General features: G+C 65.1%; 45 protein-coding genes (2 of these 45 running past the window's edge). 24 read left to right on the plus strand and 21 right to left on the minus strand.

What is annotated here, in order from left to right:
• Positions 1-1,274, minus strand: partial view of a cell wall hydrolase gene (locus tag JJT62_RS14555; protein ID WP_202073494.1) — the 5' portion only. 22 nt of this gene lie to the left of the window's left edge; 1,274 of the gene's 1,296 nt are visible here — the first part of the coding sequence; its start codon is at positions 1,272-1,274; its stop codon lies beyond the left edge, outside the window.
• 431 nt (positions 1,275-1,705) lie between these two features.
• Here JJT62_RS14555 and glyS point away from each other — a divergent pair, with 431 nt between their 5' ends.
• A complete protein-coding gene (glyS, locus tag JJT62_RS14560) occupies positions 1,706-4,228 on the plus strand; it encodes a glycine--tRNA ligase subunit beta (protein ID WP_202073495.1) in 2,523 nt (840 codons plus the stop codon).
• Positions 4,229-4,597: 369 nt separating this feature from the next.
• Here the strand turns inward: glyS and JJT62_RS14565 are convergent, their stop codons facing one another.
• A complete protein-coding gene (locus JJT62_RS14565) occupies positions 4,598-5,821 on the minus strand; it encodes a penicillin-binding protein activator (protein ID WP_202073559.1) in 1,224 nt (407 codons plus the stop codon).
• A gap of 199 nt (positions 5,822-6,020) precedes the next feature.
• Between JJT62_RS14565 and rsmI the strand changes: the two genes are divergently transcribed.
• Both rsmI and JJT62_RS14575 read left to right on the plus strand, forming a co-directional pair.
• A complete protein-coding gene (rsmI, locus tag JJT62_RS14570; RefSeq protein ID WP_202073496.1) occupies positions 6,021-6,935 on the plus strand; it encodes a 16S rRNA (cytidine(1402)-2'-O)-methyltransferase in 915 nt (304 codons plus the stop codon).
• Between the two features lie 187 nt (positions 6,936-7,122).
• Positions 7,123-7,503, plus strand: a complete 381-nt coding sequence (locus JJT62_RS14575; RefSeq protein ID WP_202073497.1) for a YraN family protein — start codon at positions 7,123-7,125, stop codon at positions 7,501-7,503.
• A 221-nt stretch (positions 7,504-7,724) separates the two neighbouring features.
• Here the strand turns inward: JJT62_RS14575 and JJT62_RS14580 are convergent, their stop codons facing one another.
• Positions 7,725-8,462, minus strand: coding sequence for a metallophosphoesterase family protein (locus tag JJT62_RS14580; RefSeq protein WP_202073498.1), 738 nt, complete (start codon positions 8,460-8,462; stop codon positions 7,725-7,727).
• 147 nt (positions 8,463-8,609) lie between these two features.
• On the opposite strand from JJT62_RS14580, the gene JJT62_RS14585 reads away from it, so the two are divergent.
• Both JJT62_RS14585 and haoB read left to right on the plus strand, forming a co-directional pair.
• Positions 8,610-10,313 carry a multiheme c-type cytochrome gene (locus tag JJT62_RS14585; protein ID WP_202073499.1) on the plus strand — a complete coding sequence of 568 codons (1,704 nt, stop codon included), beginning with the start codon at positions 8,610-8,612 and terminating at the stop codon, positions 10,311-10,313.
• A gap of 238 nt (positions 10,314-10,551) precedes the next feature.
• Positions 10,552-11,499 (plus strand): hydroxylamine oxidation protein HaoB, encoded by a 948-nt coding sequence (gene haoB, locus JJT62_RS14590; protein WP_202073500.1) that lies wholly within the window; start codon positions 10,552-10,554, stop codon positions 11,497-11,499.
• A 670-nt stretch (positions 11,500-12,169) separates the two neighbouring features.
• Here the strand turns inward: haoB and JJT62_RS14595 are convergent.
• Positions 12,170-13,702, minus strand: a complete 1,533-nt coding sequence (locus JJT62_RS14595) for a PLP-dependent aminotransferase family protein (RefSeq protein WP_202073501.1) — start codon at positions 13,700-13,702, stop codon at positions 12,170-12,172.
• A gap of 245 nt (positions 13,703-13,947) precedes the next feature.
• On the opposite strand from JJT62_RS14595, the gene JJT62_RS14600 reads away from it, so the two are divergent.
• Both JJT62_RS14600 and JJT62_RS14605 read left to right on the plus strand, forming a co-directional pair.
• Positions 13,948-14,148: a hypothetical protein gene (locus JJT62_RS14600; protein ID WP_202073502.1), complete on the plus strand. Its 201-nt coding sequence runs from the start codon at positions 13,948-13,950 to the stop codon at positions 14,146-14,148.
• 768 nt (positions 14,149-14,916) lie between these two features.
• The gene (locus JJT62_RS14605; RefSeq protein ID WP_202073503.1) at positions 14,917-15,912 is read left to right on the plus strand and encodes an AraC family transcriptional regulator; all 996 of its coding nucleotides are present in this window, start codon (positions 14,917-14,919) and stop codon (positions 15,910-15,912) included.
• A 396-nt stretch (positions 15,913-16,308) separates the two neighbouring features.
• Here the strand turns inward: JJT62_RS14605 and JJT62_RS14610 are convergent, their stop codons facing one another.
• Positions 16,309-16,602: a type II toxin-antitoxin system RelE/ParE family toxin gene (locus JJT62_RS14610; RefSeq protein ID WP_202073504.1), complete on the minus strand. Its 294-nt coding sequence runs from the start codon at positions 16,600-16,602 to the stop codon at positions 16,309-16,311.
• The gene (locus JJT62_RS14615; RefSeq protein ID WP_202073505.1) at positions 16,599-16,859 is read right to left on the minus strand and encodes a CopG family ribbon-helix-helix protein; all 261 of its coding nucleotides are present in this window, start codon (positions 16,857-16,859) and stop codon (positions 16,599-16,601) included. The genes JJT62_RS14610 and JJT62_RS14615 overlap by 4 nt, the downstream gene beginning before the upstream one ends.
• A gap of 193 nt (positions 16,860-17,052) precedes the next feature.
• On the opposite strand from JJT62_RS14615, the gene JJT62_RS14620 reads away from it, so the two are divergent.
• Positions 17,053-18,471 carry a DUF1236 domain-containing protein gene (locus JJT62_RS14620; RefSeq protein WP_202073506.1) on the plus strand — a complete coding sequence of 473 codons (1,419 nt, stop codon included), beginning with the start codon at positions 17,053-17,055 and terminating at the stop codon, positions 18,469-18,471.
• Between the two features lie 311 nt (positions 18,472-18,782).
• Positions 18,783-20,510 carry an MEDS domain-containing protein gene (locus JJT62_RS14625; protein WP_202073507.1) on the plus strand — a complete coding sequence of 576 codons (1,728 nt, stop codon included), beginning with the start codon at positions 18,783-18,785 and terminating at the stop codon, positions 20,508-20,510.
• A 254-nt stretch (positions 20,511-20,764) separates the two neighbouring features.
• Here JJT62_RS14625 and clcA read toward each other — a convergent pair whose 3' ends face one another.
• The 6 genes from clcA to JJT62_RS14655 form a co-directional block, all read right to left on the minus strand.
• A complete protein-coding gene (gene clcA / locus JJT62_RS14630) occupies positions 20,765-22,096 on the minus strand; it encodes a H(+)/Cl(-) exchange transporter ClcA (RefSeq protein WP_202073508.1) in 1,332 nt (443 codons plus the stop codon).
• Positions 22,093-22,980, minus strand: coding sequence for a transglutaminase family protein (locus JJT62_RS14635; RefSeq protein ID WP_202073509.1), 888 nt, complete (start codon positions 22,978-22,980; stop codon positions 22,093-22,095). Before JJT62_RS14635 ends, clcA begins: the two co-directional genes overlap by 4 nt.
• Positions 22,977-25,514 carry a circularly permuted type 2 ATP-grasp protein gene (locus JJT62_RS14640; protein ID WP_202073510.1) on the minus strand — a complete coding sequence of 846 codons (2,538 nt, stop codon included), beginning with the start codon at positions 25,512-25,514 and terminating at the stop codon, positions 22,977-22,979. The genes JJT62_RS14635 and JJT62_RS14640 overlap by 4 nt, the downstream gene beginning before the upstream one ends.
• A complete protein-coding gene (locus JJT62_RS14645; RefSeq protein WP_202073511.1) occupies positions 25,504-28,797 on the minus strand; it encodes a DUF2126 domain-containing protein in 3,294 nt (1,097 codons plus the stop codon). Before JJT62_RS14645 ends, JJT62_RS14640 begins: the two co-directional genes overlap by 11 nt.
• 455 nt (positions 28,798-29,252) lie before the next feature.
• A complete protein-coding gene (locus JJT62_RS14650) occupies positions 29,253-30,590 on the minus strand; it encodes a PAS domain S-box protein (RefSeq protein WP_202073512.1) in 1,338 nt (445 codons plus the stop codon).
• 107 nt (positions 30,591-30,697) lie between these two features.
• Positions 30,698-31,933 carry a M48 family metallopeptidase gene (locus JJT62_RS14655; RefSeq protein WP_202073513.1) on the minus strand — a complete coding sequence of 412 codons (1,236 nt, stop codon included), beginning with the start codon at positions 31,931-31,933 and terminating at the stop codon, positions 30,698-30,700.
• Positions 31,934-32,230: 297 nt separating this feature from the next.
• On the opposite strand from JJT62_RS14655, the gene JJT62_RS14660 reads away from it, so the two are divergent.
• Positions 32,231-33,250, plus strand: coding sequence for a linear amide C-N hydrolase (locus JJT62_RS14660; protein ID WP_202073514.1), 1,020 nt, complete (start codon positions 32,231-32,233; stop codon positions 33,248-33,250).
• Positions 33,251-33,346: 96 nt separating this feature from the next.
• Here the strand turns inward: JJT62_RS14660 and JJT62_RS14665 are convergent, their stop codons facing one another.
• Positions 33,347-34,213 (minus strand): hypothetical protein, encoded by an 867-nt coding sequence (locus tag JJT62_RS14665; protein ID WP_202073515.1) that lies wholly within the window; start codon positions 34,211-34,213, stop codon positions 33,347-33,349.
• Between the two features lie 74 nt (positions 34,214-34,287).
• Positions 34,288-35,343, minus strand: coding sequence for a polysaccharide deacetylase family protein (locus tag JJT62_RS14670; RefSeq protein ID WP_202073516.1), 1,056 nt, complete (start codon positions 35,341-35,343; stop codon positions 34,288-34,290).
• A gap of 114 nt (positions 35,344-35,457) precedes the next feature.
• Here JJT62_RS14670 and JJT62_RS14675 point away from each other — a divergent pair, with 114 nt between their 5' ends.
• Positions 35,458-36,648 (plus strand): GNAT family N-acetyltransferase, encoded by a 1,191-nt coding sequence (locus JJT62_RS14675; RefSeq protein WP_246744912.1) that lies wholly within the window; start codon positions 35,458-35,460, stop codon positions 36,646-36,648.
• 356 nt (positions 36,649-37,004) lie between these two features.
• Here JJT62_RS14675 and JJT62_RS14680 read toward each other — a convergent pair whose 3' ends face one another.
• The 3 genes from JJT62_RS14680 to JJT62_RS14690 all read right to left on the minus strand — a co-directional run bounded on the left by JJT62_RS14680 (position 37,005) and on the right by JJT62_RS14690 (position 40,755).
• Positions 37,005-37,814, minus strand: coding sequence for a class I SAM-dependent methyltransferase (locus JJT62_RS14680; protein WP_202073517.1), 810 nt, complete (start codon positions 37,812-37,814; stop codon positions 37,005-37,007).
• Position 37,815: 1 nt separating this feature from the next.
• Positions 37,816-38,568: a class I SAM-dependent methyltransferase gene (locus tag JJT62_RS14685; protein WP_202073518.1), complete on the minus strand. Its 753-nt coding sequence runs from the start codon at positions 38,566-38,568 to the stop codon at positions 37,816-37,818.
• 105 nt (positions 38,569-38,673) lie between these two features.
• Entirely contained in the window at positions 38,674-40,755 is a 2,082-nt protein-coding gene (locus JJT62_RS14690) for an exopolysaccharide transport family protein (protein ID WP_202073519.1), read from the minus strand.
• 164 nt (positions 40,756-40,919) lie between these two features.
• On the opposite strand from JJT62_RS14690, the gene JJT62_RS14695 reads away from it, so the two are divergent.
• From JJT62_RS14695 to JJT62_RS14720, 6 genes are all read left to right on the plus strand, one after another.
• Complete coding sequence (locus JJT62_RS14695) at positions 40,920-41,516, plus strand: polysaccharide biosynthesis/export family protein (RefSeq protein WP_202073520.1); 597 nt, start codon at positions 40,920-40,922, stop codon at positions 41,514-41,516.
• A gap of 34 nt (positions 41,517-41,550) precedes the next feature.
• Positions 41,551-42,723, plus strand: a complete 1,173-nt coding sequence (locus JJT62_RS14700) for a glycosyltransferase family 4 protein (RefSeq protein ID WP_202073521.1) — start codon at positions 41,551-41,553, stop codon at positions 42,721-42,723.
• Positions 42,724-42,739: 16 nt separating this feature from the next.
• Positions 42,740-44,278, plus strand: coding sequence for an undecaprenyl-phosphate glucose phosphotransferase (locus JJT62_RS14705; RefSeq protein ID WP_202073522.1), 1,539 nt, complete (start codon positions 42,740-42,742; stop codon positions 44,276-44,278).
• A gap of 20 nt (positions 44,279-44,298) precedes the next feature.
• Positions 44,299-44,679: a DUF423 domain-containing protein gene (locus tag JJT62_RS14710; protein ID WP_202073523.1), complete on the plus strand. Its 381-nt coding sequence runs from the start codon at positions 44,299-44,301 to the stop codon at positions 44,677-44,679.
• 71 nt (positions 44,680-44,750) lie between these two features.
• Positions 44,751-45,191: a response regulator gene (locus JJT62_RS14715; protein WP_202073524.1), complete on the plus strand. Its 441-nt coding sequence runs from the start codon at positions 44,751-44,753 to the stop codon at positions 45,189-45,191.
• Between the two features lie 332 nt (positions 45,192-45,523).
• Positions 45,524-47,434, plus strand: coding sequence for an AsmA family protein (locus JJT62_RS14720; protein ID WP_202073525.1), 1,911 nt, complete (start codon positions 45,524-45,526; stop codon positions 47,432-47,434).
• 3 nt (positions 47,435-47,437) lie between these two features.
• Here the strand turns inward: JJT62_RS14720 and JJT62_RS14725 are convergent, their stop codons facing one another.
• The 3 genes from JJT62_RS14725 to JJT62_RS14735 form a co-directional block, all read right to left on the minus strand.
• Complete coding sequence (locus tag JJT62_RS14725) at positions 47,438-47,734, minus strand: hypothetical protein (RefSeq protein ID WP_246744913.1); 297 nt, start codon at positions 47,732-47,734, stop codon at positions 47,438-47,440.
• Positions 47,735-47,840: 106 nt separating this feature from the next.
• Complete coding sequence (locus JJT62_RS14730; RefSeq protein WP_202073526.1) at positions 47,841-48,044, minus strand: hypothetical protein; 204 nt, start codon at positions 48,042-48,044, stop codon at positions 47,841-47,843.
• Between the two features lie 335 nt (positions 48,045-48,379).
• The gene (locus tag JJT62_RS14735) at positions 48,380-50,104 is read right to left on the minus strand and encodes a hypothetical protein (RefSeq protein WP_202073527.1); all 1,725 of its coding nucleotides are present in this window, start codon (positions 50,102-50,104) and stop codon (positions 48,380-48,382) included.
• Between the two features lie 387 nt (positions 50,105-50,491).
• On the opposite strand from JJT62_RS14735, the gene JJT62_RS14740 reads away from it, so the two are divergent.
• From JJT62_RS14740 to JJT62_RS14755, 4 genes are all read left to right on the plus strand, one after another.
• Complete coding sequence (locus tag JJT62_RS14740; protein WP_202073528.1) at positions 50,492-51,025, plus strand: histidine phosphatase family protein; 534 nt, start codon at positions 50,492-50,494, stop codon at positions 51,023-51,025.
• A 30-nt stretch (positions 51,026-51,055) separates the two neighbouring features.
• Entirely contained in the window at positions 51,056-52,132 is a 1,077-nt protein-coding gene (locus JJT62_RS14745) for a hypothetical protein (RefSeq protein ID WP_202073529.1), read from the plus strand.
• A 57-nt stretch (positions 52,133-52,189) separates the two neighbouring features.
• Positions 52,190-53,263, plus strand: coding sequence for a chorismate synthase (gene aroC / locus JJT62_RS14750; protein WP_202073530.1), 1,074 nt, complete (start codon positions 52,190-52,192; stop codon positions 53,261-53,263).
• 327 nt (positions 53,264-53,590) lie between these two features.
• Positions 53,591-54,595: a histone deacetylase family protein gene (locus JJT62_RS14755; RefSeq protein WP_202073531.1), complete on the plus strand. Its 1,005-nt coding sequence runs from the start codon at positions 53,591-53,593 to the stop codon at positions 54,593-54,595.
• A gap of 7 nt (positions 54,596-54,602) precedes the next feature.
• Here the strand turns inward: JJT62_RS14755 and JJT62_RS14760 are convergent, their stop codons facing one another.
• Positions 54,603-55,361, minus strand: coding sequence for a phosphodiester glycosidase family protein (locus JJT62_RS14760; RefSeq protein WP_202073532.1), 759 nt, complete (start codon positions 55,359-55,361; stop codon positions 54,603-54,605).
• Positions 55,362-55,488: 127 nt separating this feature from the next.
• Here JJT62_RS14760 and JJT62_RS14765 point away from each other — a divergent pair, with 127 nt between their 5' ends.
• The 3 genes from JJT62_RS14765 to JJT62_RS14775 all read left to right on the plus strand — a co-directional run.
• Positions 55,489-55,878, plus strand: a complete 390-nt coding sequence (locus JJT62_RS14765) for a hypothetical protein (protein ID WP_202073533.1) — start codon at positions 55,489-55,491, stop codon at positions 55,876-55,878.
• Positions 55,879-55,953: 75 nt separating this feature from the next.
• Positions 55,954-57,036, plus strand: a complete 1,083-nt coding sequence (gene ribB / locus JJT62_RS14770; RefSeq protein ID WP_202073534.1) for a 3,4-dihydroxy-2-butanone-4-phosphate synthase — start codon at positions 55,954-55,956, stop codon at positions 57,034-57,036.
• 125 nt (positions 57,037-57,161) lie between these two features.
• Positions 57,162-57,671, plus strand: the beginning of a protein-coding gene (locus JJT62_RS14775; RefSeq protein WP_202073535.1) for a right-handed parallel beta-helix repeat-containing protein. The gene runs 585 nt beyond the window's last position; only the first 510 of its 1,095 coding nucleotides appear in the window; its start codon is at positions 57,162-57,164; the stop codon falls past the right edge of the window.

Consider the following 57,671-nt stretch of genomic DNA (forward strand, 5'->3'; position numbering starts at 1 on the left):
CGATAGAAGATATGACGCCCGATCATATCCATCCGAGTTAGCGCGCGCGCCCAGCGAGGCTTGACGTAAGTTGCGTGATAATGCGTCGAGCGGCCGACGTCGGTGATATAGGTGCGCCCGTCCATCACCTCATTGGCGATGCGCACGGCCGTCGCCCATGATTCCGGCTCGGTGATGCGCAGCGACTTGCCTTCGCAGGCGAAGGAGAACTGGCACGCCTTATAGTGGTGCCGGTTCTGATAGACGACGCCGCAGATCGACGCCGGATAGAGCCCGCTCTGCGTGCGGTTGAGCACCACTTGCGCCACCGCCGCCTGACCGGCCTCCGGCTCGCTGCGCGATTCGAAATAAACCGCCTCGGCAAGGCAGCGCCGCTCGCGATCCATGCTGTCGCGATCGATGAGAGAGGCGTAATCGGGCCGCGCCGCCTTGTCGGGCGCGCCGAGCGCGAGAGTGGCGCGCGGGAAGGACGACACTTCGATCGGCACCGCATCGGGCTGGGCTGGCGTCGAGGAGCTGAGCGCGACCGCGCGCGAAACCGACGGCGTCGCGCCATGCAGCGCGCGATCCGCCATCGCCTGATTGGCGGTCTCGCGCGGCGGCTCTGCGACGGGGGGCGTCGCTTTCGAGGCGGTTTGCGAGGGCGAGGCCGCCGCGGTGGCTTTCTGGGTCTGCGTGGTGTTCAGCGATTCGGCGCGTTCCGCCTCCGCTTCATAGATCGCGTCGTCGCCCGGAAGCGCGCCGCGCGGGGCGAGCGCGAGGCTTGTGCGCGCCGCATGCTTCCCCTCGATGCGGAACGTCAGCCGCGCCGGCTCGGCAAGACCGAGCGCGGCCGGGTTGATCACGCGCGTCTCGAAAGTCGGCCGCATGGCGATGACGGGATCGCCTTTATGGGTGCGGTCGACCTCCGGGAAATCCTTGGCGTCGGGCTTCAGATCGACATGCGGCTCGCGCTCGTCGGGGATGGAGCGCATCTCGTCCGGGGCGCCCACCATGAGCCGCGCGCTCTGCGCCAGCGCGCGGCTCTGGCCTGAGAGGCCGAGCTCGCCCGTGGCGATCTCGCCGAAAGACGCAAGCTGCAAAGTCGCCGGGGCGGCGGCGGCGCGGGCGCGGGCGGTGAGCGGCGCCACATTCCAGTCGCCGACAGTGTCTTGCCCGGCGCTTGCGGTGAAGGAGACGAGCGCGCCGACGCCGAGCGCCCAAGGCGCCATCACGCTGACGGCCCAGGGGGCCAGCACGCCAACAAACCGACGCGATTTCGACCGACGACGCATAAGCCTACCCGCATCTGACGCGGCCGCGGGCCGTCGCGGGCCGCGCGTCGCAATGCGAAAATTTTTGTGAATTTGATTATCGGAGCATTAGGCTTGCGGAAGCGTTTCGGCCAGCGCCGCGCCCGCGTGCCAGAATGAGGCGCCCAGAGGGAGCCACGCCGCAAGGGTGTGACGCGAGTCACATATCTCGGAAGCGTCATGGCCGGGCTTGTCCCGGCCACCCACGCCAATGGGCACGGCCACCCCGGGGACGGAACCAGCTTTTCGTTCACCCCATCCCCCGCGTCATTGCGCGGCGTGGATGGCCGGGACAAGCCCGGCCAGGACGCGGGCAGCGAAGTGAACAAGCGTGCGGGCGATAGGCATCGACAGCCTCGACATGTTTCCGCCGCCGCTGTACGGGTCTCCCCACCGAGATTCAGGACGAATAAATGCCCGACCTTCTGCTCGAACTCTTCTCCGAGGAAATTCCCGCGCGCATGCAGCGGCAGGCGGCCGACGAGCTGCGGAAGCTTGTCACCAATGCGCTTGTCGAGCGCGGCCTGACCTATGAGGGCGCGGCCGCCTACGCCACGCCGCGGCGGCTCGCCTTGCAGGTGGTCGGGCTGCCCGGCCGCCAGCCGGATGTGCGCGAGGAGCGCAAAGGCCCGCGCGTCGGCGCGCCCGAGGCGGCGGTCGCCGGCTTTCTGAAAAGCGCGGGTCTCGCCTCGCTGGATCAGGCCCGGATCGAGAAAGATAAAAAGGGCGCGGAATTCTACCTCGCGGTGATCGAGCGCCCCGGCGCCGAGACGATCGAGGTTCTCGCCGACCTCCTGCCGGCGATCATCAAAAGCTTCCCCTGGCCGAAATCCATGCGCTGGGGCGCGGCCTCCGAGCGCACGGACAGCCTGCGCTGGGTGCGCCCGCTGCATTCCATCGTCGCGACTTTCGGCCCAGAGACGGAGACGCCGGAGATCGTGCCCTTCGAGGTCGACGGCATAAAGTCGGGCGACGCCACGCGCGGCCATCGCTTCATGTCGCCGGGCGAATTCCGCGTGAGGCGCTTCGAGGACTACGCCATGTCGCTGGAGCGCGCCAAGGTCGTTCTCGACCCGGACCGCCGGCGCGACATTATTCTGCATGACGCCAAAGACCTCGCCTTCGCCCAGCATTTGGAGCTTGTCGAGGACGCCGGGCTTCTGGAGGAAGTCTCCGGCCTCGTCGAATGGCCCGTGACGCTGATGGGGTCCTTCGACGAAAGCTTCCTCTCCGTTCCGCCGGAAGTCATTCGCGCGACGATCCGCGTGAACCAGAAGTGCTTCGTGCTGCGCAAGCAGGACGGAACGCTCGCCAATCGTTTCATCCTCGTCTCCAACATCGAGGCGAGCGACCATGGCGCGACGATCGTGGCCGGCAATGAGCGCCCCATCGCCGCGCGCCTGTCGGATGCGAAGTTCTTCTATGAGACTGATCTGAAGACGAAGCTCGAAGAGCGTCTCCCCAAGCTCGATCAGATCGTCTTCCATGAGAAGCTCGGCACGCAGGGCGCGCGGGTGAAGCGCATCGCGGCGCTCGCGAGGGAGCTTGCGCCGATCGTCGGCGCGGACCCGGACAAGGCCGCGCGGGCGGCGACGCTGTGCAAGGCCGATCTCGTGACCGAGATGGTCGGCGAATTCCCCGAGCTGCAAGGGCTGATGGGCAGCTATTATGCGAAAGCGCAGGGCGAGGACTCGTCGGTCGCGAGCGCCTGCTACGAGCATTACAAGCCACAAGGCCAAGGCGATTATGTGCCGACCGATCCGGTCTCCATCGCCGTGGCGCTCGCCGACAAGCTCGACACGCTCGTGGGCTTCTGGGCAATCGACGAGAAGCCGACAGGCAGCAAAGACCCCTATGCCCTGCGCCGCGCCGCGCTGGGGGTGATTAGAGTGGTTTTGGAAAACCAGATTCGAATTAACCTAAGCCCGGCAATTCGATGGGGCGTCCTGACATATCTCTGCTTTGGGTTTAGGCCAGAGCTTGGCTATGTAGCCCTTGCCCGGGACTATGACCCCCAGACAGAAAATGCTCCTTCGCCGCATTGGGGAAACGAGCCCTACCGCACCTTGCTCAATTACGATGGGTTCGTTGATGAGAAGGGAGCGGATGCCGGATCGGCTCAAATGGGTTATCCTGACCTTAGTCACGGTCCAGATGGAGCGGAAGACGAAATTGCCCGTCGCTCCGCAGCGTACGAGGAACTGAAAAAGCGTCTCAGCGAGCTGGATAGCTTTCATCCGTTTGTTGTTTTCGGACCACCGTTGGACCACAGCGGGTCGTCTGTTGCTAGCAACGGTCTTGTTGACGACTTGGAGCGCACGCCCCACCTTCGTTCTATTTATGAAAGGCCGGCGGCCTTCATAACGACTACGCTTGTTCCTTTTTTCGTCGATCGCCTGAAGGTCTACTTGCGCGACAAGGGCGCCCGTTACGATCTCATTGACGCGGCGCTCGGAGCCGTGGCCCTCGCCGACGGCGAGGCGGCCGCGCCGCTTCAGGACGATCTGCTCATGATCACGAAAAAGGTCGAAGCGCTCGACTCCTTCCTCGCCACCGACGACGGCAAGAACCTGCTCGCCGGCTTCAAGCGCGCCGTGAATATTCTGAAAGCCGAGGAAAAGAAGGACGGCCCCGAGGCCTACGCCCAACGCCATGCCCCGAACCTGCGCATCGAGCCGCAAGAGCACAAGCTCGCCGCGGCCATCGCCCGCGCCGGCGAAGAGACCGCCGAGCGGCTGAAGAAGGAAGACTTCGCCGACGCCATGCGCGCGCTCTCGAAGCTGCGCGAGCCGGTCGACGAATTCTTCGACAAAGTGACGGTGAACGCCGAAAACGCCGACCTGCGCCTCAACCGCCTGCGCCTGCTCACCGAGCTGCGCCGCGTGATGATGGGCGTGGCGGATTTCGGCAAGGTCGCCGGCGAGGCGACCGCGTAACGCTGGCGCGCCCGCGCCGCATACACACGTCATCACCGCACAGCCTCGTCATGGCCGGGCTTGTCCCGGCCATCCACGCCGAGCAGGCGCCAGAGCGTGCGGGGCCTGATGAGTTACGACGGGGCCTCGCCTGCCCGGCAGCACGTCCCGAGGTCGGCCGTATCCCTCGGCGTGGATGGCCGGGACAAGCCCGGCCATGACGGCCGTTTGGACGCGTTACCGTTTCCGTTTGAACAGCTCGCTTTGGGGCGTGTCATTCCCGGCGGGCTGAAAGCCCGACCGGGAATCCAGAGCCACAAGAACGCTGGTTCTGCTCTGGATTCCCGATCGCTCGCTTTGCGAGCGTCGGGAATGACACGGGATCTCGAATTACGCCCCGTTCCCAGTGAAGCTCCTCGGCGCCGGGGAAATAATCTTCGCCGCGCCGCCGCCGATTTCGAGCACCGAAAGCCCGCGTTCATTCGTGCCGTCGGGCCGGAAGCGGAAGACGCCGTCGGCGCCGTTGAAGCCCGACGGATTGGTGAGCACGCTCTCGGAGTAGCGCTGCGAGCCCTGCGAGCGCGACAATGCGATCGCCAGCGACACGGCGTCGTAAGCGAGCGTCGCGATGCGCGCCGGGTCCGAGCCGAATTTCGCCTTGTAGCGCTGCGCGAAGGCGTTGAAGCCGGCGTTCTCCGGCGCCGTGAACCAGGCGCCCTGCAGCGCCGGCAGGTTCAGCGCGCGCGAGTCGTTCCACAAGCCAGTGCCGATGATCTGCACCTTCTTCGAGTCGATGCCATTGGCGACGAGCTCTTTCGAGACGCCGCCCATGGCGTCGGCCTGTTCGGGGACGAAAATCGCGTCGAACTGGTCGCGGGCGGCGGCGAGGCGCTGGACGGATTCGCCCGGCGCGCCGGGCTTATAGCGCTCGATCATCGGCACGCGCAGGCCGTAATTCGCCGCGCTCTGCTGGAACTGCGCCAGCGCCAACGTCCCGTAATCATTATCGGGCGCCAGAACGGCGATCGATTTCTTGCCCCGCTGCGCCGCGAAGCTCACGCCGCGATCGACATAGCCTTCCACGAGGAAGGAGAGGAGATAATTCCCCTTCCCCGCCGCCGAGGAATCGGTCGAGAAAGCGATCACGGGCTTGCTGGCGGAATGCGCCACCCGGCCCGCTTCCTTCACATCGGTCGCAAAGACCGGGCCGAGGATGATTTCCGCGCCCTCGTTGACGGCCTCCTGGGTCGCGGCTGCGGCGCCGGCCGGCGTGGATTTGTCGTCCTTGACCAGAATGGTCACGTCATTTGACCCGCTGTCGGCATAAGCGAGCTTGGCGGCGTTGCGCAAAGAGGCGCCGACCGACGACGGGCCATTGGGGCCGGTCAGCGGCACCACGAGGCCGACCTTCACCGCGCCATTGCCGATCATCTCATTGGCGTCGGCGGTCGCGACCTGCCCCGTGGGCGGCGCGCCGGCGCCGAGATTCTTCGCGCCGGGGATGCCCGGCCCCGCGCCCGGGTGGCACGCCGCGAGCGTCAGCGCCGCCGCGCCGGCGAGAAGCCCCGCACGCAAGCGCCTGACAGCGCCGGGAAAACCGACTGAAAAACCCATCTTCATAGAGACCCCGAGCCCCCGCGCCTGAGCCGCCAGGGCCGCGCGCGCATGTTTCCTGTGCATAGGGTCCGTCTCCCGATGCGAATGTCAATAGATGCGGCTTTTGGGCGTTAATTGAGGCCTTGCGGAGACCGCCCGGATCGTTCCATATTCCGAACATTCGGACGAAAAAACGAACGATTTGGAGATTGCCAGCATGGCCGCCGACGACGCCCCCTCTCCCGCCGCGGGCTACACGGCGTTCGGCCTGCGCGCCGAGGCCGAAAAAATCGAACCTGGCCTGCATGTTGTCGCCACGCCAATCGGCAATTTGAAGGATATTTCCTTCCGCGCGCTCTCGACGCTCGCCGCCGCCGACGCCGTTGTGGCGGAGGACACGCGCGTCACCAAAAACCTGTTGGCGCATTATGGAATCTCGACGCCGCTCGTCGCCTATCACGAGCACAATGCGGCGGTGATTCGACCGCATCTGTTGGCGCGGCTGGAATCGGGCGCGAAGCTGGCGCTCGTCTCCGACGCCGGCACGCCGCTCGTCTCGGACCCCGGCTTCAAGCTGGTGCAGGAGGCGCTGGAGAAGGGGCTGCATGTCACTTCCGTCCCCGGCCCTTCCGCCGTCCTGGCCTCGCTCGTCGTCGCCGGCCTGCCGACCGACCGCTTCTTCTTCGAGGGCTTCCTGCCGCACAAAAGCGGCCCCCGGCGGGCGCGGCTTGCGGAGCTCGCACAGATTCCCGGTACGCTGGTCTTCTTCGAAAGCCCCCGCCGCCTCGCCGAGACGCTGGCCGATTGCGCCGCTGTGCTCGGCCCGCGCAGCGCCGCCATCGCCCGCGAGCTGACCAAAATGTATGAATCCGTGCGGCGCGGGCGGCTGGATGCGCTCTCCGAAGCGCTGGCCAATGAGGAGCCGCCCAGGGGCGAGATCGTGCTGCTGGTGGCGCCGCCAGAGGCGGGCGCGGCGGAGGTCGCGGCTGCGGATCTCGACGCGAAAATCGAGGCCGCCCTGGGGTCTTATTCGGTCAAGGACGCCGCCAGCGTCGTGTCGGCGGAGACCGGCCAGCCGCGCCGACAGGTCTATGCGCGGGCGCTGCAATTGGCGGCCGAGCGCGGGAAGTAATGAGCCCTGTCATTCCCGACGCTCGCGCAGCGAGCGATGGGGAATCCAGAGAAAACCAGCGCTATTTTGGCTCTGGATTCCCGATCGGGCCTTTGGCCCGTCGGGAATGACAAAAGCCCCAAAAGCGGGATTCTGAAGGGTAAGGTAAGATAGCTCTCTTTTTTGCAGCTCTTTTCATGGCGCAGTGATGAAGCACAGGGACGGGGACGCGCGCCGCTCCGCATTTGCCTATGGCCTGCGCTCGGAAACCATCGCAGCCCTGTGGCTGCGCGTGCAGCTCTATACGATCCTCGACCGGAATTTCCGCACGCAGGGCGGCGAAATCGACATCGTCGCAAAGCGCGGAGACACAGTCGTTTTTGTCGAAGTGAAGGCGCGCGGCGATCTGGCGGACGCAGCCATCTCGATCACGCCGCAAAAGCAGCGCCGCATCTCACGCGCTGTCGACCGTTGGATCGCAGCGAACCCTTGGGCGATGCGCTGCACGCTACGCGGCGACGCGATCTTCATCGCGCCCGGGAAATTGCCGCGGCATTTGGAGAATGCTTTCGAGCTGCGGGTGGGGTGAGAGGGCGCAATGAAGCGCGCCAGACTCCTAATAAACTGGCGCCGACGCCCCTCGTGCTTCGAGACGGCTGCTGCGCAGCCTCCTCAGCATGAGGGGCTTCTGCATTCTACGTCAACCACTTAGGCCTCATCCTGAGGAGCGAGCGAAGCTCGCGTCTCGAAGGATGAGGCCGCCTCGGAAGTTTATCAAGAAACGGAGGGCGCGATCGGAGCGCCCCTGAATCACCCCGCCGTATCCATAAACCGCCGCCGCTTTCCCTCCAGCGCCGCCGCCGTCAGCACGCCGCTCTTGAAGGCGTGGGTGTCGAGGTTGATGCGGGTCACCAGATTTTCCACGCGCGCATGCGGCGTGTGGCCATGCACGATCACCTTTTCGAACGGCCCCCGGTAATTCAAGAACTCATAGCGAATCCACATGAGATCGCCGGGGTCTTGCCGCTCCAGCGGCACATGCGGCCGCACGCCGGCGTGGCAGAAGAAATAGCCGCCATATTCTGCAGAATACTGCGTCTCTTCGAGAAAACGCCGATGCGATTGCGGGAAGCGCTCGAGAAAGGCCGCCAGCACCGCCGGCGCGCCGCCGCGCTTCATCTCGAGGCCCGCGTCGACGCCATAGGAGGCGAGCGTGGTCAGACCGCCAAAGGCGACGAATTGGTCGAGCATCGCTGGGTCGTCGAGATAGCGCAGCATCTCGTCTTCGTGATTGCCGCGCAGCGTCACGATCGGCGTTGGGAAATCCCGCCGCGCCAGACGGTCGATGACGCCACGCGAGTCGAGGCCGCGATCGACATAATCGCCGAGAAAAACGCAGACTGCCGCGCTGTAGTCGCCTTTGCGCAAATCGTCGTCTATGGTCTGGGCAAGACGATCCAGCAGATCGGCGCGGCCATGAATGTCTCCGATTGCATAGATGCGCATGCCGTCCGGCGCCGCGGCGTTCGAGATCGTTGTTTCATCCATCGGAACCTCCGATCCAATATTTTGGGCGCGCGGGGCGAAGGGCGAAAACCGCCGATGGCGCCATTGGCGCCACGGGCTGTGGTGCTTCCAATCATGGTTCCGCTATCGACAATGCCACGATGACGAATCTCCCAGGCCGAGGGGCTAATGCCGAAATTTAGTGCCATCCTGCGCCGCCGCTTTCTCGTCGGCCTTCTCATGCTTTTCAGCGCCCTGACCGCTTCGCTTGCGCCCGGGCGCGCCGAGGCGCCGGACGAGACCTACAAGGCGCTTGGCGTTTCCAAGGGCGCCACCCCCAAGGAACTCTATGAGGCGCTGGAAAAGCGTTATCATGATGAAGCCCAGGGCGCGGGCAAGGGATCGCTGGCCAAATATTGGGAGCCGATTCCGATCTCGAAATATCTAAATCCGCATTCCTTCTATAAGCCGCCGCAGACGATCGACGTCGACGCCTCGCGGGCCCAATGCGTCGAATGCCACCAGCAGACCTCCCCCGGCTGGACTCATAGCTGGCAAAGGAGCGTTCACGGCAATCTGGATCAAATCCGCAATCTGCCGGAGAGCGACTCCCGCGCCTATAAGAAGGCGATGATCAAGGAGGTCGAGGCGAACCTTCAGTCGATGGGCAAGCTCAAGGCTGGAGAGACCTTGAAGGAAGTCGGCTGCATCGACTGCCACATGGGCGTCGGCCAGGATCACGGCCAGCATAAGACCGAGCTGAAAATGCCCGACGCCGCCGCCTGCGGCCAGTGTCACGTGCAGCAATTCGCCGAGCGCGAATCCGAGCGCGACACTTTCACCTGGCCGCAGGACCAGTGGAAGCCGGGCCATCCGTCACACGCGCTCTCCTATAAGGCCAATGTCGAGAACGCCATTTGGGCGGCGATGGAGCAGCGCGAAGTGGCCGAGGGCTGCACCTTCTGTCACACGCCGCAGACGACGTGTAACTCCTGCCATACGCGCCACGAATTTTCGGCCGTGGAGGCCCGCAAGCCGCAGGCCTGCGCGCAATGCCACAATGGCGTCGATCATAATGAGTTCGAAGGCTACATGCTTTCGAAGCATGGCACGGTCTATCAGGCGCGCGGCGATCAGTGGGACTGGAACGCCCGCCTCGCCGACGCGCTCGACAATGGCCATATGAACGCGCCGACCTGCCAGTTCTGTCATATGGAATATGAGGGCAAGTTCACGCATAATATGGTGCGCAAGGCGCGCTGGGCCTTCATGCCCATGCCGAAGATCGCCGACAATCTGAACCACCCCTGGTTCACGGCGCGCAAGGAGTCATGGGTCTCGACCTGCTCGAACTGTCATTCCGACAGTTTCGCGCGCGCCTATCTCGACGGCATGGACAAGGGCGTCGTCTCGGGGCTCGAGATCACCGAAAAGTCGCGCAGCGTGCTGGTGAAGCTCTATAACGACAAGCTGCTGCCGGGCCAGAAGACCAACCGCCCCGCGCCTCCGGCGCCGGAGAAGGACGACGCCGGCGCCTTCTTCCAGCTCTTCTGGCAGAAGGGCAATAGTCCTTCGGCGGTGGAATATGAGTTCGCCGAAATGTGGGAGCACCATCAGATCAAGCACTATAGGGCGCTCGCGCATATGAACCCCGGCGGCTACACCTATTCCGAAGGCTGGTCGCAGCTCGTCAAGAGCGCCGCAAAGATCAACGACGAGGATACGCGGCTGCGCGAAGCGGCGGAGATTCGCACGGAGTTGAAGCGCATCGCCGGCGAGAAGCGCGGCGATCTCGAGTTCGACTCGCCGCAGCAGCGCCTCATCGCGGCGGGCCTCGGCGCCATCGCCGTGCTGCTGGGCGGCGCCTTCCTGCTGAGAAGGAAGCGCCAGTAAGAGCCTCTCGTCATTGCGAGGAGCGAAGCGACGAAGCAATCCAGGGCCGTGATCGCTGCTCTGGATTGCTTCGCTTCGCTCGCAATGACGGGCTGATTGGGGCTTGTCATTCCCGGCGGGCTGCAAGCCCGACCGGGAATCCAGAGCCACAAGAACTTAGTTTTGGGCTGGATTCCCGATCGCTCGCTTTGCGAGCGTCGGGAATGACATCGGATACAAATCGACTGCGCGAGGGTGCATGAAAAACATAATCGGCGCCGGGCTCATCGCCATCGGCATCGCCCTCCTCGGCTGGGCGGGATATTCCAGCCTGCGCCCCCCGTCCCACTACTCTTTGACGATCGCCGCCGCGCCTGACGATGCGGCGAAGGAAGTCGCGAGCCTTGGCCTTGCGCCCGACGCGTTGCAACGTGTCGAGATCTCGATCCCCCAGGAACGGCGCCCCATCGCCGCCGGCCTTGTCGCGCGCGAGGGCGGGCGGCTGAGCCCGCTCGTCTGGCGCAATGAGGTAACGGAGCCGATCCTGTTTGCGGACGTCTCCGCCGCTGACATTACGAAAGTGCTGACGGCCATTCGCGATCATGTCGGCGAAGACGCCGTCGTTCTCGCCTGGTGGGATTTGTCGCGCGCCATTCGCCTCGCCGCCAAGCGCAATGCGCCGCTCGACGACGCGCGCGCAAGCGGTTTGCTGATTCCCGCGGCGTGGCCCGACGCACAGGGAGCCGAGCAGGCGCGCTTGGGCGCGGGAGCGGCCCCGAAATCATCGGAAACATTTGACCGTTTCATCGACGCGCTGCTCTCGGACGAAAAGCGCGGCTCCGAGACATTATCCGAAATTGCGGCCGGCAAGCCCGCCTATGTCGCCGTGCATATTTCGGATGTCTGGAAGGTTGCCGCCGCGCGGCCCGAGCGCCTGTCCATCGCCTATAAGGATTTCCCGTCCTCGGGCGTGTCGCATGGCGTCATCAAATCCGCCACGCAATGGATGCGTGAGCAGAAGATCGACGGCGGCTTCGCCGTGGAGCCGATCGGCGGCGCGACGCGGCTGCACTATTTCGCGCGCAAGGGCGACAGCGATGCGTTGATCGCCAAGCTCCTGCCTTTCTCGACGTCGAATCCGGCGCAATTGGAGAGGCTGGAGCTTGTGTATCAGCATAAGGGCTGGTGGATCTATCGGTTGAAGTGAGACAAAAGCCCCGCTTATTGCGGCGTGCGTGCGCGCCGCTCGGACAAGCGCGCCATGGCCGCCTGAGCGGTTTGGTAGGCCCTCGCCTCCGAGCCTTTATAGAGGCCTTTTTCAATCGGAAGCGCGTTTCCCGCCGCGTAGACTTCCCATTGCCACATGGCGTTATGCCCAGCGCCCCCTCTGGAGCGCACTCTCACGGTATAGGTCTGGTCCGGCTTTTCATTCGTCATGGCTGACTATCGCACGCCGAACCAGCCAATGATACCGTTTCCGTTTGAACAGCTCGGATTGCCATTCGAGTGCAGAGCCACAAAAGCGCTAGTTTTGCCAGGCGCCCGTCATTGCGAGCGAAGCGAAGCAATCCAGGGCGGCGATGCGGCCCTGGATTGCTTCGTCGGCTCCGCCTCCTCGCAATGACGGCGGTGAGTCCCTGTGTATCCAACCGGCGCGAGCGTCGGTGATGGCGCCGAACGGATCAAGCGGATCTCGTATGATACCGTTTCCGCTCGAGTAGCTCGCATGGGGCCTTGTCATTCCCGGCGGGCTAAAAGCCCGACCGGGAATCCAGAGCCGCCAGAGCAATTCCCGATCCCTTGCGCCGCGAATAACAACGCACCAATCGAGCGGATTCCTGAAAGCGGGCGCGTTTCATTCGCAGCGCAGCGCGCCCTTAGCTGCGAAGCGCCGTCGCCAGCCGCGCAATCCCTTCTTCGATCTCTTTCTCGGTGAGCGCGACGAAGCCCAGCATGAGCAGCCGGTCGCCCCCATCGTTACTATCGAAGCGCAGCGCCGAGCCCGTCGCCAGCGAGCAGACGCCGACGCCCGCCGCCAGCCCCTTGGCCTCGACTTCCGCCGCGCTGGGGAATCGGTCGGGCAGCTTCCACACGAGATGCATGCCGGCTTGCTCGCCGTAAACCTCACACTCGCCGAAATGCTTGTGCAAGGACGCCAGCAAGGCGTCGCGGCGCTCGCGATACATCTGGCGAATGCGGCGCAGATGGCGTCCGAATTCGCCGCTGGACATGAAGTCGGCCATCGCCGCCTGCTCGAGCCAGCTTTGGCCGTTGTTCATCAGCATTTTCATGCGGCGGAAGCTCTCGACCAGCCGGCGCGGCGCGACGACGTAGCCGAGCCGCAGCCCCGGCCCCATACATTTCGAAAAAGTGCCGAGATAAATCACGCGCTCGTTGCGGTCCAAGCCTTTCAGCGCGGTCAGCGGCGATCCGACGAAGCGGAAGTCGCTGTCGTAATCATCTTCCATGATATAGGCGTTATATTGCGTCGCCCACGCCAGGAGCTCGATGCGGCGCTGCAGGCTGAGCGTCACGCCGACGGGATATTGATGCGAGGGCGTCACATAGGCGACGGCGCCTTCGACCTGCGGCAGCATCGTCACGTCGAGCCCATCGCGGTCGATCGGCACGGGATGCAGCTTGGCCCCGAGGCTTTCCAGCACATAGGCCGCGCCTTGATAGCACGGCGATTCGACGACGGCCGGCGAGCCGGGCGTCACGAGAAGGCGCCCGACGAGGTTGAAGCCGTCCTGGCAGCCGCCGACGATGATGATCTGCTCAGGATCGCAGACGACGCCGCGCGCCGGCGCGAGGTGTTTGGCGATCGCCTGACGTAATTCGAGAAGCCCGGCCGGATCGCTGTAGGTCGTGAGCTCCGAGCCCGCCGATTTCAACCGCGCCTTGATGTGGTGGGACCAGGCCTTGAGCGGGAAGCTGCGCGCATCGGGCTTACCCACCCAGAAATCGGCGACGAGACGGCGCCGATCGGGGTCGGCGAGGCGGTGCGTGCGCATGTCGCGCAGAGGCTCTGTCAAGCCGCCGTCTTTCAGCGGCGCCGGCGCGGCTGGCGCTGTTTCCGGGGCGCTGGAGGAAAAGAAAGCGGTGTCCGGCAGATCGGGGGCTACGAAGGTGCCGACATAAGGCTTGGTGCGGATATAGCCTTCGGAGACCAGCCGCTCATAAGCCAGCACCGCCGTGTTGCGTGAAACGCCAAGCTGCGCGCTGAGTTCGCGCGTCGTCGGCAACGGGTCGTTGCCGCGCAATCTGCCGTTCAGAATCATGGCGCGAATCTGGTCGAAGATCTGCGTCTGCAGAGTCGCCTTGTCGGACTCCTTCAGCATGATCGACAGTTGCACTTGGCCGCTCCGGATCACCGGAGTTAGACGACCGAGAGAGGCGATGCTCGTCATTTAGCCGTTCCCGCCCAGGGGTGGCGCCGCGCTGGCGACTTTATTCGAGGATTAAGGCGCTCTTTTGCAACCTCATAGCTCCACTTCCATGCGCATTCCTGGCGCCACGGCGCCCGCCAGCCTTGTCGGACAGCAGCAACTCGAAAAAGCTTTGCCTGGCGCCATTGATCGCAGCGCATCTGGCGCTTTTCTCCGGAGAATACTTTAGGAATTCTTGAAATCCAGAGAAAAAAGGGAGGACCGAAATGGCGCTCGCGAAGTCGAAAATTGCTCCGGCAGTCTTTTGGATCGGTTTCCTCGCTTTGGGCTTCGTTTCCAGCTTCGCCGAGCCCGGCAAGCAACATAAGGCCCTTGCTTCAGGGAAGCAGCGGCCCGCCGTCGACGCCCTCCTGGTGGAGACCGACAACCGGCCGGCGCCGAAACCCAGCCTCGCGAGACAAAATTAGTCGCGGCCGCAAGGAAGCGGGTCATGAGCCATGCCGCCGCTTTTCTTCTGTTACTGACGCTGGAGCTCGCGAGCATTCTGACGCTCTGGCTCGTCGCCACTCTCGCTGGTTGAACGCGCGCCCGCCTTGCCAACGGCCGGGCGCCTTGCCATATTTTTCAAAGGGGGCCGCGGAAAACGGCCGCCTCTTAGAAAGCGGCCCGGGCGCGATGGAGCGACGGGCCGTTTTGGCGAGGAGCAGGCGGATATGCCGGACGGGCTTGTGAAGGTCATTATCATCGGCTGCGTCGGCTTTTTCTTCGGCGCCGCGATTATCGGCTGGGTTTACGGCTGAACGAGCGCTTTCCGCCCGCCGTGACAGAAGGCTAAAACTAAGTCGCCTCCGGCCGATTTGGCGCGCCGGGCTCGAGGGCGCGCTTTTCGGATATCCGCGCGCCCTTGCGCATGTGTCTTCTTTGCAACGCCAGGGCGCCTTCACGGGGGGGAACACTGTTCCTCGCCACGGTCCAGCTTGGCCCAGGATCGCTTTGGCGTTAGCAATTTTCTCGTTTGAGAGCAGCCATTCAGCGGTCTTTCAGGGCGGGATTTGAGGGGAACCGACGGCCTGTCCCTATGGGGCGCACCCGGACAGGCCGTCTTTCTCCCGTGCGGCGACGCAAAACAAAACCGTTGAAAAGCGCGACATTGCCGCCGCCAACGCCCCGCCTCCGTTGACAATTCGCGATCGTCTGCGTGACTCTGACGCTGGTCGGTTTGGCGGGGTCGATTGATGGGGCACAGCGACTTGCAGAAGCCCGCGCTGGGCGTCGCCACGATTCAAGCGAAAACCCCGGAAGCCGCCGCCAAACGCCTCAGCGTCTTGTTTGGACAAGACTTGTCCGTCTCGTTCCTCGAGAACAAGGACGCATTCCGGTTGCGCTGCACGGCCGTCCGGCTGGGCAAGGCGGTATTGGTTGCAACCGAAACATCCGATGTCTTCCTTCGGCGCCCTCCATCCAACGCCGCTCTCGTCTTTGTCCCGCTGAAGGGCTCGATCTCCTATAAAATGGGTGACGGGAACTATAGTTTGGCCGCGGGGCGGAACGGCGCCATCTGGCCCCCGTTCGAAACCGTCGATATGCGGCTTCCCCAAGCCATGAGCCTGAGCCTTCATCTTCCGATGGCGGTGGCGGCGGCGCAGGCGGAAAGGCTTACCGGCCTTCCCTTCAGCGGAACGCCTTTCCACGGCATGGTGACGGCGTTCGATCTGTCCGATCCGCTCTACGCGACGCTCGCGCGCAACATGAAGCTCATCATGTCCGAGATTCTCGCTTTGGAGGCGACCGGTCTCGGCCAGCTCGCGCGCGCAGGCTATGATGAAACCCTGCAGACTCTCGCGACGGCTGCGCTGTTTCCCGCTGTCGCGCGCAAGATCAATGCGGCTGGCAGAGATACGAGCCCGCCCCCCATCCGCAAGGCCCGGGATTACATCAAGGCCCATGCGGCAGAGCCTGTGGAGTTGTCGCGGCTCGCTGCCTCGCTCGGGATGAGCATGCGGACCTTGCAGGACAATTTCAAGAAAAGCTACGGCTGCTCGCCGCGCGACTATCTGATGGAGTGTCGTCTCGAAAATGCGCGAGACCGCCTGACGCTCGCCGGCGACGCCGCGTCGGTGATCGAGATCGCCATGGACTGCGGCTTCCCCGACCATGGGCAGTTTTCGTCGAAATACCGGGCGCGTTACGGGGAGCTTCCCTCTCAAACGCTCAAGCGGGCGAGGGGCTGACGCAGGGACGCCGCCACTCGAAATCGGCCTAAAGATTCGACAAGGCTGAAAAACAGAAGACCGCCAGCGCTCCCACGCTGGCGGCCTGGAAACCGGACCGCTCGCGGCCGGTCATCCGCTTACCGACGCGATTAGAGGCGCGTCAGAGTCACAGCGGAGATGACGATCATAGCCAACATGCAAGCGGGAATCAGCCAACCCATTTGAACCTCCCTCTGGGAAACGCCATTAAAGGCGTCGTTTTTGCTGCTTTATGCGTCGGGCAGTACACCGGAGGGCCTGCTCTTTGTCAAGCCCCAACACGCCTAGCCAAGCTTCGCCGACGCGCCGAGAAGCCTACCCCCTCCCGGCAAGTCCCTGCCTCGCACACCGTCGGGGCGCAATTTTGCATCATCGTCATAATTCCTTCGGCCATTCCTGGGCGGCGTGCATTACGGTCAGTATCTCAACGTCGTTCCGCGTGACGCGATAGGGGATAATGTATGGGATGTCTGCGAGCACCAGTTCACGGGTGCCGGTCAGGCGGCCCGTGCGTCCCATGGCGGGGTGTTCGGCAAGAGAATCCACAGCCGAAACGATCCGCGCCACAACGCGCGCCGCGGCGGCGGGATTGTCCTTGAGGAAATACGCGCCGATCTGGTCGAGCCGTCGCAAGGCCCGCTTGGTCCAACGGATAGTTCGGTGGCTCATGCCTGCCGGGCAGGCTTCACATATTTGGCGATAACCTGCGCCAGTTCGGCGCTAGTGGCGAAGTCCCCGCGCTCAGCGTCGGCCAGTCCGGCCTCGATCTCTGCGAGCTGCCACGCTTCGCGCTCCACAAAGTCCTCGATCGCCTGCGCCGCGACAAAGGAGCGGGGGCGGTCGAGTTTCTCGGCCAGCTTGTCGAGCTTGGCGGCCGTTGCGTCCGGCACTCGGACAGTGAAGGCGGTCACGGGCTTAGCTTTCATTGGTTCACTTTGATTATGGGTGAATCTATTTGGCGCCGTCAACGGATTTCCTGACATGGAGCAAGGCCCACACTTGGGCCTTGGTCGGGCCGCTTAGAATTCATCAGAACAAACGGCCTCGACGCGCGTTGCACGCCATTACCCGCCCCTAGCAGGCGCGGCGTTCCGCCCGCGCCGCCGGATGGAGACCGCAATGCGTGCCAGGCTTCTACTCTCCGTCGCCATTACGGCGCTGTCTCTCGGGATGCCCCAGAGCTATGCGCAAAACCCCGCTCGCGACCAGCCGGGCGGCGAGCCGCAAAAGCCTGCGCAGGCGGAGCCTGCGGCGCGCCCGCAAAAGCCGGACGAACAAGGCGCGCGGGAGCGTCGTGGCGAGATGCAGAGCCGGGAGCGCGGCGAGGCGAAAGGCGAGCGGGAGGCAGCCTCCCCCGGCGCAAATGAGTCGGCGGAGAAAGCCGCGCGCCAGGAGGAGCGCCATCCCGAACAGCGCGGCGCCGCCGTGAAGCACGGCGAGAAAAAGGGCGAAAAACACGGCGCCGCCAACGAGAATCTCGACCGGACGCCGGGCGCGCAAACCGAACGGCGGCGTGAGCATGGCGCAAAACAAACGCCAGCCGGCCAGCCCGGCGCCGAAACGCGCGGCTCGAAGGCCGAAACGCAGGGCGCCAAAGAGGCCGAGAAACAGGACAAGACCGGCCGCGCCGGCTCCGCGGCCACAGAGGATGAGCGACGCGGAGAAAGAGCGGCCGGCGCCGAGGAGCGGAGCAGAAGCGCGACCGAACAACGGACCCCCGGCGCCGAACAGCGCGCTCCCGGCGCGGCCGAACGCGCGCCCGGGCAGGAAAGGACCGGCGAGGAGACGAAGCGCGGCGCGGAAGCGACCCAGGGCGGCCGCGTGCAGGGACGCGAAACCTACGGTTACGCCGGACGGGAGGCCCAGCGCGGCGGCGTCCAGCTTGATGCGCGCCAGGAAAGCCGCGTGCGCGACATCATCGAGCAGCGCGGCGGACGCCGAATCTCCCGCACTGATTTCGACGTTCGGATCGGCGCCATTGCGCCGCCCAGTGTCGCCTTCGCCCCGCTTCCTCCGGAAGTCGTCTCCATCGTTCCGCAGTACCGCGGCTTTGATTACGTGATGGTGGAGGATCAGATCGCGATCATCGATCCGAACGATCGCCGGGTCGTCAGCATGCTCGACGTCGGCGGCGGGCCGATGCCCGGCGGCCCAGCCTATGAAGAACGGGGGGGCCGTTATGGCGGCGGCGCTTATGAACGGCGCGACGGCGGCCGCCAGGCGCAACGCGGCGGCTATGGCCGGCGGGAGCGTGGCGGCGAAGCCTATGGCTACGCCCCGCGCGTGCGACTGGACGCCCGCCAGGAACGCACGCTTTACCGCGGCGTGATGAGACAGGCGCGCGAGAATTTGCGGCAGGTCTGCGTCCATGTCGGCGACCGCGTGCCGGATTACGTCGATCTCGCCCCCGTGCCCCGCAACGTCGCTCTCGATGCGCCGGATGTCGAACGCTACGACTACTTCGTTCTCAACGATCAGGTCGTGCTCGTCGATCCCGACAGCCACGTCGTCGTGGACATCATCGAGGAGCCGAGGTGATCGGAGCGGCGCCGGGCCTTCCCGCCCGGCGCCGGCTCTTTCGACCTTCCGCGATGGGGAGGACAAGAGAGGAGAGAGCGCTTTTTATGTCTCGACGCTCGTGTCGTCCCCTGCGACGCAGAACCAAATTGGCGGGACCGCCGAACGCTCCGTAAAACGCATGTCATTCCCGGCTCGAGCCGAAGCATCAGCTAAGCAATACTAGCAAAAGCCCCGCAATTTACAGGCACTTTTTAGTGTCTTCGGCGCTGGAGCTTGTGTAAGCTCTTGCGACTTACACCCGGCATTCGCGTAGTGAGTAGGGGAAGACGGTGGACGATTATACGCGCGATTACCCTCGCGATTTGCGATATGAACCGCCACGGAAATCCGGCCTCGAGACCGTCGGCGATCTGCCGTGGGGCACGCATTTCTGCCTTTTGTACAACGACGCCGAGCAGCTCCTCGAGATCCTGATCCCCTATTTCGCCGAGGGGCTTGCCGCCAACGAGTTTTGCATGTGGGTGACGTCCGAGCTGGTCGACGTCGAGCAAGCTAAAGCAGCGCTGAGAGCGGCCGTTCCCGACCTCGACGCCTTCATCCTGTCCGGCCAGCTCGAAATCACGAGCTACGCCGACTGGTATATCCAGAACGGCCGGTTCGACGGCGACCGCGTGCTGCGCGCATGGGTAGATAAGCTGGCGTCCGCAGAGCAGCGCGGCTTCGAGGGCCTGCGCCTGACCGGCGATACTTTCTGGCTCGAGAAAGTGGCGTGGCAGGGTTTCATCCACTACGAGTCCATGGTCGATCGCGAGATCGGCTCGAAGCGCATGCTCGCTTTGTGCGCCTATCCATTGCCGTCATGCAATCCGAGCGAGATTTTCGACATCATCGCCAATCACGATTTTGCGGTGATCAACGAGAACGGTCGCTGGCTGTCGTTCAAAAGCGCCAATCGGGGACGCATGGGGCGCGCCTTGCGCGAAAGCCAAAGGCGGCAACATGCGATCCTGGAAACTGTCCAAGACGCCATCATCGCTTTCGACGCCGCCGGTTCGATCTACTCGATCAACCCCGCCGGCGCGGCCATGTTTGGCTATGGCGAGGACGAGCTGCTGGGCGAGGACATCTGCGCCGTCCTTCCGGAAAAATGGGCGACGGATTTCGACCTGCACAAAATCCGGGGCAGCAAGGAGACGCGAGGCCGACGCAAAAATGGCGAGCTGTTCCCGGCCGAAATCGCTTTGGCCGCGACGCGCCATGACAACGCGCCCCTTTTCGTCGGCAGCGTCCGCGACTTGTCCGAGAAACATCGGGCCGAGACCCGCCTCAAGCAAATTCAGATCGATCGTCTGGCTGCGATGGGCGGCATTGCGGCGGGGCTCGCCCACGAACTCAACCAGCCCCTCTCGGCGATGAAAACCTATCTCAAGGTGGCCGAGCGCCTGATCGAGATTCCGCCCGAGAAGCGTCAGCTCAAAATCGAGGAAGCGCTCGCGCGCGCCTCGGCGCAAGTGGAGCGCGCGGGACGCATCATCAGCAGCCTGCGCGGGCTCGCCTCGCATGGCGAACCCAACAAGCTCATTCTGAGCCTCCATGAGCTTATAGAGCGCACATGCGAGTGCTTCGCGACGTCGTTCAAGGACCGCAACGCCGAGATCATTCTCGACCTCGGGGCCAGCAAGGATACGGTTCTCGTCGACGGCGTCCAGATCCAGCAGGTTCTCACCAACCTGATCAAAAACGCCAAGGAAGCGATGAGCGACTCGCGGGCCCGCCGCCTCGTCATCTCGACCTCCCTGACGGCGGACGACAGAATCCGCGTCGACATCGCAGATAATGGCCCCGGCATTCCCGACCATATCAAGAGCCAATTGTTCGAACCATCGCCCTCGACGAAGGAAGGCGGCATGGGCGTCGGGCTGCCGATGTCGCGCGTGATCATCGAAGCGCACGACGGAAAAATATGGGCGCAGCCCAATCGCGACGCAGGCGCCGTGTTCAGCTTCACATTGCCGCTGATGGACGCGCTGGGCAGCTTCGAGGAAGCTGCGGAGTAACGCCGTCTCGTCGTGAGCAGCTCGCTTGGGGCCTTGTCATTCCCGGCAGGCCAAAGGCCTGACCGGGAATCCAGAGCGCCACAATAGCGCAGGTTTTATTCACAGCCCGTCATTGCGAGCGAAGCGAAGCAATCCAGGGCGGCGATGCGGCTCTCGATTGCTTCGTCGGCTTCGCCTCCTCGCAATGACGGCGGTGACGGCGCGAGCGTCGGGAATGACAAGGAGCCAACCTAGCCGACTTCTTTGATACGCGCCTAATCCTTTTCGCGAACGCGGTCTTTCCCGAGGAGACGCTCGCGCAGCGAGTGATAGATGGGCGGATCGTTCAGCAGCGTCGGCGCCAGCATGGCCAGGAAACAGGCGGCGAGCATCGGCAAGAGCAGGAACACGGCGCCCGTCATTTCGGTGACGAGCACAATGCCGGTGAGCGGCGCACGCACCACGGCCGTGAATAAGGCGGTCATGCCGACAATGGCGAAGGCTTGCGGCTGAATATCGAGCCCCGGCAGCAGCAGCCCACAGACGACGCCGAAAAAGAGTCCCGCGAGTGCGCCCAAGGCAAGGAGCGGCGCAAAAATGCCGCCCGGCGTTCCCGAGCCGTAGGAAACCGAGCCGAGCCCAAATCTCAGCGCCAGCACGAAGGGCAAAAAGAACAAATCCTGCGAGCCGGTGATTGCAGCTTGCGTGAAGGCGTCGCCGCCGCCGACGAGCCCCGGCGCGAACCAGGCGAGCGCGCCGACCATTGCGCCGATCATCGCCGCCTTGTTCTCGGGAGCGAGCCGAAACCGCTCGACCGCAGAGATCGTGGCGAGCAAAACCCTGTTGTAGACGACCCCGAACAACCCCATGACCGCGCCGAGGATAAAGAACAGCGGGCCGATCGAGGCCGCAGGATAGACGAGCGCGGGAATCGTGAAATCAGGCGCGTCGCCGAGCAGCAGATGGGCGACCGCGATGGCGGTCGACGACGCAGCCAGCGCCGCGATGGCGACGCGCTGATCGAATTTCTGGGTCAGCTCCTCCAGCACGAAGACGGCGCCCGCCATGGGCGCATTGAAGGCGGTGGCGAGCCCCGCCCCTGCCCCCGCGGCAAGCAGCGCACAATTATCCGCTTTGCTGCGCCGAAAGGCGTCGCCGGTAAGATGGCCGATGACGGCGCCCATCTGCACGCTCGGCCCTTCGCGCCCGAGCGCAAGGCCGGCGCCAATGGCGAGACAGCCGCCGAAGAATTTCACGGGCAGCAGGATGAAGGGCGCCGGCGCGGCCTCGCTATGCAGCACCGCCTCGACATGCGGAATGCCGCTCCCTGAAGCGTGCGGCGCAAAGCGGCGCACCATCCAGACGGAAATGAGCGCGGCCATGGCGCAGAGACCGACGACGACGAGAAATCCAACGATCGCCCCGCCCTGCGACCAGTGAACGATCGCGTCGCGCAAACGGTCCGCCGCCATCAGCGCCAGTCGAAACATCGCGCCCACGAGCCCCGCCAAGCCGCCGACGAGGAGCGCCAGGATCGCAAGAAAGAAAAGGCTCATTTCGCCGCTCTCGGCCGCGACCTCGCTCTCGACCTCTACGCACAGGTTCATCGCGCCTCGCTTACGGGTTTGATGTCGACGCTGACGGCGAGCGCCTGGCGCCCTGCCCCGACGATCACGCCGTCGATCGGCGAAACATCCGCATAGTCGCGGCCGATGGCGACGACGATATGATTATCGTCCGCATACATTGCGTTGGTCGGGTCGAGGTGAATCCAGCCGAAGGGCTCGCCGCACCACACGGCGACCCAGGCGTGGGAGGCGTCGGCGCCCTCCAAACGCGCCTGCCCCGGCGGCGCCTGCGTGCGGATATAGCCGCTGACATAGGCCGCCGGCAGCGCAAGGCCGCGCAGCCCCGCGATCATGATATGCGCGAAATCCTGGCACACGCCGCCGCGCGCCTCGAAAGCCTCTTCGAGCGGCGTCGCCACATGGGTGGCCTCGGGATCATAGGCGAAATCCGCCTTGATGCGGCGCATCAGCTCTTGCGCGCCTTCGAGCACAGGGCGGCCCGGCGCGAAGCTTTCGCGGGCATAACTGGTCGCCGGCGCGTAGAGCGGCGTCTGGCGGCTCGGGAACAGCCAATGCGCGGGCGACTCGCGGTCGAGGACGCGCACCGCCATCGCCGCGCGGGAAATCGTCTCCCAGGCGGGCGTCAGCGCGGCGGCGGGCGGCTCCTCGCGCGCCACCTCGACCCGCGCCGAGACGGAAATACGCAATGTCTCATGCGGCTCGCGAATCGTCGCCTCGACGACGCGATTGCCGAAGAAATCCACGCTGTCACGCGTCGTCTCGGGCGACGGCGCGGCGTCGACGCGCGCGCGCAGGACGCGCTGGCCCTTGCCGTCACGTGGCGTGAGCCGGATCGCGCAGCGCGTCGAAGCGACGGCGGCCTCATAGCTGTAGGTCGTAACGTGGCTGATGTCGTAGATCACGCGAGCTTGGATCGCTTGTCGGCCGGCGCCGGGTCGCTGGAATGCGAGAAATACCGTTCAGAAATGGCGTTGGCTAGCGCCAAGAGCTTCTGCTCGACGGCGCGCACGCGCTTGGCGTCCAGGCCGCGGGCGTCCTCGGCTTCGAGATCCGCGCGCAACGACACAGCGAGGCGGCGTTGCGGCTCCATCATGCCGTCGTCGACGAGCGCCGGGAGCGACGCGAGATGCTCGTCTATTCTGCGCATCTGAAAAGCAACGGAGCGCGGGTTGAACGGATCGAGCAGCGTAATGTCGAGCGTCGGGGCGAGCGCCGCGCCGGCGAGATAGCGCGAGCGATAGGTGATCTGCGAATCGACGAGTTCGAGCAGCGCGTCGAGCGCTTCGATCGTCGGATCGTTATCCGCGAATTGCCGCGCGAAGCGGCAGGTGTTGATGGCGCGCTCCATACGCTTGCCGAGATCGATGAAAGCCCAGCCGGAAACGCGGTTGAAATTCTCGTCCATGAGGCCCGAGAGCGCCGCGAGCGTATGCAAAGCGCGCTCGGAGAGCTCCAATATCTCCGGCTCCAGCGGCGGGCGAGCCGCCGCGCTGTCGAGTCGCGTCTCCAGTCGCACGAGCAATTGCCACATGTCTTGCGACAAGCGCTCGCGGATGATGGAGGCGGCGCGCTTCGCCTCACCGACGACGGCGCGCGCGGAGCCATAGAAATCGGCGTTGCTCGCGGCGGTGAGCGCGATGACTGCGCCGGGATGCGCGGCGGCGAAAGGCGCCGCGGCGCCCCACTCGAAGAGCAGACGCTCGCAACGCTCGATCGGCTGGCGCCCCTGAATCGTATTGCTCTGGATTTCCGTCATGCGGTTGCACAGGCAGCGCACGATGCGCAGCGTCGCTTCCGCGCGTTCCAGATAGCGGCCCATCCAGAAGAGATTGTCGGCGGCGCGGCTCGGCAGGTGGCCCGGAACCCGCACGACCGGAACGTCATTATTGGGCGGCAGCAGCGTCGTCGCATGCTCGGACGCTTTTTGGCCGATGACCCAGACATCCACCGTCTGCGCGCCGGCGCCCATGGTGATGGCGCGCGCGTCGCGGCGATCGGAGACACGGCAGAAGCCGCCGGGCATGACCTTCCACCCTTCGGGCGTCGCGGCGGCGAAGATGCGCAGCGAGAAAGGCCGCGGCGTCAGCGCGCCATTGTCCCAGGCAGGCGTGGTCGAGAGCTTCACGACCTCCTGCCCGACATAATCCATCCCGCGCGCCCGAATGGCGGCGACGAGCCGGTCCTTTTGCGCCGCGTCGAGCTCGGCGCCGACGGCGGCCGGCGCGCCCAAGAGCCCCTCCGCTTTGTCGCCGAAGGCGCCTGCGATGGCGCGGCTGTCGAAGGCGCGCAGGATTTCGGCCCGCTCCGCCTCCTGCCCGCACCACCAGGTGGCGACATTGGGAAGCCGCAGGCTTTCGCCCATGAGCCGTTGCGCCAGCGCCGGCAGGAAGCTCATCAGCGCGCGCGACTCGACGAGCCCCGCGCCCGGCATATTGGCCATGGCGACCGAGCCGCGCCTTATGGCGTCGAAAAAGCCCGGCGCCCCCAGCCGCGAGGCGGCGTTCGCCTCCAGTGGATCGAGCCAATCGGCGTCGACGCGCCGCCACACCACGTCGGCGCGCTTCAACCCCGCGACCGTGCGCACATGCAGCTTGCCCTCGCTCGTCGCGAGATCCTCGCCCTCGACGAGGAGGAAGCCGAGATAGCGCGCGAGATAGACCTGCTCGGCGTAGGTCTCGCTCCACGGCCCCGGCGTCATCAGGCAGATGCGCGGATCGTTGCGCGTCGCCGCCGCCGCGAGCCCCGCGCGGAAATCACGGAAGAAGCCCGCAAGGCGGCGCACCTTCATTTCCCGGTAGAGGCTCGGGAAGGCGCGCGCGAGGATGAGACGGTTCTCGATGGCGTAGCCCGCGCCCGAGGGCGCCTGGGCGCGGTCGCCGAGCACCCACCATTTGCCGTCAGGCCCGCGCCCGATGTCGACGGCATAGAAGCGCAGCCAACGCCCGCCGACGGGCGCGACCCCGCACATCGGGCGGATGAATTCCGGCGAGCCGGCAACCACGGCCGCTGGAAGCGCGCCCTCCGAGACGAGGCGGGCGTCGCCATAGACGTCGTGCAGAATGCGATCGAGCAGCTCGGCGCGCTGCGCGACGCCCGCCGCAATCTCCGACCACTCGTTTTCGGTGAGCAGCAGCGGCAGGCGGCCCAAAGGCCAGGGCCGCTCGCGCGCCTCGCCGCGCACGCGATAGGTCACGCCCATGTCGTTGATACGCCGCGCGGCGGCCGCAAAGCGGTTCTCGACGCCCCGCCGACCAAGGCCCGCCAGAGTCTCGAGCAACGTCATCCAATGCGCGCGCGGCCGCCCGTCCGGGCCGATCAGCTCGTCGGGAACGCCCGGCATCGGTTTGTAATCGGCGATCCACGCCGCAAGCCGCCCGGCTTCTTCGCCGAGAGCGGCTTCGGCGTCGTTCGCCGGCGCGTCGAGCTCAACGGCCAAATCGCCTCCGCAAATCCAGCGTCAGCGGGAAATCGCCCGCAGGCTCCTCGCGCGGCGGCTCGATGCGGCCGGGCGTATGGCCGTGGTCCTGGAAGCGCGCGAGGCGCCGCGACTCGGCCTCGTGAAAGTTGACCGGGAAGGTGTCGTAATTGCGCCCGCCCGGATGCGCGCTGTGATAGACGCAGCCGCCCAGCGACCGGTTGCTCCAACTGTCGACAATATCGAAGGTCAGCGGCGCATGGACGGGGATCGTCGGGTGCATGCCGGAAGCAGGCTGCCAGGCCTTGAAGCGCACGCCCGCCACGGCCTCGCCCGGCGTTCCGGTCGAGTGCAGCGGCACACGGCGGCCGTTGCAGGCGACGACATGGCGGTTGGGCACGATGTTCCTCGCCCGCACTTCGAGACGTTCGACAGAGGAATCTACATAGCGCACCGTGCCGCCGATCGCCCCCTCTTCGCCCATCACATGCCAGGGCTCGAGCGCGTGGCGGATTTCGAGCTCTACGCCGCCATGCTCGATGCGGCCGGCGAGCGGGAAGCGGAACTCATATTGCGCCCTGAACCACTCTGCATCGAAGGCGTAGCCGGCGCTCCTCAAATCATCGAGCACGCCGAGGAAGTCAGTCCAGACGAAATGCGGCAGCATGAATTTGTCGTGCAGCGCCGTTCCCCAGCGCACGCAATCGCCGTCCTGCGGCTCACGCCAGAACCAGGCGACGAGCGCGCGCAGCAATAGCTGCTGGGCGAGGCTCATGCGCGCGTCGGGCGGCATCTCGAAGGCGCGGAATTCGACAAGGCCGAGACGGCCCGTCGGCCCATCGGGCGAATAGAGTTTGTCGATGCAGATTTCCGAGCGATGCGTATTGCCGGAAACATCGACAAGCAGATTGCGATAGAGCCGGTCGACGAGCCAGATCGGATAGCCCCACTCATTCGGCCCCGGCGTATTGGCGAGCGCGGTTTCCAGCTCGTAAAGCGCGTCGTGGCGCGCTTCGTCGATGCGCGGGCTCTGGCTCGTCGGGCCGATGAAGAGGCCCGAGAAGAGATAGGAGAGCGACGGATGCCGCTGCCAATAGAGCACGAAGCTCTTCAAGAGATCGGGCCGGCGCAGGAAAGGCGAATCCGCCGGCGTGACGCCGCCGAGCACGACGTGATTGCCGCCGCCAGAGCCGACGCATCTCCCGTCTGTCATGAATTTGCTGGTCGTGAGCCGCGCGTCGCGGGCTTGCTCGTAAAGCGCGCTGGTGTTCTCCACCGCCTCGCGCCACGACGCGACAGGCTGGACATTCACTTCGATGACGCCTGGGTCCGGCGTCACCTTGATGACGTCGAGGCGCGGATCGACCGGCGGCGGATAGCCTTCGATATGCAGCGGCATGCCGAGATCTTCCGCCGTCGTCTCGACAGCCACCAGCAGCTCCAGATAATCCTCGAGCCGCTCCACGGGCGGCATGAAGACACACAGCACGCCGTCGCGCGGCTCGACCGCGAGCGCCGTGCGCACGATGCCTTCGACAGCCGACTGGCCGAGCTGCTCGTCCCGACTCGATCGCGTCTCGCTGTAAATCTGCTGGAGATGTGAGGGATCGGGCAAAGGTCCGCGATCCTCCAATGGGTCCTGGTTATGGACATAGGGATAGATGGAAGGCGGCACCCAGGGCAGCGCGTTCAATGGCAGGCGCAGACCAATGGGCGAATCGCCGGGCGCCAGGAATAATCGGCCGCGCCGCAACGGCCAGCGCTCCGACAGCCAGCGCTGCTCGGCGCGCGCGTTCCAGCGCTGAATCGGCAGCACGTAGCCGGTCGGCGTCGAGAGGCCGCGCTCGAAGACGCGCAGCATGCGGGCGCGCTCTTCCGCGTCTTCGATCTTGGGATCGAGCGGATCGACATTGACGGGGAGCTGCCCCTCTTTCACCATCCAATGCGCAGGGTCTTCATAGGCCGGGATGACATAGTCCTTGCCCACCCCGAGCGTTTCCGCCAACTCGAAACTGAAACGCCCGGCGTTGACGGGGTTGGCCACGCTCGAATTGGGCGACATGCCAGCGACCAGCGCCGGATTGTTCCAGATCGGCTTGCCGTCCTTGCGCCAATAGAGCGCGAAGGCCCAGCGCGGCAGGCTCTCGCCCGGATACCATTTACCCTGTCCGTAATGCAGAAAACCGCCGGGCCCGAAACGGTTTCGCAAACGGCGGATGAGATCGTCCGAGCGCGCGCGCTTGGTCGGGCCCACCGCCGCCGTGTTCCACTCGGGCGATTCGAAATCATCGATCGAGATGAAGGTGGGCTCGCCGCCCATGGTGAGGCGCACGTCCTGCGCCTGCAAATCCGCGTCGATGTTTTCGCCGAGACGATCGAGCCGCTCCCAGGCTTCATCCGAGAAAGGCGCAGTGATGCGCGGCGCCTCGCGAATGCGATCGACGCGCATCTCGAAGGCGAAGTCGCATTCGGCCGGCTCCACCAATCCAGAGACCGGCGCGCAGGAGCGGTAATGCGGCGCGCCGCACAGCGGCAAATGGCCCTCGCCGCAGAAAAGGCCCGATGTTGCGTCGAGGCCAATCCAGCCCGCGCCTGGCAGATAGACTTCCGCCCAGGCGTGAAGATCGGTGAAATCATGATCCGTGCCCTTGGGGCCCTCGATCGGATCGACGTCCTCTTTGAGCTGGATGAGATAGCCGGAGACGAAACGCGCTGCGAAGCCGAGGCGACGCAAGATCTGCATGAGCAGCCACGCGGAATCGCGGCAGGAGCCCGAACGCTGCGTCAGCGTCTCGTCCGGCGTCTGCACGCCGGGCTCCATACGGATGACATAACTGATGTCCTGCTGCAGCCGCATGTTGAGATCGACAAGAAAGTCGATCGTGCGTCGCCTCTCGCGCGGGATCGTCTGCATATAGTCGTCGAGCGCGGCGCCGGCGGGCTCGATTTCGAGATAAGCGGCAAGTTCGGTCGCAAGCGCCGCGTCATAGACGAAGGGAAATTCCTCGGCGTAGGGCTCGACGAAAAAATCGAACGGGTTGAACACCGCCATCTCGGCGATGACGTCGACCTCGATCTTGAACTCGCGCGTCTTCTCGGGAAAGACGAGCCGCGCCTGCCAATTGCCGTGCGGGTCCTGCTGCCAGTTGATGAAATGCTCGGCGGGGAAGATTTTCAGCGAATAGCCCGCGACCCGCGTCCGGCAATGCGGCGCCGGCCGCAGGCGCACGATCTGGGGGCCGAGGGCGATGGGACGGTCGTATTTGTAATGCGTGACGTGGTGAAGCGCGACCTGGATAGACAAAGGGATCACCGCCTTCGCGACAGCGGCCTATTGCGCCGCAGCAGCGGATTAGCGGGAGCGCAAGCAGGGAAGTCAATCCAATCCGCAGGCAATCTGCGGCTTTTGACGGCAATTCCCGCAGGATGACCGGGGGATGGGCAGGAGTTGCACAAGCGGCGGGCGACGGGTTGGAATTATACGAGATTCGCTTGATGGGCCGCGGTCATTCCCGACGCTCGCAAAGCGAGCGATCGGGAATCCCGTGCAAAACTGGCGCTATCTTGGTCCGCCGTCATTGCGAGGAGCGAAAGCGACGAAGCAATCCAGGGCAGCTATAGCGGCTCTGGATTGCTTCGCTTCGCTCGCAATGGCGGGAGGCTCTGGATTCCCGGTCCGGCTTTCAGCCCGCCGGGAAAGACACGTCCCCATGCGAGCTGTTCAACCGGATCGGATATTACTGGTAGTTCGCCCTTGCCTCACCTTATCGCCTCCAACGGCAGCCGCAGCCGATAGGTCGTCCCCCTTTCCCCGAAATCCAACTCCGCCTCGCCGCCGAATTGTCTGGGCGTCTCCAGCAGGATGAAAGAGCCGAACCCCTTGCGCGTCGTGGCCACGGCGGGCGGGCCGCCGCTTTCCGACCATTGGAAAACAAAAAACGACTGGCCGTCGATGGTCTCGATTTCTTTCTCGATTGCGACCGCGCCGCGCGGCGAGGATAGCGCGCCATGCTTCACCGCATTGGTGACGAGCTCGTGAACAATGAAGGAAATCGCCTGAGCGGCGCGCGCATTGACGGCGATGTCGACGCCCTTTGACGCGACCTGATCCTTGAAGCTGCCGACGCCGATGTCGATCAGCTTGTTCAACGGAATATTCTTGAACATGGATTCGGAGAGCACCGCATGCGCGTCCGCCAGGAGCTGGACGCGCTGCGTCAAAATCTGCGCCGCCTCGACGACATTTCGTCCCCTGGTCAAAGTGCGACGGATGGTGGCGAGAATGACCGCGAAGATATTGCCGACGCGATGCTCCAATTCGCGCGCCAGGATCGCCTGCCGCTCCTCGTGCTGCTTACGCTCGGTAATGTCCGTCACGGTCGCGAGCACCGCCCTTTGGCCGTCCCATTCGATGGGATTGAGCCCAATTTCCAGGGGAAACTCGCTGCCGTCCTTGCGCCGCCCGCTCAGGTCGCGCCCCGCTCCCATGGCGCGCGTTTCTGGCGCCTGCTGGAATTTCTCTCGCAAGCCGACATGGACGCGGGCGACTTGGGCGGGGACGAGAATTTCCACGCCTTTGCCCAACAGCTCGGCGCGCTCATAGCCGAAGAGCCCCTCCGCGCTGTGGTTCAGCCCGATGATTTTCCCGCCGGCGTCCACGATGACAATGCCATTGGGCGCCGACTCGATGAGGGAATGCTGGTTATGCGCCTGGGCGGCGATACGATCGATCGTCTGCTCGAAGAATGAGACGACGGCGGCGACGGCGACGCTGGCGAAGGCGAAAGCAAAGAGCGCCGCCGCCGTCGGCGGCTCGAACGCCCCGACGAATGGGCTGCTGCGGACGAGAAGCCCAATGGCGGCCATCGAGGCCGCCATCGCAAAAAGCCCGACCCAGAATCCGCCGACGACCGCGGCGATCAACACCGCCGGCAGAAACGTAATGAAGTGAACGCCTGCCCCAAGCGCGCCGGCAGCCGACCAGCGAATCCAGGCGGCAATCATGACCGCCGCCAGCGCGACGCCGTAAGCGGCCCAAGGGTTTCGCCGCCTTGCCATCGGCGACAGCCGCGCGCCCAGCGCCGTCTCGATGCTCATCTCTCTCGCCTCCGATGAGGCGAACAGATAGTGGCCAAGCCTGCCGAGGCGAGAGCGCGCGTCGAATTGTTACGCCTGCCGCCGCAGGCCCCGGCTCGCGGGCTTTTTCAGCCCGCCGATCGAAGCTGCGCGACGCGCACCGGCACGGGCGGATGCGAGAAGTAGAACGTCGCATAGAGCGGGTCGGGCGTCAGCGTCGACAGATTATCGCGCGTCAGACGCGTCAAGGCCGAGATCATCGGCTCCTTGCCAACGATCTGGCGCGCGAAATCATCGGCCTCGAACTCATTCTTACGCGAGCGCCAGGCGAGCAAGGGACGCAGCAGATGCGAGAGCGGCTCCTTGGCGAGCAGCAGCGCAATGAGCACGACCCCGGGATCATTGGGCAGGCCGAACCAGCCCGCGAAGGTCTGATTGCCGAATGCCCAATAGAGCGCGGCAAAGCCGATGAAGGCGATGATCGCCGCCTGCAGGATCATCCCGCGCACATGGCCGAATTTGAAATGGCCGAGCTCATGCGCAAGGATCGACTCGATCTCGTCGACGGAGTGTTTCTCCAACAGCGTGTCGAAGAAGACGATGCGCTTGGCTTTGCCGAAGCCCGTGAAATAAGCGTTGCCATGCGCCGAGCGCTTGGAGGCGTCCATCACATAAAGGCCGTTGGATTCGAAGCCGCATTTGGCGAGCAGCGCCTCCATGCGGGCCTTCAACGTCCCCTCCTCCATCGGCGTGAATTTGTTGAAGAGCGGCGCGATGAAGGTCGGATAGATCACGGTCATGGCGACGGTGAGCGACATGAAGGCGACATAGGCGACAAGCCACCAGGTGTCGGGCAAGGCGCCGAGCAGCCAGAACATGCCGTAAAGCAGCGGCGTCCCGATCGCGGCGCCGAGCAAGGCCGCCTTTGCTTCGTCGAGAATGAAGGTCTTCAGCGTCAGGCGATTGAAGCCGAACCGCTCCTCCAGCCAAAAGGCGTTGGTGAGCGAAAACGGCAGCTCCAGAAGATGCCCGAACGCCGCGACCGCGAGCACGAAGACGACGCTGCGCGTCAGGCCCGGCGCGAGAAACTGCGACACGAGCGCATAGAGCGGCGCCATCCAGAGAGCGAGCCACAGGATGGAGACCGCGGCGTCGTAGAGCGTCTCGCCCATCGCGAAACGGGTGCGGGCGATGGTGTAGTCGGCGGCGCGGCGATGTTCGTCGAGCGGGACGTCACGGGCGAAATCGGCAGGCACGGCCTCGCGGTTTGCCGCGACATTGTCGGTCTGCCGCTTACGCAGATAGACGCCCAACGCCGCCGATAGCGCGATGGCCAAACAAATTACAACGCCCATGGCGCTCATTCTGTCCACTCCGGGTTTTTGTGATTTACGTCAAAAATAAGCGTTTCGCGCCAGCTTTGCCAGAGCGGAGTTGCTTACGGCATAGCCGATGTCTGACCGCCTCAGCCTGAACAATGCTTTGCGTTTGTTCACTGAACGGTGATTCAGAAAAAATTGAAGCTTCTTCGCAACTATTGAGCTGGAAACGCCGATAAATGCGCCTGGACGTCGGCCCGACCTCCACGGCGTGGAACGGCTCCAAAGATAGTGTCGCGGGCGTTTTCTTCGTCTCGTCACGCACAAAGGAGGCCGATACTCATGCCGTCCAGAGCAACCGTTGTCGCCGCGGTCCTCGCCACAAGCCTGCTGACGTCGAGCGCTTTCGCCTGTTCCCGAATTTTATGGAACACGGATCAGGCCAATGTCGTCGCGCGGACAATGGACCTTTACATGAGCGACAAGGCGCGGATCGCCGTTTTCCCTCGCGGCGCATCGCATGGCGGACCGGCCGGCATGCCGAACATGCTGTCGTGGAAATCAAAATATGCCAGCGTAGGCGCCACGGCGCTCGATCTCGCCGTGAGTGATGGGCTGAATGAAAAGGGTTTGAGCGCGAATCTGTTGTATCTGCACGACACGAAATATGAAAAGCGCGACGGCCGTCCCGGGCTGACCAATGCCGCCTGGGCGCAATATATTCTCGACAACTTCGCTTCTGTCGAGGAGGCCGTCGAGGCGATGAAGCAGCTCCAGATCGTCTCGCTCGTCGCGGAAGGACGGGAGTGGCCCTTGCACCTGTCTATCGCCGACGCCAAGGGCGACTCCGCCATATTCGAGTTTGTGAATGGAAAACTGACCATCAATCGCGGGCCGGAAACTCTGGTTATGACCAACGAGCCCGCGTTCTCCATCCAGCGGAAAAACCTGCTGCGATACAAGTTGTTCGGCGGGAAGCTACCCATGCCGGGGGACATCGACCCGAAGAGCCGCTTTGTCCGCGCCTCGAGCTATCTCAAGACGCTCCCCAAGCCCGCGTCGCTGCGTGAAGCCGTGGCAGGCGCCTACAGCGTCATCCGAAATGTCGCGGTGCCCTTCGGCGCGCATGACACGTCGGGCGGCGACTCTTCGGATACATGGCCGACGCTTTGGGCCTCGCTCGCCGACCTCTCGAATAAGGTCTACTTCTTCCAGTCGACAAAGAGCGCGAACCTGTTCTGGGTCGATCTCAGCAAGTTGAACGTCGCTGACGGGGCGCCGATCTTGGATGTCGACGCCTATGACGTCAATTTGAGCGGGGAGATTTCCGACAAGCTGAAGCCGTCCCAGTTGAAGATGTAGGCGCGCAACCTCGCGCCGGGCGGATCGCGAGCCTTCAGGTTCGCATTTCCTTAAAGCGCGCCCGAAGGCGCGCGGTCCGTGGCCCCCGGCGCGCCGTCAACGCCCGAGCAGCACGTCCCTGGCGGCGTTGAGCGCCGAGGCGCGCTCCACCGAGCCGCCGTGATCCGGGTGGGCGCGTTTCATTTGCGCGCGATAGGCGCGCTCGATTTCGCGTTTGGAGGCGTTGGAGCCCACGCCGAGAATAAGGCGGGCCTTGGCCTCCGCATTCGAGGGGGCGCTCGGCGGCGGCGACGGCGCCTCGCGCGCGCCGAAGTTGGTCTCGGTCTCCGGCCCGCCCGCGCTGTCGCGGCGCCGGCTATGCGCCGACGGGTCCGGCTTGGACGACGGCGCGCGCCGAGCCGCCTCATGCGCCTCGACGAGGCCGAAGTCTTCCAGAGCCTCTCGCAGCCGGTAACCGAGGTCATGGCCAAGCAAAAGGAAGAACGCGACGAGCATGGCCACGCCGCCGCCGCGCTCGAGAAGCACGATGACGGGCGATAGCTGAGCGCTCCGCCCATTCGCTGCAAGAGATGTGAGCAGATAATCGAGCTTTTGCGCGGAGACTTCGGGAAAGATCCACGTCGCCAAGGCGAGACCGGCGACGGCCGAGGCCCAAAAGGCGTTGGACCAGCCGCGCGGCCGGGGATTGGCGTAACCGCGCCGGCAGCCATAGACGAAGGACATCAGCATGGCGAAAAACCCGCCGAAGGTTTGAAGCCCGGCGAGCGTCGCCAAAGCGCGCCGCTCCGCCGCATTCGCGGCCGCCATCAGCGGAAAATAGCCCTGCTCGGCATAACGCCGCAGCGCTTCCTCATTCGCCGGCAGCGTCGCCATCTCGCCCGGCTGGCTGGTATAGAGCGCAAGGACGCCGAGCAGCGTCAGGCAAACCACCGCCAGCGCCACAGTCAGCGCCGGCACCAGCATGCCGCGGCTCTCGCCCTTCTCGATCTCCCGCCAGGGCGCGTTGAACGGGTCGAAGCTGATGGCCCCCTCCCCCGCTATGCCGTGACGCGCCGGCCGCGGTTCATCACCGCGAAAGGCGCGCCGCTCAGCAATATGTCGAGCGCAGCGAGGCTTTGATGCTTGCCGTTGACCGAGAGACGCGGCAGCGCGTGCAAATAGTCGCGATGCTCGGGAAAGATCATTCCCGGCCGCGTGGTGACGGCGCTGTCGAAGCCAAGCTCCGCTGCAAGCGCGAATTCGCGCGCGCCGGCCGAAGTGGGATCGCCGACCGGGTAGCAGAAATGCTTGGGCGCAATGCCCGTATGGTGCGCGATGGCGTCACGGCTTTCCGCCATCTCGCGCCGCGCATCGGCGGCGTCGAGCTTGGCGAGACGCGCATGCGTGACCGAATGCGCCCCGATCGTCGCAAGCTCATGACGCGCCAGCGCGGCGATCTCGGGCCAATCGAGACAGGTTTCGGCGGTGAGGGCATGAGAGTCGAGGCCCGCCGCCGCCGCGAGCCGAGCAACGACGTCGAGGAGCTGCGCCTCGCCGCCGTCGCGGATCGCCCAATAAATGTCGCCGAAAGCGTCGCGCTTTTCCTGCGCCGTCGCGCAGTTGCGCGCGATCCGCCGACCCTCGACGACAATATCGACGCGCGACTGCCGGCGCAGGGCTTCTTCCATCTCGAGCCACCAGAGCCGCGCCGTTTGATCGGCGAAAGCCGACGTCACATAAGCGGTGAAGGGCGCGCGATGACGCTCCAGCACCGGCAGGGCGTGCTCGACGAGATCGCGATAGCCGTCGTCGAAAGTGAGAACGACAAAGGGACGCTTTGGAGCCGCGTGCGCGCGCAGCACGTCGAGAGCGGCGTCGAGCGAAAGAATATCATAGCCCCGCGCGGCGAGATGGGTCAGCGTGGCGTCGAGGAATTGCGGCGTGATCTCGAGGCCGGCGTTGGGCGCGAAAGCCTCTCCCCGCTCGGGCCGCACGCGATGAAACATCAGTATCGCGCCGAGGCCGCTGGTGAAGGGGGCGGCGAGCCGATGCGCGCCACTGGCCTTGAAAAGCTGCATCCCGGCTTCGATCGCAAGCTCGCGCCAGCTCGCCATGAATCCCTCAACCCACATAAGAAAGCCTTCATAGCTTTAGGGCCAAGGTTCTAACGATCTATTATGCGCCTTGCGGCGATTATCGCACTGGCGAACCTTTCGGCTGCGAGTTTCATGAGACGCATCGTTACGGGGTTGGAGACCATTCGATCAGCGCGCGAAAATCGGCGCGTAAGCGCCGCCGGCTCCATGAGCATCGACGTCTTCGTCACTTTCGAGGACGCACGCGGGGATTGGGCCGAGCTTGCCGAAAAAGCGGTCGTCAGCCCCTATCAATCCTATCGCTTCCTCTCCGCCTGGCACGAGACAATGGGCCGGGCGGATGGCGCGCGCCCGTTGCTCATCGTCGCGCGCAACGCGGCCGGGCGCCCGCTGGCGCTGCTGCCTTTGTGCATCGAGCGCCATGCGGGGCTCGACATTGCTCTTTTCCTCGGCGGGCGCGAATGCAATTTCAATCTGCCGCTGTTGGACCCAGCCGCCGGCTTCACCGAGGCGGACCTGCGCGGATTGCTTCTCGACTCCGCGCAGCGGGCGCCAATTCGGCCGGATCTGATCTATCTGCGCAATCAACCGCGACGCTTCGAGGGTCTGGATAATCCGCTCGCCTTTCAGACGGCCAGGGACAGCGCCAGCTTCGCCTATGGCGCCGCGCTTCCCGTGACAGTCGACGAACTGGCGGCGCGCCTTTCGAAAGATACGCGCAAGAAACTACGAAAGAAGGAAGCCCGTCTCGCGGAGCGCGGCGCGCTCTCCTACGAGCATTGTGCAACGGGACCACGCGCCGAGAAAATCATCGATGCGCTGATCGCGCAAAAATCCGCGCGCTTTTCCGACATTGGCGCAGAAGGCGCTCTCGATATGGCGCGCGTGCGCGCGTTGCTCGAACGCCTGTCCTCCGGCGACGGCGAAGGCGCCATCGAGCTGCATGCGTTGAGCGTCGGCGAGCGCATTGTCGCGACCTATGCCGGCCTCGTGCGCCGCGGCCGTTTCTCCGCCATGCTCAATTCATTCGACATGGACGACGACATCGCGCGCTCGTCGCCCGGAGAGCTGCTGTTGCATGCGCTGATGCGCAATCTCGTCGCGCGCGGCATGACGCATTTTGATCTCGGCGCGGGCGAGGCGCGCTACAAAAACGCCGTCTGCGACGAAACGATCGCGCTTTGCGACGAGGTCATTTCGCTGACGACGAAAGGCGCCCTCGCGGCGCCGCTGTTCTCGGCATTTCTCGGCCTCAAACGATACATCAAACAGAACCCCGAGCTGACGCGCCTCTACCGCAGAGCACGCAGCTTGCTGTCCTAAGCGCGAGCCCGCCATTGCGAGCGCAGCGAAGCAATCCAGAGCCGTGATGTGGCCCTGGATTGCTTCGTCGCTTGCGCTCCTCGCAATGACGGATGATACGAGATCCGCTTGATTTGTTCGGCGCCATTCAGACGCTCGCGCCGTTTGGACACACAGGAAATCGCCGTCATTGCGAGGAGGCGGAGCCGACGAAGCAAGCCAGGGCCGCGTCGCCGCCCTGGATTGCTTGGCTTCGCTCGCAATGACGGGCTCTGAGTAAACCAGCGCTGTTGTGACTCTGGATTCCCGGTCGGGTTTTCAGCCCGCCGGGAATGACACGCGCCCGATGCGAGCAGTTCAAACGGAAATGGTATGACTTACCTGACAGCGACACTGTATAGCACGTTCGTCGTGATTGCCTCGCATCGCTCCAGAAGCGCCAGATTTCTCTCACGCACCCGAGCCAATGTTGCGGCGTCGAGCTGGGCGAGGGTTCCGCGATAGCCGCTTCCCATGGCGATCAGCCACCAATCTTCGGGAGAGCGGATCGGATGGCTCCCCGCTTCCGCGACAATCTCCGCCTCGGCGATCCCGGCTTCAAAAAGCATCTCGCGCAGGCCTGCCGGCGTCGAAATCCGCTCCCACGGATTGAAGCCCCTCAGAAGATCGGGACGCTCGTCGCGGATCGCCTCCCAGAAGGCTGCGTTGGCGGGCTCGAATAGTTCCGGCCCCCAGGTGGTGATGGCCAGCCGTCCGTTTGGGCGCACCATGCGCCACAATTCTCTCGTGGCCGCGACCATGTCGGGAACGAAGAAAATCCCGAACACGCAGACGACGACGTCGAAGCTTGCATCCGGGTAGCCAAGCGACAGCATGTCCGCCGCCTCGAATTCGATATTGCCGAGGCCTTTCTCACGCGCCTTCGTTTTCCCCAAGGCGACGAGGCGCTCGGCAAGATCGACCGCGACGACCTTGCCATGCGGACCAACGGCTTCAGCGGCGGGCAGCGCAGAGCCGCCGCTCCCGCAGCAAACGTCGAGGACGGTTTCGCCCGCCTGCAAGCCGAGACGCTCGACTGTGCGTCGCCCGAAGCGATGCCAGAAAGAGCTGACGGGATGGTCGAAATAATCGGCCGCAGCATTATAGGCCGCAGCGGCCTTGGCTTTCGCCGCTTCCAACTCGGTCACGTCAATCGGTCCGCTCGCCCACCGATACGATCCGCACAGCGACCTGCTGGTGCGCAGGGACGTAGCCAATATATTCGTAGCGCACGCCCATTGCCTCGACGAACTCCATGAAGGCGAGATATTCATGTCGGCGCCAGCCGACATAGTTGAAGAACTCGTCGAAGACCAAAATGGTCCCGGCTACAATTCGCTCCTTGCAGCAATCGAAGACAGTCTTGCTCGACGAATAGAGATCGCAGTCGACGTGAATAAGCGACGCGGGCCCTTCATGCCGCTCGAGGAATTCCGGCAACGTCTCGTTGAACCAGCCGACGACCAATTCGACGTTGGGCGCGACGCTCGGAAGCCCCGCGCGAAAGGCTCCCTTGCCGACATCGGGCCGCCAGTCTTCCGGCAACCCTTCGAAACTGTCGAAACCGAATATCTGCTGCGATGTCTGAGCGGCAAGACGGTTGATGGTCCGGCCGGAGAAGACGCCAAATTCGAGGATCAGGCCATCGACTTCGCGGCGGCGCATCGCCTCGTCGAGCAAAGCGCCGGCATTGGGGAATTTCGCCGCCTCGGGAAGATGCTGGGAGACGAAGATGGCCGTGTCGACTCCCGCAGCGAGCGGCGCGACCGCGTCGAGATTGGCGCCGTCGCAAGGAAACAGGCCCATCCCGAATATGCGCTTGATCTCGGTTTCCACCAGCAGACGGAGCGTCTCGGCGACGTTGGGGGCAGTCGAATGATCGAGCGATTGAGCGTCTTGCACCAGCGTCCCCGCCAAAAATGATGCCGATGATCGCTCTTAGCCGCTCAGCCTGTCGGGAGACTGACCTGCCCGCCGCCACGCGCGCGCGTCGCCGCTCCAATAATATCAGGCGGCGAGTTCATCCACGCTCGCAGCGTCTTCGAGAAGATGCGCATCGGCGCCCTCTTCCGCGAGCGTGGCGCGCAGGGCTTCCGCAGTAGCGTCCCCGCCGAGCACGAAGGCGAGATCGACATGCCAGGCGAGGTCGAGCGCTTGCGTCGCCGACGCTGCGAACACCACAAAGTCGTAAGTATGCGCGACCGCCGCGACAACGAGCGAAAGGTCGTCCCGCTCCGCGCCCTCCGCGACGCCGCCCGGCATCACATGGAGACGCGAGCCGATGTCGCGGTGGATCGCCTCGGCGAAATCCGCCCCGCCCGTCAACAGATCCGACAGACCTTTCGGCGTGCGCCCCGGCGAATGCACGAGCGCGTCCAGGCTGCGGACGCCGGCGTCGGCCGCGACGAGCAGCGTACGTCCGCGCCGCGCGAGGCTGCGACCCAAAGCAATCGCCGTCTCGATCGGCTTGCCGCCTGTCTCGCAAGGCGTCACCAGCACCTTCACGCAGGAGCTGACGGCGCGCGCGCTCTCGATCCGGCGCAAGGCGTCGGCGTCGCTTCTCCGCCAGCCTGTGTCGATTGTCTTGGCGGGCGCAGGTCCGCCGGCAGGAGCCGGGCCGGCCGGCGCCGGCGACGCCGGAGGCGGCGTTTCCGGCGCGTCCTCTTCCGCCAAATCTCGCGACGACATGCGCGCGCGTCCGCTGAGCAATTCCCCGGCGACGACCGCGCCCGCGGAAAGAATGAAAGCGGCCAGCGTTGCAAAAGCCGTGATCGGAATTTTCTTCGGGAAGGAAGGAATCTGCGGCGCCAGCGCGCGCTGGATAATGCGGGCGTCGGCGGGCGTCGCCTTCACGCGCTCTCGCGCCACTGCCTCTTGATATTTCGCCGTCTCGGCTTCGAGCTGATCTTTGAGGAGCCGCGCGCCGCGCTCGAGATCGCGCAGCTTCACTTCCTCCGAGCCGGCGGCGCCGGCGACGCGCTTTTGATCTTCGAGGGCGCGGGTAAGATTTTCGACGCGCGCCGAGGCGATGCGGGCGTCGTTTTCGAGCGTGTGCGCCGTGCGCTCTGCGGCGGCGCGCCATTGCATATCGAGATCGGAGAGCTGCGCGTTCAGCTCCTTGATGCGCGGATGCTGTGGCAGCAGCGTGCGCGACTCCAGCGCAAGCTGTGCGCGCAAGGCGACCCGCTGCTCGAAGATACGGCGCATGACTTCATTATTGGCGACGTCCGGAATCTCGCCGATGCGGTTCTGCCGCAGCATGTCGCGCAGAAGATTGGCCTTCGCCTGCGCATCCGCCTGCGCGCCGCGCGCGATGGAAAGCTGATTGTTCAGCTCGCCGAGCTGCTGCGTCGGAATGACCGTATTGTTCGAGCCGACGAGAAGACCGGTTTTGGCGCGATAATCCTCGACTTTGGCCTCGGCCTCGGCGACGCGCGTATGAAGATCGGAGACGAGCGTGGCCAGCGACTGCGCGGCCGAGCGCGCCAGATCGCGCTTCGCTTCCTGCTGCATTTCTATATAGGCGTCGGCGACGGCGTTGGCGCCGCGCGCGGCGAGGTCGGGGTCGCGAGACGAGAATTCGATGGAAAGAACGCGCGTCTTGGTCGGCGAGAGCACGGCGAGCTTTTCGCCGAATTTTTCCAAAATGCGGTCCTCGGGCGACATGCGCGTGGGATCGCGCACGATGCCGAGCAAAACCATCACGCGCGTGAGCGCCCCCACGCCATTGGCGAGCGGATCGAACTCCTGATTTCCCTGCAGGCCGAGCTGCTTGATCACGCGGCGCGCAAGGTCGCGCGAGGTGAGGAGCTGAATCTGGCTCTGCACATCTTCGGCGTCGGGCTCGGAGGCGGCGACGCGCTCGCCCTTGTCGACGCGCGTAAAAAAACTGTCCTGATTTTCAAGAAGGAGCTTGGCGTCCGACGTGTAGCGCGGCTTCACGAGATTGACGAAGGCGAACGCGCCGACGAACGCCACGAGCGTCGGGCCGATCACCCACCACCTTTTTCTGGCGAGCGCGCGGCCGATTCCGGACAGATCGATCTCGCCTGTCGTGGCCTCTGTTTCTGATGGAACGCCCGAACGCATGGCTTACTCCGAAGATGAAGCGTTGAGGTCATACGAAATTATGGTTGAGGCGGGGTTAAGCCGCGCCCGGCCGGCCAGGTCAAAGTTTGTTAACCATGAAGCAATAAAAGGAAGCCGTCGCCCTGCGGCGGTCTTTTGATTTGTTTACAAGGCACGGAACCGAAATGGCGAAGATACTCGCCTCGAAGAGGGTCGCCCGCAAGACGCTTGCCTTGGCGATGGCAATGATGACGAGCGCTTTTCTGTCGTCCTGCGCGGCGCCTGGCACTTATCGGGGGGAGCTCCTCGTCGCCACCGCCGACGCCCCCTACACCCTCGCCGCCGGCGACAGGTTGCGGGTGATCGTTTTCGGCCAGGACTCGCTTTCAAACAGCTATTCGGTCGATGGCGCGGGGCGCATCGCCATGCCGCTCATCGGGTCCGTGCCCGTGCAGGGCCGCACCGTGCCCGACGTCGAGCGCGAAATCGCCGCCCGGCTGCGCAACGGCTTCATCCGCGAGCCGCGCGTTTCCGTCGAGGTCGAAGCTTTCCGGCCCTTCTTCGTGCTCGGGGAAGTGACTACCGCCGGCCAATATCCCTTCCTCGAGGGCATGACCGCACGCACGGCCGTCGCCATCGCTGGCGGCTTCAGCCCGCGCGGCTATCAAGGCGGCGTGGACATCACGCGCATGATCGACGGCTATCCCGTCACCGGCCGCGTGCCGCTCGATACGCCGGTCAGGCCCGGCGATACAATCACTGTCAAAGAACGAATTTTCTAACCGAAAGGGCGGTTGTGGCCCCTTGCGAAACAATATGGATGGACATGAGGCGCTGCGCGTTCTGCATGTAATGCGCGCGCCGGTCGGCGGCCTGTTCAGGCATGTCGCCGACCTCGCGCGCGCGCAGGCGCAGGACGGCCATAGCGTGGGCGTTGTCGCGGATTCTCTGACCGGCGGCGAGGCTGCGGCGCGCGCGCTCGCCGAGCTTTCGCCCCATCTTGCGCTTGGAATAAGCCGCTTTCCGATGCGGCGCCTGCCCCACCCCGGCGATCTCGTGGCGGGCTGGCGGATTGCCTGCCTGATCCAAAGCCTGTCGCCGGACATCGTTCACGGGCACGGCGCCAAAGGCGGGCTCTATGCGCGCCTTCCGGCCTTGGCGCCCCTGTTTCCCAAGCCGGCGCGACCGCTGGCGCGCGTTTACACGCCGCATGGCGGAAGCCTACATTTCCGCACGAGCACGCTTTCCGGACAAGTTTTCTTTACCGCCGAGCGCATAATGGGCCGCGTGACGGATCTGATGCCATTCGAGAGCGATTTTGCGCGGCGGCGCTTCCATGAAGCGGTCGAGCCGCCGCGCGCGCTGACGCCCGTCGTCCACAACGGTCTCGCGCCGAGCGAATTCGAGCCGGCGCTTCCCGCGCCTGACGCCGCGGATTTTCTGTTCGTCGGCGAAATTCGGGCGGCCAAGGGCGTGGAGGAATTGCTTCACGCCTTTCGCGCTCTGCCCGACCATCTCAGCCTCGCGCTCGTCGGCTCCGGACCGGACGAAGCCGCCTTTCGCGATTTGTCCGATCGCCTCGGCCTCACGCCCCGCGTCCGCTTCCTCCCGCGCATGCCCACGCGCGACGCGCTGCGTTGCGGCCGCATTCTTATTGTCCCCAGCCGCGCCGAGTCTCTGCCCTACATCGTCCTGGAGGCCATCGCGGCAAGAATCCCTGTCGTCGCGACCAATGTCGGGGGCGTGCCGGAAATCTATGGGGAAGAGGCGCATCGCCTCGTTCCGCCGCATGATGCGCCTGCGCTCGCAGCCGCCATGCGCGAGATGCTGGAGACGCCGCCCGAGGCGCGCGCGGCGCTCGCCCAACGCATGGCGGATGTCATTCGCGCGCGCTTCACTGTCGCCTCCATGAATGAAGGCGTGCTGCGCGGGTATCGCGACGCGCTCGCGTCTGCGCGCATGCGCGCCTCACCTGGCGGCGTTTTTTAAATTTGGAGAGAAAGAAATGGGCGCTTTTGCCGCCGGCGACATGAAGGGCGGGCCTCATGATAAAGACCGCGCCGACAAGGAGACGAGCGAGAAAGCCTCGTTGAGCCCGACGCTGGCGGAAATCGCCAGCAACAGCACGCCCGGAAAGGCCTATTCGCCGATTGTGCTCGCCGGGAGCGTGCGGCTCATCGAGCTCGTCGTGCTTCTTGCCGCCGGCGTTCTGGTCCACGAGCTGCATGTCGCGCCGAACTGGGGAAGGTCGCTCGACTATTATCTGGTGATGCCGGCGATGGCGCTGGTGGCGGTCGCGGCCATGCAGTCTTTGGGGCTTTACTCGACGGCGTCCTTCCGCGCGCCGATCCGCGACGGGATGAAGGCCGCCGCCGCCTGGTCGCTCGTCTTCATCTTCGCCCTTGTCGTCCTGTTCTTCTTCAAGCTCGACGATTCTTTCTCGCGCGTCTGGCTCCTCGGCTGGTATGCGCTCGGTCTCGCGCTGCTTGCCGGCGAGCGGCTGGCGCTTTCCGTCATTGTCCGCGTCCTCACCCGCCAGGGCAAGCTCGAGCGCCGCACCGTGATCGTTGGCGGCGGCGAACTGGCCGATCCGGTCCTGCGGGAGCTTGCGGCGCAGGAAAGCGGCGATCTGCGCATTCTCGGCCTTTTCGACGACCGCGCCGACGCGCGCTCGCCCGATGTCGTCGCCGGCTATCCCAAGCTCGGCGCCGTCGCTGATCTCGTTGACTTCGCGCGTCATACGCGCATCGACCTCATCATCTTCACTTTGCCGATCACGGCCGAGGAACGCATTCTGGAGATGCTGCGCAAGCTCTGGGTGCTGCCGATCGACATAAGGCTGGCGGCGCACACCAACAAGCTGCGCTTCCGTCCGCGTTCTTATTCCTATATCGGCAATGTTCCGGTGATCGATATTTTCGACAAGCCGATCGCGGATTGGGACGTCGTCCTCAAGAATATCTTCGACAGGGTCGTCGGCGCGATGTGCCTGATCCTCGCCGCGCCGATCATGGCGCTCATCGCCATCGCGGTAAAGCTCGACTCGCCCGGACCGATCCTATTCAGGCAACTGCGCCACGGCTTCAACAACGAGAATATCGAGGTCTACAAGTTTCGCTCGATGTATGTCGACAAGCTCGACCACTCTGCGGCGAAACAAGTGACCCGCAACGATCCGCGCGTTACGCGCGTTGGCCGCTTTATCCGCAAGACCTCGCTCGACGAACTGCCGCAGCTCTTCAATGTGGTGTTCAAGGGCAATCTATCGCTTGTCGGCCCGCGTCCGCATGCGATCATCGCGCGCGCCGCCGAGCACGTCTATGAAGAGGTCGTCGACGGCTATTTCGCCCGCCATCGCGTCAAGCCCGGCATCACCGGCTGGGCGCAGATCAACGGATGGCGCGGCGAAACGGACACGCCCGAAAAGATTCAAAAGCGGGTCGAATGCGACCTCTATTACATCGAAAACTGGTCCATTCTGCTCGACGTCTATATTCTGGCGATGACGCCATTCGCGCTCCTCAAGGCTGAAAACGCCTATTGAGCGCCGAGAGGAGAACCCGCGTGAATAAAGGCGCGATCATTGCAACCATCGCGGCGCTGCAGGGCGCGGCCGGCGTGTCTCTCGCCGCGGCGGCCGCGCATGTCGACGCCAATCCTTTGCTCGCGACGGCGAGCCAGTTCCTGATGATCCACGCCGGCGCCGGATTGGGGCTCTCGGCGCTGGCGCGCAACAAGCCGCTTTTTCCCGGCCTTTTGACGAGCGCCGCTTTTGCCCTGCAGGCCGGCGTGACGCTGTTTTCCGCAGACCTCGCCGCGCGCGTCTATCTCGGCGGGAAGCTTTTTCCTTTTGCCGCGCCGACCGGCGGTTCGCTGACCATCATCGCCTGGCTTGCGCTGGCGTTGTGGGGCGCGAGGAGAATCAGCCGCGCCGACTGCGACTGAATTGCAACAGTCGACAAGCTTTTGAGGCGAGCGCTGGACTCGTGCGATGAACGGCCGCACGATCCTTGCTTATGTCTGTCTCGGACGCGCCACACCCCAGACCCGGCGGCGCATCGAGCGATGCGCCGCAACGGCCGAGCGACCCCCTGCTCGGACGCCGGGTGCTGATTGTCGAAGATGATCCCTATATCTCGCTCGCTCTGGAAGAAACGCTGACGGATTTCGGCCTTGTCGTCGCCGGCTCGGCCCGCACTTTGTCCCAGGCATTGCTGCTCGCGCGAACCGCCGCCTTCGACATCGCGCTTCTCGACGTGAATATTGGATCGGACAGGATCGATCCGGTCGCCGACGCAATTTCCGCGCGCCAAATTCCTTTTGTCTTTACGACAGGTTGCGGGCGGGCCGGGCTTCCCGAAAGCTATCTGCTTCGGCCCATTATCGAGAAGCCTTTTTATGTCGAAGAGATCCTCCGGACGTTGCGCGAGCAGCTCGCTCTCGCGCGAAGCGGCTAACGACGCCTGCCGAACCCTCCCCCGCGTCGCGTGCCGGCGCATGCGTCATGGCCGGGCTTGTCCCGGCCATCCACGCCGCGCAACATCAGCCAATGCCGGAGAGCAATTGGAACATTCGCAACGACGAAAGGAACGGGGCCTTGAGCCTCCAAAGCCCTGCAGGATCTTCATCCGCAGTAATACGCGTCTTGTTAGCCTTGCCCCTCGGCGTGGGTGGCCGGGACAAGCCCGGCCATGACGGGCCCCAGGATGTGTGACACAGGGAGCCATATTTCGTTCCCGCCACTTTATCGCCGCGCTTGCCCGCGAGAACAAATGAAAGCCAAGGAGAGATGAGCTTGTCGTCGGATGCGGAAGGCGATCCCAAGCAGGCGCCCAGCGCGCGAGGCAGGTTTGCGTGGGTTACCGCGAACAAGCGCAACCTGCTGATCGGCGCGCTGACGGCGCTTCTCGGCGTCTGCGGCGCTGCGGTCGCCGTCGCTCCCTGGCTCTATTCCTCGACAGCCGCGCAATCCGCCATCGCCGCACAGCTCCAGGACGCGACGGGCCTCTACATCCAGGCGCATGGCAAGCCGCGCCTCCTGCTGGCGCCCCGCCCCAGCGTGTCGATCGAAGGGGTCGCCTTCGCCGATCACAACGGCGCCCTCGTCATCCAGGCGGAAGAGCTTTTCGGCGGGCTGAAGCTGTTGCCGCTTCTCTCCGGCCGGCTCGACGTCGATTCGATCACCCTGATACGCCCGCGCATCAAGGTCGATCTCGATCAAAAGCCGATCGACGCGCCCGGCGCCGCCGCGCGCGCCGCCGCCACCCAGCCGGCGAGCCCCGCCGCGCAGAAGGCCGATAATTTCCGGCTCGGCGTCCTCAACCTCGTCGACGGCTCGCTGAGGTTGAGACGAAACGGAAAAGACTACGCCGCGGATCGCGTGTCGGCGACGCTCGACTGGCGCAAGATCGGCGAGCCGGCGGCGCTGACCAGCGCCTTCGATTGGCGCGGCGAGCGTCTGCAGCTCATTCTCTGGGTCGCGCGGCCGGGCATGCTCCTGCGCGGCGATCCTTCGGTCGTCACCGCCCGGCTCGATGGCGAAAGCCTGAAGCTCGAGGCGCAAGGCGTGGCGGAAGCGAGCGCCAATGCGCGTTACGCGGGGCGCGTCGCCGGTTCGGCCGCCTCGGTGCGACAGGCGCTCACTCTCTTCGATCTCGATGCGCCCCTGCCCGGCCCCTTCGGCGATGCGCGGCTTTCCGCCCAGGCCGTGATCACGGCGCGAGAAGCCGCGCTCAAAGATCTGCAGGTCCAGGTCGACGGCAATGCGTTCGAGGGCGACCTCACCTTACGCGACGACGACGGCAAGCCCCGCCTGACGGCCGCCTTGAAAAGCGATTTCGTGGCGCTGAAGCCGATGCTCGCCGATGCCCCGCCTCTGCTCGGGCCCGATGGGCAATGGAGCCGCGAGCCGCTCGATCCGCCCAATCTTTCCGGGGTCGACGTCGACCTCGACGTCACCGCCCGCCACGCCCGGCTTGGTCGGCTCACGATCGACGAAGCCCGCATCTTCCTTGCGCTACGCGACGGCGTGCTCGACCTCTCGCTGGCGGAGGCCCAGGCCTATCGGGGCGCGCTGAAGGCGCACGCCACCTTCAAGCCGGCCGACGGCGCGCTGACCGTGCACGCCTCGGCGCAGACCGCCGGCGTCGACGCCCGCGCCCTGCTCTGGGACGCGCTCGGCACGCAGACGCTCGGCGGCGCGCTCGATTCCTCGCTCGCGCTCGACGCCTCGGGCGCCGCCGTCGCCGACATGATGCACAGTCTGAACGGCAGGTTTTCGGCCGCCTTGAGCGACGGCGAAATCACCGGCGTGGATTTCGAACGCGCGCTTCGCCGCTTCGAGAAGCGCCCGCTCTCCAGCGCTCAGGCCGCCCGCTCGGGCAGCTCGGCGCTTCAGAATGCGCGCCTGAGTCTCCTCATCGAAAACGGCGTCGGCGCGCTGAGCGAGGGCGAGGCCCATGGGCCCGGTTTCGCCTTGCGCTTCGAAGGGAGCGCCAATCTCGCGGAGCGCATTCTGGCGCTGAAAGCCGCCGCCCAGGAGGCCGACGCCGCCGGCAAGCCGCGCGATAAGGGCCTGCAGATCGCTTTCGATCTCGCCGGCGGGTGGGACGAGCTGCGCCTCGCGCCCGATCCCCAAGCCTTCATTCGCCGCTCGGGCGCCGCGGCCCCTTTGCTGCCCGAGGCTCCGCCGATCGAATAGTCTTTACACCGCCTCGGTTTCGCGCGGGGCGTGCTCGAGAAGCTCCGTCAGAGAGCTGGGAATGTCGAGATAACGGAACCGCCGCAGCTCGAAGCCGATCCCCACGAGTCCCCAGGGCGGCGTATAGGTCTGCCAGGGCGGGATTTCGCCCAGGACCACGACATAGCCGCCGTCGATCGCCGGCGCGATGCGCTCGACCGTGTAAATAGCGCCACGCCGCAGGCCGCCGTCGCCATAGCGTCCGGGCCGGGCTTCGACGCAGACGACCTCCGTTCCGGGAGGGGTGTCCGGGCTGATCATCTTGCTTCCTCACCTGAAAGCGGGCGGCGCACGCCGCGCCCTCATGCGCTGATATGGAGGGCGCGGCGGCTCCGGAAGCAAGACGCAAATCGTCAGCGCAGGCGGCTCACCAGAATTTGAACAAGCCGAGCAGACCTTTTTTCAACTTCTTACGATCGAGCGCCGCGAGCTCGTCATAGATTTTCCGGGCGTCGGCGCGCAGCGCCAGCAACTCGTCGTCGGGAACCTCGAAGTTGATGGCGGCGAGGCGTAGCTGGCGACGCGCTTCGTCGAGCCTCGTCTGTGCGTCGGCAATCAGAGCATGCAACATTGTTCTCCCCTCTTCAGGTGAGCGTGGCCAATTTTTCGGCGCTTTTTGCCCATCCGCAGGTATTTTAAGCGGAAATGACAGCGATGAAAATGGCGGGCGCCGCGCTGCAAAAACTGGCCCCGTCCTGGTCGAGATCGGCATTTCCTTGGGCGGCGCGGATTGAGGCGGTTTATACGAGATCCGCTTGATTAGTTTGGCGCCATTCCCGACGCTCGTGCTGCGAGCGATCGGGCATCCAGAGCCAAACCAGCGCTTTTGTTACTCTGGATTCCCGATCGGGCCTTCGGCCCGTCGGGAATGAGAAGCCAGTCCCAGCTATTCAAACGGAAACGATATTACCTCTCGGCGACCGCCTCCACCTCCATGCTCTCCAATATGTCCCCCGGCCTGCGCGCCATCGCGTCCAGCGCATTGACGCCCTTCTCGGAGACGAGGCGCACATGCAGCCGCTTGGGCTTCATGACATAGGCGGCCACGGCGTCGGCGATCTTGCGCGCCTTCTCGCCGCCGCCGAACACCACAGCAACGGCGGCGGCTGCCGTTTTGGCGTAGTCGGCGCGCAGCTTGTCGACCGGCTTCTTCTCGGTTTTCGATTCGAGCGCCAGCACCCGCTCGACCAGCGCGCCGCCGTCCAGCGTCAACTCCGCCGACTTCAGCGAGGACGCCAGCAATGCGGCCTTGGAGACGATCGCCATGGGCGAAAAAACGGCCGCCGATACGCCGCCGAAAGTCACATTGAGCGTCGCCGCGCCCATGTCCTTCCCCTCGACGCGCAAGGGCGCAAAAACCGCCTCCTGGGTCTTCTCGCGCCATTCGCCGGCGAGCGACGCCGAGAGATCGAGATTGCGATAGCCTAGCGCCAGAAACTGCCCCGTCGAGGGCGCTTCGCCGCGCGACGCGAGGTCGATGGCCAGCCGGTCCATGCGCCCGGAGAGTTTCGTCGGCGCAATTTCACGGAAGTCGGCGAAATCCGCCTCGGCGCCCGCGAGGCTGAATTTCATGCGCGCGCTCTCGCCCAGCCGCGCGTCCGGGAGATCGCCGTCGAGGCCCTTGGCTTCGATATGGCCGACTTGCGGAAACGGGCTTTCGACGAGAGAAGCGAGACGCGCGTCGCGCAGGCCGAAGCGCTTCAGCGCCAGCCGACCGCCGTCGGAGGCGACGAGCGAGAGATCCTCCAGCGCGAGGCTTCCGACCGCGCCATTGGCGACGCCGCTGGCGGCGATGCGGCCGATTTTCACCGTATAGGGGCTCTCTGCCGGCGCGCCCTTGCCCGTGGCGGCAATCTCACGAATGTCCAGCGACGCCACGTCGAAAGAAGCCGCCGCGTCGATCACATCCTTCAGCAGCGCCGGATCGGCCTCCGCCTTGTCGGCGTCGAATTTCGCCAGCCGGTCGCGAAGCTGCGGGAGAGGGAAAGGCAGCGCCCTCCCCCTCACGCCCGTGACGGCGAGACGGCCGATCGTCGTCGTCACCCGCCCGGCCTTGTCCTCGATAACGAGCTGCTCGACGCTTTCCTCATCGACGACAGGCTTTGTCGTCTCCTGCGAATCGAGGCGCGTCGCGAGCGCGAGATGCGCGAGTTGGCGCAGGTCGATCCCCTTGGCGACGCTCGCGCCCCAGAGATAATGCTGCGCGCCGCCATCCGGTTTTTCCACCGTCTGCTCGGCGCCCGCCGCCCGCAGGACCGCGATCCTGCCTGCGACGACGTCGGCGGCGTCGATGTCGCGATAGGCGCTTCGCTCGACGGCGCCCTCGGCCCTGGTCTCGCTGGTGAGCGCGGGAATGCGAAGACTTTTGGCGGTGAGGCGGGCAAGCCGTCCATCCACAGCTTTTGCGTCGCCCTTGAAGAGATCGGCGAGATCAATGGCCGAGAGGGAAGCGCCTTTGAGCTCCAGATGGGGAATGCGATAGGTCGTGGCGCCGACCGTAAAGGTGAGATTATCCAGGACGATGTCGCTTTCGCCCGCGCGCGGGGCAAGCGGCGCGAGGGCCGCCGCAGCGACGAGGCCGAGGAAAACGAGGCGCGCCAGAACCGCCTTCCTGTGTCTAAGCTCTTGCATGATAGTCACTCTAGGCCCTTGCCCGGGCGGGCGGCGAAGCAGGCAATCGGGTGATAGCTGTTTGGCGTCACGAGCTCCAATACCTCCCCTTTACGGGGAGGTCGGCGGCCAAAGGCCGCCGGGTGGGGTTCGCGCAGCAACGGCAGCCGGTGGGGCTTACCCCACCCGACCCCGCTTCGCGGGGCCACCCTCCCCGTAAAGGGGAGGGATTGGCTCACGCCCAGCTTTCACCCGATTGCCCTAAGGCGAATGGCGGGGCGGAGCTTGCACGGTGGGCCCTACCGGGTAAAGCCTGCGACGATTTCCCCGCATTCCAAGGGGCGTGAGCTGGGTAAATCGAGCGCGCGACAATAGCCGCCGCTTTCGAATGCGTGCTAGAGAGGCGCCATGCGACGACTGCTTCTTCTGCGCCACGGCAAAGCCGACCGACACTCAGCGGGTGGAGACCGCGAGCGCCCGCTCACGCGGCGCGGCGAGGACGACTCCCGCCGCATGGGGGCCTTTCTGCGCGAGGCTGGCATGACGCCCGATCTTGCCGTCGCCTCGAACGCGCGGCGCGCCAAGCAGACGATGGAGCTGGCGCTGCAAGCCTTTCCCGGCCATGTCACGCATGTCGTCGAAAACACGATCTATCTCGCCGAGGCCGACCATCTCCTCGATGTGCTGCGGCAGACGCCCGACAAGGCGCAAACCCTGCTGGCGGTGGGCCATAATCCAGGCTTCGCCGAGCTCGCCGTCTGGCTCGCGGGCAGCGGCGACGAGAAAGAACTCGGCCATATGCGCTCGAGCTTTCCGACGGCCGCGCTTGCCATTCTGGACTTCAATACGGAACATTGGGCCGAGGTCCGCAGAGGCGCTGCGCGGCTGCATCGCTTCGTCACGCCCTCGGCGCTCGGCGGCGACGCCGACGATCCGGACTGAGTTTTACCCAAAGGCGCGGGGGCGTGGCGCATGCTGATCGAAACGCTCGTGACGCTGATCGCCGCCGCCGCGCCCGCCAAGCCGCCGCCGCTCGTCATCGCGCCCGCCGCGCTCTTTTGGCGCACGCCGACGCCCGCCTATGCGCCCGAGAAACGCGCCGTCGATAATTGGCGCGTTGAAAGCGCCCTCTGGCTCGACATGAGCCCGCTCGCCGCGGCGAAACGCGCCCTCGACGCCGACGACAACGAACCGGCACGCTGCGTGAAGCTCAATAATTACTGGTGTGTGAAAAGCGCCGGCTGGAACGGCGAGATCGCCGCCGACGCCGACGGACACGTCGCCTTCGCCTCGGCCGAGGAAGGCGCCGCCGTCGCGGCTTTGCTGCTGCGGCGCTATTACGTCGACTACAAGCGCCACAGCGCCCGCGCCATTATCGAGCGCTGGGCGCCGGCGCAATGCGCGACTGTGGCGGCGCGCGCGACGCCTCCCGCGACAGCCCGGCCGGCTCCGAGCCCGGCGGCGAACGCCGCGCCGGCCTCGCGCGCCGGCATGATGCGCATGCTGCCGCAGCGCATCGTGCCGATGGGGATCGCGCCGCGCGGCTTGCAGAATACGCTGCGGGCCCGCTGGCTCGCCGCACATGGCCGCGGCGATGTCGGCTGGGGAAGGCGACGCGCCGCCCCCGCCGCGCCGGACCTCATCCCTGCGCCGTCGATCATGGCCGGCGTTTCCGAGGCGCGGGCCCAACGCGCCAAAGCGCTGCCGGCCCCGTCGCCCGCCCCCCGCCTCGAGGCGACGGCGTCGCTCGCCGCTTTGCCTGCGGCGCTCCCGCCCCTGCCCACCATCGACTGCTCCGGCGAGCTCGCGCGCATCGGCAATTACGCCGCGCATGTCTCGGAAGGCATCGCCGCGACGCCGAACGACGACCTCGCGCTGTTCGACGCAATGGGGCGCCCCACCGACAATCTCGCCCGGGCGCTTGCCAATATGGCGGCGGTCGAGATCGGCCCGGCCCGGCCGCGCGCGGGGCTGGTGAATGCGGCCGTCGCGCAGCTACGCCGGCTTTTGGAGAACCCGGCGGCGCCCGAAGCCACCTCGCAGCGCTGAACCGGCTGTTGAACCACTGGGTTTGACCCGCCTGCCCGCGCGACTTAGAACGCGCCAATGTCCCACAACAGCTTCGGCCACCTCTTCCGCGTCACCACTTTCGGCGAAAGCCATGGAATCGCCATCGGCGCGATCGTCGACGGCTGCCCGCCCGGTATCGCGCTGACCGAGGCCGACATCCAGGGCTTCCTCGACAAGCGCAAGCCCGGCCAATCGCGCTTCACCACGCAACGGCGCGAGGCGGACGACGTCAAAATCCTGTCCGGCGTCTTCACCGACGCCGAGGGTCGACAGGTGACGACCGGCACGCCCATCGCGCTCATGATCAAGAACACCGACCAGCGCTCGAAGGACTATGGCGAGATCGCCAATAAATACCGCCCCGGCCACGCCGATTACGTCTATGAGGCGAAATATGGCGTCCGCGACTATCGCGGCGGCGGGCGCTCCTCCGCGCGCGAGACGGCGGCGCGCGTCGCCGCCGGCGCGGTGGCGCGCAAGGTGCTCCCCGGCGTCACGATCCGCGGCGCGCTGGTGCAGATTGGGCCGCATAAGATCGACCGCGGCCGCTTCGACTGGGCGGAAGTCGAGCGCAATCCGCTCTTCTGCCCCGACGCCGTCATGGCCGCGCAATGGGCCGACTATCTCGACGGCGTGCGCAAGGCCGGCTCCTCCATCGGCGCTGTTGTGGAGGTCGTGGCCGAAGGCGCGCCGGCCGGCTGGGGCGCGCCGCTCTATGGCAAGCTCGACGCCGATCTCGCCGCGGCCATGATGTCGATCAACGCCGTGAAGGGCGTCGAGATCGGCGACGGCTTCGCGTCCGCGGAGCTGACGGGCGAGGAAAACGCCGACGAGATGCGCGCCGGGCCCACCTTCTTGTCGAACCACGCCGGTGGCGTGCTCGGCGGGATCTCGACGGGACAGCCGATTGTGGCGCGCTTCGCCGTGAAGCCCACCTCGTCGATCTTGACGCCCCGCCGCACGATCAACCGCGCGGGCAATGAGACCGAGATCGTCACCAAGGGCCGTCACGACCCCTGCGTCGGCATCCGCGCCGTTCCGGTGGGAGAGGCGATGATGGCCTGCGTGCTGGCGGACCACTTTTTGCGGCACAGGGGGCAGTGCGGGTGAGCGAAGCCCTCCCTTTAACGGGCAAAGGCGTCATTACACCTCGGGGACGTCATGGCCGGGCTTGTCCCGGCCACCCACGCCGAGGGGCACGGCCCAGCCACGGACAGGACCGGCTCTACGCCAAAGACCGATCCGGGCGACATGCGAGTGGATAATTTTTCGAGGGGGGCCTCCCGCCCCAACACGAGCCGTCACTGCGCGGCGTGGATGGCCGGGACGAGCCCGGCCATGACGGGGTAGTGCAACGGGGAGGTATGTGGCCATCGCCGTGATCTGTGACGAATAAGGCCGACGAGACATACGGAAAATTCGGAGGGAGCCCCAATCATGGCCTCGATCACCCGCCGCGCCGCCCTCGCCGGCGCCGCAAGCCTCGCCGCCGTCGGCGCGCAGGCGGGGGCCTCGTCTACGCTCTTCGTCTCCAACCCGGCCGAACTCGAACACGATCCCGGCCCCGGCTTCCCCGACAGTCCCGCGCGGCTGACAGCAATCTTCTCCCAACTCGGCGAACCCCGCTTCGCCGCGCTCTCGCGTCTCAAGGCGAGCGAAGCGTCGCGCGAGGCGCTGCTGCGCGTTCATTCGGCCGCGCATCTTGCGCATCTGGAACAAGCCGCGCCGAAGGAGGGCCAGGCGCGCCTCGGCAATGACGTCGTCATGAGCGCGGGCACGCTGCGCGCCGCCTATCTTGCGGCCGGCGGCGCCGTCGCAGCGGTCGACGCCGTCATGAAAAAGCAGGCGCGCAACGCTTTCGTCGCCGCGCGCCCGCCCGGCCATCATGCGCGCGCCGAAGCGCCGATGGGCTTCTGCTTCTTCAACAACGCCGCCATTGCCACGCGCCACGCGTTAGCGGCGCATGGCGCCGAGCGCGTCGGGATCGTCGATTTCGATTTGCACCACGGCAATGGCGTGCAGGAAATTTTCTGGGGTGAGAAGAACGTCCTTTATTGCTCGACGCATCAGATGCCGCTTTATCCCGGCACCGGCGCCGTTACGGAGACCGGCGCTTACGACAACATCGTCAATGCGCCGCTGCGCAAAGGCGATGGCGGCGAAGCCTTTCGCGCGGCGCTCGAGGCGCGCATCCTTCCGCGCCTCGACGCCTTCCGGCCGGATATTGTCATCATATGCGCCGGCTTCGACGCGCATCTTCACGATCCGCTCGGCGGGCTGCGTCTCGTGGAAGCGGATTTTCGCGAGGCGACGCTGCGCATCATGGAAATCGCGGCGCGACGCTGTGAGGGCCGCATCGTATCGCTGCTCGAAGGCGGCTATCGCCCGCCCGATTTGGCGGCGTCCGTCGCGGCGCATGTCGGCGCGCTCATGAGCGCTTAGATAAACCTCAACGCGCCGCCTTCTCCACAACGCCAATCAGCGGCCCCATCGGATGAAAGCGGTCATGGCGCGAGATCGAGGGCGCGTAGAGCGCCGAAGCAGAGCCGCCGTCGAGAAAAAGCGCGTCCGGGCACTTCAGCCGCTCGCGAAAGAGCGACGCGAATTGGTGGAAGGTGACCGGCTGGTTCGAGATGGCGAAGCGCACGACATGCCCGTCGAAGACCCCGACGCCGTTGCGGAACTTTTCCGACGTCCCACTCTCGTGAATATGCGGATTGATCCGCCCGCCGACCAGCAGCATCGGCCCGGATTGCGTGGCGTAGGCCGGGCGCACGCCCGATCTTAAGAACCGCCCTGTCTCCGTGACGCCGGCCCTTGCGCCATCGATCCAGAAGACCCCGTTCGGCTTCAGGTGAAAGTTGCCGTCGCCATTCGCCGTATTGGCGGCGTGCGACATTTTGCCCGCCTCGACATAGAGACCCACCGGAGAAAAATCCTCGCCATACATGCCCGCGTTCATCGCGAAGATGAGGCTTTGCCCTTTCGAGGAAAGATCATCGGCGAGACGTGAAAAAGCGCCATAGGTTTCCCCCCGCGCGTCACGCAGAAACAGCCTGATCGACGTTTTCCGCGCGTCATAGTCGCAGACCGTATAGGAGGCGCCCGCTTGCGACATCTCCGCACAGGCGGCGTTGGCGGCGCGCGGCGCGGCGCAGATCAGGCTCAGCGCAAGCGCTGTGGTTAACCGTCGGTGAGCGATGCGCATGAAGCCCTTTCGGAGCTCGAGGAAACGGGCAAGGCCCGCATTTCGATAAAATTGTTGCGAAAAACCGTTTCTAATTGTCAAGATATTGCGCGCATTCATTGCGGAGCGACAAGGGCAGGAGGCTAGATTGCTCGGCTTCGAAATCTGGAAGAACGGCGAGAAGCTCGCAACGGCTGGCGTCAACGAGAACGGCGTCATTTCCTTCATGCTCACCTGGGTCGGCAAGGGAGCCGGAACTCCCTCCCTCCTGGCCGGCGGCCCTGCCATCGAGGGCCTCGATCTGCGCGTGGGCGGCATCGACTCCTCCGATCCCTCCGGGGAGCAGAGCGTCGAATGGATCGAGGATACGGGCCTGCATATCGGCGACAATATCCAAATCAAGCTCGTCTCCACGGACGCCGTCGACGCCCCTGCCCGCCGCGAGCCGACGAACGGCCTTCCGGCGGGGCAGCTCCACTTCCTCCCCTGCGCAAACTGCGGCGCGCCGCGCATCGCAAGCGCCCAGCCGAGCGAATGAGCGCGATTTGAATCGGCGCGCCTGCGCCGCTACATATGCGGGAGCGGCGCCGTCCGGCGCCTTTTGGAGACCCGCTTGTCCCACTCCATCACTGAGGCCATCGAGGCCATTGCGCGCGGCGAGATTGTCGTCGTCACCGACGACGACGACCGCGAGAATGAGGGCGATCTCGTCATCGCGGCGTCGCTATGCACGCCTGAAAAAATGGCCTTCATCATCCGCAATTGCTGCGGCATCGTCTGCGCGCCCTTAACGCTCGAAGAGGCGCGGCGGCTCCATCTTGCGCCCATGGTGGCGCAGAATGACGCGCCGCTCGGCACGGCCTTCACCGTCTCGGTCGACGTGCGCCATGGGCTCACCACCGGCATCTCCGCCGAGCAGCGCTGCAATACGGTGCGGGCGCTGGCCAACGGCAATATGGGCGCGGGCGATTTCGTGCGGCCGGGCCATGTCTTCCCGCTCATCGCCAAGGACGGCGGCGTGCTGATGCGCTCCGGCCATACGGAAGCCGCCGTGGATCTGTGCCGGCTCGCGGGCCTGCCGCCGGTCGGCGTCATCTGCGAATTGGCCAATGACGACGGCACGGTGATGACCGGGTCGCAGATCGTCGAATTCGCGCAAAAGCACGGACTCAAGCTGGTCTCGGTGGCCGATCTCATCGCCTATCGCCAAGCGCGCGAGAAGCTCGTCGAGCGCGTCGCCACCTTCCCGGTGCATACGGAATATGGCGATCTCACCGGCCACGCCTATGTCACGCCCTTCGACAGCGTGCAGCATTTCGCCTTTGTGATGGGCGCGATCGGCGACGGCCGCGACGTGCCGGCGCGGCTGCATCGCGCCGATATTCTCGCCGACGTGATGGGCGGCGCGCCGACCATCAAGAAGACCCTCGCGCGCTTCGCCCGCGAGGGGCATGGCGTGCTCGTCTATTTGCGCGACGGCGCGGCCGGCGTGCCGACCAATGTGGTCGGCCTCCCGGACGAGAACGCCGAAGAGACGCGCAAGCGGCAATGGCTCGACGTCGGCCTCGGCGCGCAGATTTTGAAGGACATCGGCGTGTCGTCGATCCGCCTGCGGTCTTCATCCGCAAAGCCGCGGGCGTTTGTGGGACTGTCGGGATTCGGGATCGAGATTACGGCGGTGGAGCCGGTGGAGTAGCGCTCACCCACCGGCAAGGCATTCAATGCTTGCATAACATGCTCGGGCAGACTTCGGCCTGCCCGGCCAGGCTATAGATTTTATGACACTGCCGGATTTCGAGGGCCAAATATTGGGAGAATATTATGAAACGCTTTCTGATCGCGCTTGCCTTGTCGCTCCTTGCTTTCTCGTCGCCGACGCAGGCCGTCGTCATCGCATCGGTTTCGGATTATGGCGCGAATGGCGCTGACGCGAACGACGACACCGCCGCCTTCAATAACTGCCTCGCCGCCAATAAGACCTGCTGGGTCGACGCGGGCAGTTACATTGTCGGCAATGTGCATATGAACTCGGGAAACCGACTGCAAGGCTTGGCCGTCCAGCAATATGGCATGGACAACGCCACGAACACGGCGACCCGGCCGATCCTCAAAGGCAAGGCGGGCTCGGCCTATCTTCTCGACGTCACATCGGTCACCGACGGCGGCGCGATTGTCGGCCTCTTCCTCGACTGCGCGTCGTCCAACATGACCGGCATTTCACACGGCAGCTTTTCGCTCAGCATCGACAATCTGACTGTCGTTAATTGCGGCGTGGGTCTCGGCGGCGTCAATGCGCCCTATACGAGCTTCATGCGCATCACCAACAGCACC

The organism is Methylocystis sp. Sn-Cys, assembly GCF_016745395.1.
In the GTDB taxonomy this organism is placed as follows: domain Bacteria; phylum Pseudomonadota; class Alphaproteobacteria; order Rhizobiales; family Beijerinckiaceae; genus Methylocystis; species Methylocystis iwaonis.

Coding starts and splice junctions, on each gene's coding strand:
- JJT62_RS14615 (WP_202073505.1), bottom strand. CDS start 16,859: ATGAAAGCTAAGCCCGTGACCGCCTTCACTGTCCGAGTGCCGGACGCA.
- JJT62_RS14600 (WP_202073502.1), top strand. CDS start 13,948: ATGGCGCTCGCGAAGTCGAAAATTGCTCCGGCAGTCTTTTGGATCGGT.
- haoB (WP_202073500.1), top strand. CDS start 10,552: ATGAAAAACATAATCGGCGCCGGGCTCATCGCCATCGGCATCGCCCTC.
- JJT62_RS14695 (WP_202073520.1), top strand. CDS start 40,920: ATGGCGAAGATACTCGCCTCGAAGAGGGTCGCCCGCAAGACGCTTGCC.
- JJT62_RS14565 (WP_202073559.1), bottom strand. CDS start 5,821: ATGGGTTTTTCAGTCGGTTTTCCCGGCGCTGTCAGGCGCTTGCGTGCG.
- JJT62_RS14595 (WP_202073501.1), bottom strand. CDS start 13,702: ATGACGAGCATCGCCTCTCTCGGTCGTCTAACTCCGGTGATCCGGAGC.
- JJT62_RS14610 (WP_202073504.1), bottom strand. CDS start 16,602: ATGAGCCACCGAACTATCCGTTGGACCAAGCGGGCCTTGCGACGGCTC.
- JJT62_RS14575 (WP_202073497.1), top strand. CDS start 7,123: ATGAAGCACAGGGACGGGGACGCGCGCCGCTCCGCATTTGCCTATGGC.
- JJT62_RS14650 (WP_202073512.1), bottom strand. CDS start 30,590: ATGAGCATCGAGACGGCGCTGGGCGCGCGGCTGTCGCCGATGGCAAGG.
- JJT62_RS14745 (WP_202073529.1), top strand. CDS start 51,056: ATGCTGATCGAAACGCTCGTGACGCTGATCGCCGCCGCCGCGCCCGCC.
- clcA (WP_202073508.1), bottom strand. CDS start 22,096: ATGAACCTGTGCGTAGAGGTCGAGAGCGAGGTCGCGGCCGAGAGCGGC.
- rsmI (WP_202073496.1), top strand. CDS start 6,021: ATGGCCGCCGACGACGCCCCCTCTCCCGCCGCGGGCTACACGGCGTTC.
- JJT62_RS14760 (WP_202073532.1), bottom strand. CDS start 55,361: ATGCGCATCGCTCACCGACGGTTAACCACAGCGCTTGCGCTGAGCCTG.
- JJT62_RS14725 (WP_246744913.1), bottom strand. CDS start 47,734: ATGATCAGCCCGGACACCCCTCCCGGAACGGAGGTCGTCTGCGTCGAA.
- JJT62_RS14670 (WP_202073516.1), bottom strand. CDS start 35,343: ATGGCGAGCTGGCGCGAGCTTGCGATCGAAGCCGGGATGCAGCTTTTC.
- aroC (WP_202073530.1), top strand. CDS start 52,190: ATGTCCCACAACAGCTTCGGCCACCTCTTCCGCGTCACCACTTTCGGC.
- JJT62_RS14720 (WP_202073525.1), top strand. CDS start 45,524: ATGAGCTTGTCGTCGGATGCGGAAGGCGATCCCAAGCAGGCGCCCAGC.
- JJT62_RS14585 (WP_202073499.1), top strand. CDS start 8,610: ATGCCGAAATTTAGTGCCATCCTGCGCCGCCGCTTTCTCGTCGGCCTT.
- JJT62_RS14740 (WP_202073528.1), top strand. CDS start 50,492: ATGCGACGACTGCTTCTTCTGCGCCACGGCAAAGCCGACCGACACTCA.
- glyS (WP_202073495.1), top strand. CDS start 1,706: ATGCCCGACCTTCTGCTCGAACTCTTCTCCGAGGAAATTCCCGCGCGC.
- JJT62_RS14660 (WP_202073514.1), top strand. CDS start 32,231: ATGCCGTCCAGAGCAACCGTTGTCGCCGCGGTCCTCGCCACAAGCCTG.
- JJT62_RS14755 (WP_202073531.1), top strand. CDS start 53,591: ATGGCCTCGATCACCCGCCGCGCCGCCCTCGCCGGCGCCGCAAGCCTC.
- JJT62_RS14580 (WP_202073498.1), bottom strand. CDS start 8,462: ATGGATGAAACAACGATCTCGAACGCCGCGGCGCCGGACGGCATGCGC.
- JJT62_RS14735 (WP_202073527.1), bottom strand. CDS start 50,104: ATGCAAGAGCTTAGACACAGGAAGGCGGTTCTGGCGCGCCTCGTTTTC.
- JJT62_RS14655 (WP_202073513.1), bottom strand. CDS start 31,933: ATGAGCGCCATGGGCGTTGTAATTTGTTTGGCCATCGCGCTATCGGCG.
- JJT62_RS14705 (WP_202073522.1), top strand. CDS start 42,740: ATGGGCGCTTTTGCCGCCGGCGACATGAAGGGCGGGCCTCATGATAAA.
- JJT62_RS14675 (WP_246744912.1), top strand. CDS start 35,458: ATGAGACGCATCGTTACGGGGTTGGAGACCATTCGATCAGCGCGCGAA.
- JJT62_RS14620 (WP_202073506.1), top strand. CDS start 17,053: ATGCGTGCCAGGCTTCTACTCTCCGTCGCCATTACGGCGCTGTCTCTC.
- JJT62_RS14605 (WP_202073503.1), top strand. CDS start 14,917: ATGGGGCACAGCGACTTGCAGAAGCCCGCGCTGGGCGTCGCCACGATT.
- JJT62_RS14690 (WP_202073519.1), bottom strand. CDS start 40,755: ATGCGTTCGGGCGTTCCATCAGAAACAGAGGCCACGACAGGCGAGATC.
- JJT62_RS14715 (WP_202073524.1), top strand. CDS start 44,751: ATGTCTGTCTCGGACGCGCCACACCCCAGACCCGGCGGCGCATCGAGC.
- JJT62_RS14700 (WP_202073521.1), top strand. CDS start 41,551: ATGGATGGACATGAGGCGCTGCGCGTTCTGCATGTAATGCGCGCGCCG.
- JJT62_RS14665 (WP_202073515.1), bottom strand. CDS start 34,213: ATGCTGGTGCCGGCGCTGACTGTGGCGCTGGCGGTGGTTTGCCTGACG.
- JJT62_RS14730 (WP_202073526.1), bottom strand. CDS start 48,044: ATGTTGCATGCTCTGATTGCCGACGCACAGACGAGGCTCGACGAAGCG.